The following is a 57,671-nucleotide window of genomic DNA, read 5'->3' on the forward strand; positions in this document are numbered from 1 at the left end:
GCACACGGACCCCACGAGGCTCACGGCGATCTGGCTGTCCCATCTGCACGCCGACCACAGCGCCGATCTGCTCGCCGCCGCGTACGGCTTCGCGTACGGCGGCCTCACCCTGCCCGCGCCGCTCCCCGTCTACGCGCCCGACGGCTGCGCCCGGCGCGTCGCCGCCTTCTTCGGCCGGCCGGACCCCGCCTTCCTCAGCAGCGTCTTCGAGTTCCGCCCGCTGTACGACGGGCACACCGCCCGGCACTGGAACCTCACCCTCACCGCGCGTGCCGTCGTCCACGACACGGAGGCGTACGGGCTGCGCGCCGAGTGCCAGGGGCGGGTGTTCGCGTACTCCGGGGACAGCGGGCCGTGCGACGCGCTCACCCATCTCGCGGGCAGCGCCGACCTCTTCCTGTGCGAGGCGGACATCGCCGCGCATCGCGAAGGCGAACCCCGGGTGCATCTCACGCCGGAGGAGGCCGGTACCTACGCCAAGGGAGCGAGCCGGCTTCTCATCACGCATGTGGGACCCGCGCTGACCAGGGAGGAGGCCACCGGACGCGCCGCCGTGGCGTTCGGCGGGCCCACCGAGAGCGCGTATGAGGGCGACACCAGGATCGTGTGACGGCAACCACGAATTCTTTTGCCGGAAGCATTGACGAAACACGAGCCCCCTCCTACCTTCAACGCGTCGTACTTCGTACGTCATATATGAGACGCGATACGCGAGATCGGATACGTGAGATGCCGGGAACGGCAGCCCGTGGGATCTCCGTGACACCGAGAGGCCGCGCATGACCTCTGTGCCCACGCCGATCCCGTCCCGCACGCAGTTCGTGCTGGAGGGGATCAAACACCGCATCCTCACCGGACAGCTGACGCCGGGTCAGGCCCTGGTCGAGACCGAGCTGGCCGCGCAGTTCGGGGTGTCCAAGACGCCCGTGCGCGAGGCGCTGAAGACGCTGGCCGGTACCGGACTCGTCGTGATGAGCCAGTACAAGGGCGTCACCGTGCGCATGGTGGACGCGGACATGGCACGCGAGGTCTACGACGTACGGCTGCTCCTGGAGCCGGAGGCCCTGCGGCGCTCGGTGCGGCGCGGTGCCTCGTGGGAAGCCGCCGGCTCCGCGCTGACCAGGGCCGACGCGGCCACGGACACCGCCGAACGGTCGCTCGCCAACCGGGAGTTCCACCGCGCCCTCTATGTGCCCTGCGGCAACCCGCTGCTCGGCCGGATGCTCGACGAGGTGCGCGACCAGGCCGCCCTGGTCTCGGCCGTGGCCTGGGCCGCCGATCCCTCGTGGGAGCGGGAGGCCGCCGAGCACCGGGAGATCCTGCGGCTCGCCCTCGACGGCGACGCCGACGGCGCGGCCGCCGCCCTGCACGCGCACATCGCCTCGTTCGTCGAGCGGGCCTTCCCCGAGGCCCACGACGACGGGGGCCGGCAGGTCGGCCGGCCCCAGGGCGGCCGCGAGACCGGCCGAACCGGCAGCGCCCAGTAAGCCCCCGAGTCCACGAGGCCCGCCGCCCCGGGCGACGGCCTCCGCAGTCCTCGCAGAGGAAGGTCATCCATGAGCAGCGTGACGTTCGAGACCCAACGGACGGCTCTGGCCGACGTGGTGGCCATCCCGGTGACTCCGTTCGCCGAGGACGGCACCGTCGACCAGGGCGCCCACCGGGCCCTGCTGCGTCGGCTGCTGGACGGGGGGATCACCACCCTCACCCCGAACGGCAACACGGGCGAGTTCTACGCGCTGACCCCCGAGGAGCGGCGCCTGGTCACCGAGCTGACCATGGACGAGGTCGGCGACCGCGCGGTGGTCCTGGTCGGCGTCGGACACGACATCCCGACCGCGGTCGCCTCCGCCGAGCACGCCCGCGAGGCCGGCGCCCAGATGGTGATGGTCCACCAGCCGGTCCACCCGTATGTGTCGCAGCGCGGCTGGGTCGACTATCACCGGGCGATCGCCGAGGCCGTGCCGGAGCTGGGCGTCGTGCCCTACATCCGCAACGCGCAGCTCTCCGGCGCCCGTCTCGCCGAACTCGCCGACGACTGCCCGAACGTGATCGGTGTGAAGTACGCGGTCCCGGACGCGGCGCGGTTCGCCGCCTTCGCCCGCGACGCCGGTCTGGACCGCTTCGTCTGGGTGGCCGGACTCGCCGAGCCGTACGCTCCCTCCTACTTCTCGGCGGGCGCCACCGGATTCACCTCTGGGCTCGTCAACGTCGCCCCGGCCGTCTCGCTGAACATGATCGAAGCGCTTCGATCGGGTGACTTCCCGGCCGCCATGAAGGTCTGGGAGCAGATCCGCCGCTTCGAGGAGCTGCGTGCCGCCAACGGCTCCGCCGACAACGTGACCGTGGTCAAGGAGGCGCTGGCCTCGCTCGGCCTGTGCCGCAGGGACGTCCGGGCGCCCAGCAGGCAGCTGCCCGAGGACGAACGCGCCGAGGTCGCCTCCATCGCCGCGGGGTGGTCGATATGACGAACCCGGTCGACACGAGGAAGCCGGAAGAACTCCGCAGCCACCAGTGGTACGGCAGCGGCGTCTCGTCGGGGCTGCGCTCCTTCAGCCACCGCGCCCGCACCCGTCAGCTCGGCTATCTGCCCGAGGAGCACCTGGGCAAGCCGGTCATCGCGATCCTGAACACCTGGTCGGACATCAACCCCTGTCATGTCCACCTCCGCGACCGCGCGCAGGCGGTGAAGCGGGGCGTGTGGCAGGCGGGCGGTTTCCCGCTGGAGTTCCCGGTCTCCACCCTCTCGGAGACCTTCCAGAAGCCGACCCCCATGCTCTACCGGAACATGCTCGCGATGGAGACCGAGGAGCTGCTGCGCTCGTACCCGGTCGACGGGGCCGTGCTGATGGGCGGCTGCGACAAGTCCACGCCCGCCCTGCTGATGGGCGCCGCGAGCGTCGACCTGCCGACGGTGTTCGTGCCCGCGGGGCCCATGCTGCCGGGGCACTGGCGCAACGAGGTCCTCGGCTCCGGCACCGACATGTGGAAGTACTGGGACGACCGGCGCGCCGGGCTCATCGGCGACTGCGAGATGACCGAACTGGAGTCCGGTCTAGCCCGTTCGCCCGGTCACTGCATGACGATGGGCACGGCCTCCACGCTCACCGCCGCCGCCGAGGCCCTCGGGGTCACGGTGCCCGGCGCGTCGAGCATCCCGGCGGTCGACTCCGGGCACGACCGGATGGCCGCCAAGTCGGGCCTGCGGATCGTCGAGCTGGTCCGCAAGGACCGCAAGCTCAGCGACATCCTCACCGCCGACGCCTTCGAGGACGCCGTCACCACCGTCCTCGGACTGGGCGGCTCCACCAACGCGGTCATCCACCTCATCGCCATGGCCGGCCGCGCGGGCGTCAAGCTCACCCTGGACGACTTCGACCGCATCGCCCGCACGGTCCCGGTGCTGGCCGACGTCCGTCCCGGTGGTCAGACGTACCTGATGGAGGACTTCCACTTCGCGGGGGGTCTGCCCGGTTTCCTCTCCCGGATCACCGACCTGCTGCACCTGGACCGGCCGACCGTCTCCCACGACACGATGCGCGAGCAGCTCGACGGCGCGCTCGTCCACAACGACGCCGTGATCCGCACCCGTGAGAACCCGGTCGCCGCCGAGGGCGGGGTCGCCGTCCTGCGCGGCAACCTCTGCCCCGACGGCGCGGTCATCAAGCACATCGCCGCCGAGCCCCACCTGCTCAGGCACACCGGTCCCGCCGTCGTCTTCGACGACTACCGGACCATGCAGCGCACCATCAACGACCCGTCGCTCGGCATCACCGCAGACAGCGTCCTCGTCCTGCGCAACTCCGGCCCCAAGGGCGGCCCCGGCATGCCCGAGTACGGGATGCTGCCCATCCCCGACCACCTGCTGAAGCAGGGCGTACGGGACATGGTGCGGATCTCCGACGCCCGGATGAGCGGCACGAGTTACGGCGCCTGCGTGCTGCACGTCGCGCCGGAGTCGTACATCGGCGGCCCGCTCGCCCTGGTCCGCACCGGCGACCCGATCACCCTCGACGTCGAGGCGCGCACCCTCCACCTCCACGTGGACGACGAGGAGCTGGAGCGCCGCCGGGCGGAGTGGACCGAGCCGCCCACCCGCTACGAACGCGGTTACGGCGCCCTCTACAACGACCAGATCACCCAGGCCGACACCGGCTGCGACTTCGAGTTCCTGGCCAGACCGGGCAAGGTCCCGGACCCGTACGCGGGTTGACCGCTCCGACGCCGGGCGCGTCGAAAGGGGCGCGGGGAGCGGCGCGACAAGCACCCACACACCCGCACCCGACCTCACCCCGCGAGCCGCATCCCCGTACCGCGAACCGCCCACCCCTGCACAGCGAGAAAGCGCTTCCTGCACCACAACGCGCAACGACGTACCCAGAAACGGAGCCCCAGTCATGGCCCAAGCCGCAGCCGTGGCGAAACCGCCCGCGCCACCCCGGCGGAGCCGTGCGCGCCGTGCCTCCGCGACCCCGCGCAGGCTGCCCTACCTGCTGATCGCCCCGGCCGCCCTGCTCATGCTGGGCTTCATCGCCTACCCGGTCGTCAGCGTCTTCTACTACAGCCTGCAGCACTACAACCCCACCAAGCCGTGGCGGAACGGCTTCGCCGGCTTCGACAACTTCGTCCACGCCTTCACCGAGGACCCGCTGTTCTGGGACACCCTCGTCTTCAGCGCCAAGTGGGTGGTCGTCGAGGTCGGACTCCAGCTGCTGTTCGGTCTCGCGCTCGCACTGATCGTCAACCAGACGTTCGTCGGCCGGGCCCTCGGCCGCGCGCTCGTCTTCTCGCCGTGGGCCGTCTCCGGCGTCCTCACCTCCGCGATCTGGGTACTGCTCTACAACTCCCAGACGGGCATCACCCGTTACCTCGCGGACATCGGCATCGGCGAGTACGGCACCAGCTGGCTCTCCGACACCTCCACCGTCTTCTCGGCGGTGGTCGTCGCCGACCTGTGGCGCGGCGTCCCCTTCTTCGCGATCCTCATCCTCGCCGACCTCCAGTCCATCTCGAAGGACCTCTACGAGGCCGCCGAGGTCGACGGCGCGAGCCGTGTCCGGCAGTTCCTCCACATCACGCTGCCGCACCTGAAGGACGCGATCATCCTCTCCACGCTGCTGCGGGCGGTGTGGGAGTTCAACAACGTCGACCTGCTCTACACCCTGACCGGCGGCGGACCCGCGGGGGAGACCACCACCCTCCCGCTGTACATCGCCAACACCTCGGTCGACGCCCACAACTTCGGCTACGCGTCCGCCCTGACCACGGTCGCGTTCGTGATCCTGCTCTTCTGCTCGATGGTCTATCTGCGGCTGAGCAAGTTCGGAGGCGAGTCCAAGTGATCACCAAGGACGCCGAGAAGGCCGCTCCGGTGACGCCCGTGCCGGCGGCCCCCGAGCCCCCGCAGCGGCCCCGCAAGCAGCACCGCGCCTGGGACGAGGTGCCCCGCCTGCAGATCTATCTGCCCCTGTCGGTCTACCTCGTCTTCACCCTCGTCCCCTTCTACTGGATCCTGCTGTTCGCGCTCCGCAAGCCGGGCTCGACCTCGCTCGTGCCCTGGCCCGTCACCTTCGAGCACTTCGAGAAGGTGTGGAACGAGCGCAGCTTCGGCACCTACTTCCAGAACAGCGTCCTGGTCGGCGTCGTCACCCTGCTGATGACCACGCTCGTCGCCCTCGCCGGCGGCTACGCCCTCGCCCGCTTCGACTTCCGGATCAAGCGCGGCTTCATGCTGGCGCTGCTGTGCTCCCAGTTCGTCCCGGGCGCGCTGCTCCTCGTGCCGCTGTTCCAGATCTTCGCCGAGCTGCGGATGATCAACTCGCTCGGCAGTGTCATCCTCGCCGAGACGGTCTTCCAGCTGCCGCTGTCGATCATCCTGATCAGCAACTTCATCAAGAACGTGCCGTACTCGCTGGAGGAGGCGGCCTGGGTCGACGGCTGCAACCGGTTCACCGCGTTCCGGGTGGTCGTGCTGCCGCTGCTGCGGCCCGGTCTGATCGCCGTCGGCTCCTTCGCCTTCGTCCACTCCTGGAACCACTTCCTGTTCGCGCTGATGTTCCTCAGCAACCAGGAGAAGCAGACCATCCCGGTCGGCCTGAACACCCTGCTCAGCGCCGACAGCGTCGACCTGGGCGCGCTCGCCGCGGGCGGCATCATCGCCGCCGTCCCGGTCGTCATCGTCTTCGCCTTCATCCAGAAGTGGCTGATCACCGGCTTCAGCGCGGGGGCGGTGAAGGGATGAGCCACCGCAGGAGAGGTCTCTCCCTCGTCGCGTTCGCCGGGATGCCGGGCCCAGGGGGCGTAATGAAACTCCCGCACGGCACCCGACTCCCACGACACGCCCTGGACGGCGGCGACACCCCTAACCTGCACCAGAAGATCGACAGCGCCGGGAGGGCCGACCGAGAGGTGGCGCGCGGCGCGGGCGCAGGGAGAATCCGATGAACCACACCACCGCGTACGACACACCGGTCCCGCTCGTCCTCGCGGGAGCCCGCGGCCACGGCCGCTGGCACCTGGAGAACATCCGCCGCCTGGCGGACAAGGGGATCGTCCGCCTCGCCGGCGTCTGCGAACTGACCCCGCTGGGCGCGGACGAGATCCCGGACGGCCTCGGCACCCCCGAGCAGTCCGCCGACTTCGGCGCGCTCCTCGACTCCACCGGTGCCGCGATCGCCGTGATCTGCACCCCGATCCCGACCCACACCGACCTGGCGCTGGCCGCGGCCGAGCGGGGCGTGCACCTCCTGCTGGAGAAGCCCCCGGCCCCGTCGTACGCCGAGTTCCGCCGGATGGCGGACGGGGTGGCCGCCGCCGGGGTCGTCTGCCAGATCGGCTTCCAGTCGCTGGGCTCCCACGCGGTGCCCGCCATCCGGAAGATGATCGCGGACGGACTGATCGGCGAGGTCACCGGCATCGGCGGCGCCGGCGCCTGGGCCCGCGCCGAGGCGTACTACAGGCGGGCGCCCTGGGCGGGCAAGCGCCGCCTGAACGGTGTGGACGTGATCGACGGGGCGCTCACCAACCCCCTCGCGCACGCCGTCGCCACCGGCCTCGCCCTCGGCGACGCGGGCCGCGCCGAGGACGTCACCGCCATCGAGACCGAGCTGCTGCGGGCCAACGACATCGAGTCCGACGACACCTCCTGCGTGCGGATCACCACCGCCCGCGGCCGCCAGATCACCGTCGCGGCCACCCTGTGCGCCGAGAACCCCGACGAGCCGTACAACGTCGTCCACGGCACCAGCGGCCGGATCACCTTCTGGTACAAGCAGGACCGCGTGCTCCTACAGCGGGCGGGACACGGCCCCGAGGAGATCGAGTACGGCCGCACCGACCTGCTGGAGAACCTGGTCGACCACCTCGTCGACGGCACCGGCCTGCTGGTCCCGCCGGACACCACCGGCGCGTTCATGAAGGTCGTCGAGGCCATCCGCACCGCCCCCGACCCGCTCGCGCTCCCGGCCGACACCTGGCACCGGCTGCCCGAGGAGGACCGCAGGGTCGTCGACGGCATCGATGCCCTGGTCACGGCCGCCGCCGACACCCTCGCCCTCTACTCCGAACTGGGCGCCCCCTGGGCGCTCCCCGACACACCGGCGAAAGAGGTGGGTACCTGATGACGACCGACGAGTCCCTCGTCCTGCGGGTGGCGGGGCGCCCGGTGGGCCGTTACCACGCGCGGCCCGAGGTGCCGGCCCGCCTCTCGCCCCGCCCCTACCTCCATCCCGTCACCACCCTGTCCGGTACGGCGGTCACCGAGCTGAGCCCCGCCGACCACCTCCACCACCTCGGCGTCGGTGTCGCCGTTCCCGACGTCGAGGGGCACAACTTCTGGGGCGGGCGGACCTACGTCCGCGACCGGGGCCCGACCGAGCTCGACAACCACGGCTCCCAGCGCCACATCGCCTTCCAGCTGCGCGACCCCGACGGCTTCGTCGAGGAACTGCGCTGGGTGGCGTCCGGAACCGAGCTGCTGCGCGAGCGCCGTACCGTCGCGGCCACCGAACTGACCGACAGCGCGTGGGCGCTGGACTTCACCTTCTCGCTCACCAACACCACCGGCGCGCCCGTGTCGATCGGCAGCCCCGCCACCAACGGCCGCCCCGGCGCCGCGTACGGCGGCTTCTTCTGGCGGGCCCGCAAGGCGGCCGAGCCCCCGCGCGTGTTCACCGCCGACGCCGAGGGCGAGGCCGAGGTGCACGGCAACCGCGCCGACTGGCTCGCCCTCGCGGGCGACACCTGGACGCTGGTCTTCGCGGGAGCCACCGACACCACCCGCCACGACCCCTGGTTCGTCCGCGCCGACGAGTACCCGGGCGTCGGCTCGTCCCTCGCCCCCACCGAACGCCTGACCGTCGAGCCTGGCGGGACCACCGTGCGCCGGATCGTCACCGTCGTCGCCGACGGCACCCTCGACCGGGTCGAGGCGGCGGCTCTCGTCCGCAAGGCGGTGGGCCCGTGACCACCTCCGCCGGGGCACCCGCCTTCTCCGCCGACCGGGGCGACGGCACCTACCGCAACCCCGTGCTCGACGCCGACTGGTCCGACCCCGACGTCCTGCGCGTGGCCGACGACTTCTACCTGACGGCCTCCAGCTTCGGCCGGGTCCCGGGACTTCCCCTGCTCCACTCCCGGGACCTGGTCAACTGGACGCTCGTCGGCCACGCGCTGGAACTCCTCGAACCGGCGGGCGAGTTCCGGGTGCCCCGCCACGACTGCGGGGTGTGGGCGCCCTCGCTGCGGCACTTCGACGACCGGTTCTGGATCTTCTGGGGCGACCCCGACCACGGCATCTACCAGGTCAGCGCCCCCGAGATCCGCGGCCCGTGGACCCGGCCGCACCTGGTCAAGGAGGGCAAGGGGCTCATCGACCCGTGCCCGCTGTGGGACGAGGAGACCGGCGAGGCGTACCTCGTGCACGCCTGGGCCAGGTCCCGCTCCGGGATCAAGAACCGGCTCACCGGGCACCGGATGCGGCCCGACGGCACCGGACTGCTCGACGAGGGCAAGGTGATCGTCGACGCGGACCGGCTCCCCGGCTGGTTCACCCTGGAGGGCCCCAAGCTCTACCGGCACGACGGCTGGTTCTGGATCCTCGCCCCGGCCGGGGGCGTGGAGACCGGCTGGCAGGGCGCCTTCCGCTCCCGCGACTTCTTCGGCCCCTACGAGGAACGCGTCGTGCTGGAGCAGCACGACACCGACGTGAACGGCCCCCACCAGGGCGGCTGGGTGCGCACGGCGGCCGGCGAGGACTGGTTCCTGCACTTCCAGCAGCGGGGCGCGTACGGCAGGGTCGTCCATCTCCAGCCGATGCGCTGGGGAGCCGACGGCTGGCCCGTGCTCGGCGACGAGGGCGCCCCCGTGTCCGTCCACCCCAAACCGGCGCTGCCCGCGCAGCCACCCGCCGCGCCGGCCACCGACGACGACTTCCCCGGCGGCCGCTTCGGACGCCAGTGGCAGTGGACCGCGAACCCGCAGGAAGGCTGGGCGACCCAGCACTCCGGCGACGGGCTGCGGCTCACGTGCGTGCGCTCCGTGCACGCGCACGACCTGCGGAAACTGGCGAATGTGCTCACACAGCGGCTGCCGGGGATCCCCACCGTGACCGAGGTGGGGCTGCGCCTCGACAGCGAGGAGCCGGGGGCGCGCGCCGGGCTCGCCGTGCTCGGGGACGCCTTCCGCTGGATCGGGCTCCAGCGGGCCGCCGACGGGAGCGTGCACCTCGTCCACCGGTTCGCCGAGACGGTCGCCGAGCGCGAGCGGGACGCGGCTCCGCCGTGCCCGGCGCCCGAGGGGCGGGCCCGGCTGCGGATCGAGACCCGCGCCGGGGCGCGCTGCCACTTCGCCTACGACGTGGGGGAGGGCCGGCACTCCGCCGGCCAGGTCTTCGCCGCCACGTCCTGGCGCTGGGTCGGCGCTCTGCTCGGCCTGTTCGCGGTCGCGCCCCCCGGCGCGGGACACGCCGGTGCCGCCACGTTCACGACGTTCAGGATCACCCCTTCCTCGTAACCCGTACGCCTGTTGGGAGCCGCAGTGACGCACCTCCGCAGCAAGCGCTTGCCGACCTGGTCGGGGGCGAGCCCGGGTGCCGGCCGCACCCTGGTGGCGGTCGCCGCACTGCTGGGCTCGCTCGGGCTCGGGGCCGTCGGCGGGGGCCGGGGCCGCGCCCGCCACCGAGACCGCGCTCGCCGCGGGGGTCCGCACACCCGGCGGCTGGGGCGACCGGCCCCATGGCTTCGCCTCCCTCGGCGGCGGCACCACCGGAGGCGCCGGCGGCAAAGCCGGAGTTGGTGCTGCAGGGCACGGCGCCACGACCGTCGTCGAGCGGTCCGTCATCAAGGCGCTCCGCCGGGGCTCCAGCAGCAACAACGGCTACATCACGGCCGCCTCCACTTGGAAGGACAACCCGTACGGCTTCCTGATCACCCGGTCGAAGGTGATCAGCGACGCGCCCGCCGGGTCCCTCCACCCGGGCCGGCCCCGGCACCCGGGCGGCGAGCCGAACGCCGTCGCCCAGGTGCTGTTCCGCGACACCGAGCTGCCCGCCGCGATCAAGTCGTCGCCGTGGACCGATATGAGCGGCTTCTCGTGGAAGGACGCGCGGTTCACGGAGTACCGCACCCGCGGGCCGGGCGCCCGGATCACCGCCGACCGCCCGCAGCTCCCGGAGGCCGACGCCCCCACGCACACGGTCACCACGTACCTCGCCGGGACGGACGGCTGGGCGCCGCACCCGCGGCGCGCCCGCCACTGAGTCCGGCCCCGGCGGCAGCACCGGACCCCCACAACTTCACAACCCTCGTTGGATCCAGAAGAAAGAGCCGAGCAATGAAGATCAGCAATCACAGAAGCAGGCGCGCCGCCCTGGCCGTCGCCCTGGGATCCGTTCTCGCCCTGACCGCCACCGCCTGCGGTGACGACGGCAGCGGGGCCGGCGGAGACAAGGGCTCCGAGGGCAGCGGCAAGGGCGAGATCGTCTTCTGGGACAACAACGGCGGTGTCCGCACCGACATCTGGAAGGAGATCATCGCCGACTTCCGGAAGGCCAACCCGGACATCAAGGTCGAGTACGTCGGCATCGCGGCCACCGAGTACCAGTCGAAGGTCGACACCGCCATCCAGGGCGGTGGTCTGCCGGACGTCGGCGGTGTCGGCGCGGCCATGGCCGCCGGGTTCGCCGCGCAGGGCGCGCTGGAACCGCTGGACGACCGGCTCGCCAAGTCCTCCCTGAACGGCAAGCTCAACGAGGCGATGGTCGAGTCGCTGAAGTCCGCGGGCGGCGGCGAGGCCCTGTACTCGATCCCGACCTCCGCGAACAACGGAGTCCTCTACTACCGCACCGACCTGTTCAAGGCGGCGGGTCTCGACGAGCCGACCACCTGGGACAAGTTCTACAAGGCCGCCGAGAAGCTCACGGACAAGGACGAGAACGAGTTCGGCTACACCATCCGCGGCGGCGCCGGTTCCATCGCCCAGGCGCTGGACGCGATGTACGGGCAGTCGGGCATCACCTCGTTCTGGGACGCCGGCGGTGAGAAGACCACCGTGAACGACCCGAAGAACGTGGCGGCGCTGGAGAAGTACGTCGGCCTCTACAAGAAGGTCACGCCCGCGGCCGACCTCAACAACGACTTCACCAAGATGGTCGCGCAGTTCGACTCCGGCACGATCGGCATGCTCAACCACAACCTGGGCTCCTACCAGGACCATGTGAAGGCGTTCGGCGACAAGTTCCGGGGCATCCCGCAGCCGACCGGCCCCGGCGGCAAGCGCGTCCAGGTGTCCAACCCGGTCGACGGGCTCGGCATGTTCAAGAGCTCCAAGAACAAGGAGGCCGCCTGGAAGTTCATCGAGTTCGCCATGTCGCACGAGGAGAACTCCAAGTTCAACGAGTCGGCGGGCCAGGTGCCGGCGAACAACGACGCGGCGAAGGACGAGTGGATCCAGAAGGCCGAGCCGACGAAGCTGGCCGCCGCCGCGCTGACCGACGGGTCGACGTCGATCGTGCAGCTGCCGTACTACCTCCCGGACTGGAACACGATCTCCAAGGCCGACAACGAGCCCGCCTTCCAGAAGGTGATGGACGGGCAGACCAGCGCGAAGGAGTTCCTCGACTCGCTGGCCGACCAGCTCAACGAGGCGCAGGCCGAATGGAACGAGCAGAAGGGCTGACGCTCCGCTTCGACCGCCGGCCGTCCCTGCCGGTCGCGCGGTTCCCCGCGCCCCCGAAGGAAGGGGGCGCGGGGGCACCCCCCTTGTGAAAGGCACCCAGGAACCTCCCCATCTCGTAAGCCTGTTGAGAAAGGCACCCGCACGTGTCCCTCACCCGCAGACAGGTCACCACCGCGGCGCTCGCCGCCGTTCCGCTCACCGTCGCCGCCACCGGGCCCGCCTCCGCCGCCGTCTCCTCCGGCCGGGTCCGCCGTGAGCCCACGGTCTACCTCGCCGGCGACTCCACCGCCGCCCGGAAGTACGCCGACGCCCGGCCCGAGACCGGGTGGGGCATGGCACTGCCGTTCTTCCTCCGGTCGGGGCTGAAGGTCTCCAACCACGCCGTGAACGGGCGGAGTTCGAAGAGCTTCATCGACGAGGGACGACTGGACGCCATCCTGGGGGCCGTCCGCCCCGGCGACTTCCTGATCGTCCAGTTCGGCCACAACGACTCCAAGGCCGCCGACCCCGCCCGGTACACCGAGCCGTGGACCACCTACCAGGACCACCTGCGCCGGTACATCGACGGGGCGCGCGCCCGGGGCGCCCGGCCGGTCCTCGCCACCTCCGTGGAGCGCCGGAGGTTCGACGCGGGCGGGGTGGCGCAGCCGACCCACGGCGAGTACCCGGCGGCCATGCGCGCCCTCGCCCAGGAGGAGGGTGTGGCCCTCCTCGACATCCAGTCGCTGTCCCTCGCGCTCTGGCAGCGGCTCGGGGTCGAGGAGACCAAGAAGTACTTCAACTGGACCGCGACCGAGCAGGACAACACGCACTTCAATCCACCGGGGGCCATCGCCGTGGCACGGCTGGTCGCTGCGGAGCTGCTGCGGCGCCGGGTGCTCGCGCACCGCGATGTGCGCCGGCTGAACGAGACGGTCCCCGAGTCCTGGATCACCTGGCCCCAGGCGTAGCGCTCGCCCCCGCGCCCCTCGGGGGCGCCCCCTTCCCCCTGTTCTTGTGAAAGGAACTCGCACCCATGCGTGCTCATTGCTGGCATGCCCATGCCATTACTGCCTTCGTCGGCTGCACCGCCCTGGTCCTCGGTGTCGCCGGGACCGGCGTCGCCCAGGCGGGTGAACGTGACCTCGGCCGTCAGGTGCTCGGTGCCGGGGACGGCTGGGGCTCCGCCGAAGGCGGGACCACCGGCGGCTCCGCGGCCGACGCCGAGCACGTCTACACCGTCACCACCTGGGCGGAGTTCAAGGCCGCGCTCAGGGACGGCGGCGACGCGCCGAAGATCATCAAGATCAAGGGGATGATCGACGCCGTCTCCCAGGGCTGCGAGGCCTTCGTCACCGGCGGCTACGACCTCCAGCAGTACCTGAAGGACTACGACCCGGCCGTGTACGGCAACGACAAGGTCGCCATGGGCCCGCAGGAGGACGCCCGGGTCGCCTCCGCCGCCCGGCAGGACGCGGAGATCAAGGCCAACATCCCCGGCAACACCACCATCGTCGGCGTCGGCCGGAACTCCGGCATCCTCGGCGGCAGCCTCCAGATCAGGGGCGTCTCCAACGTCATCGTGCGCAACCTCACCGTCGAGGCGCCGCTGGACTGCTTCCCCAAGTGGGACCCCACCGACGACGGCAACACCGGCAACTGGAACTCCGAGTACGACGCCGTCGTCGTCTACGGCACCGACCACGTGTGGCTCGACCACAACACGTTCACCGACGGGCGCTACCCGGACAGCGAACGCCCGGTCCACTTCGGCAAGGTCTTCCAGCAGCACGACGGCCTCACCGACATCGTGCGCGGCGCCAACCACGTCACCGTGTCCTGGAACCGCTTCGAGAACCACGACAAGAACATGCTGATCGGCAACAGCGACGGCTCCGCCGCGCAGGACGCCGGCAAGCTCAAGGTCACCCTGCACCACAACCGCTTCGAGGGGATCCTCCAGCGCTCCCCGCGCGTGCGGTTCGGACAGGTCGACGTCTACAACAACCACTACGTGGTGAACGAGGAGCAGAAGGACGACTACTACGTCTTCGGCGTCGGCATCTCCTCGCAGCTGTACGCCACCGACAACGCCGTCACACTGCCCGCCGGGGCCAAGGTCGGCAAGGTCCTCAAGAAGTGGAGCGAGTCCCCGCTGACCGCCGAGAACAACTACGTCAACGGCAGGCTCACCGACCTCATCGCCGTCCACAACGCCGAGATCCCGGCCGAGACGCTCCAGTCCGGTGCCGGCTGGACGCCGACCCTGCGGGGGAAGGCCGACCACCCGCGCGCCCTGCCCGCGATCCTCAAGGCCCGGGCCGGCGCGGGGAAGGTGTGCTGATGACCGGTCACCGGACCGCCCTGAGCAGACGGTCGTTCGTCCTCGCGAGCGCCGGCGCCGCGCTCGCGCTCGGGACGGCGGCACCGGCCCACGCCTCCCACGGCCGGTCGCCCTTCGGCCGGTACGGCTCGCCGGCCGCCCGGCTCGACGAGCGGACGCTGTACGTGCACGCCGGGGGCGCCGGGGACTTCACCACCGTGCAGGCGGCCGTCACCGCCGCGACCGGCAGCGGGTACACCCTGGTCCTCGCACCCGGTGTCTACCGGGAGACCGTCGCCGTCAGCGCCGCCCGCACCGACATGACCTGGATCGGTGCCTCCGGAGACGCCCGCGACGTCACCGTCGTGTACGACAACGCCGCCGGCACCCCCAAACCCGGCGGCGGCACCTACGGCACGACCGGCTCGGCGACCACCCTCGTCCAGGGCGAGGGGTTCACCGCGCGGGACGTCACCTTCGCCAACGACTGGCTGCGCGCCGACCACCCCGAGATCACCGGCACCCAGGCCGTCGCCCTCAAGGTGCAGGGCGACCGCTCGGCGTTCGTGCGGTGCCGGTTCCTCGGACACCAGGACACCCTTTACGCCGACTCGATGGCGCTCGGCACGTTCGCCCGCCAGTACTTCCGGGACTGCTACGCCGAAGGAGACGTGGACTTCGTCTTCGGCCGGGCCACCGCGGTGTTCGAACGCTGCCGCTTCCACACCCTGACCCGGACCGACCTGGCCTCCGCCCCGTACGGCTTCGTGTTCGCGCCGTCCACCGCGGGCGCCAACCCGCGCGGCTACCTGGTGACCCGGAGCCGGATCACCGGCGAGGCCCCGGACGCCCACTACAAGCTGGCCCGGCCGTGGGTGCCCAGCTCCGACACCACCGCCAGGCCGATGCTGACCGTCCGTGAGACCCGCCTGGGGGCGGGCATCGACGCGGTGGCCCCGTACACCGACATGTCCTCCGGCTTCCCCTGGCAGGACCAGCGGTTCGCGGAGTACCGGAACACCGGCCCCGGTGCCCGGATCACCGTCCCGGAGAACCGGCCCCAGCTCACCGCCGCGGAGGCCGCCGCCCACACCCGCGAGGCGTACCTCGGCGACTGGACCCCCTGGAAGGGGTGCTGACGTGCGCCGGCGCACCCTGCTCAGCGGGATCGCCGGCGGCCTCGTGGCCGCCGGCGCCACCCCCGCGTTCGCCGGCGCCCGCCGGGTCCTGCACGTCCGGCGCGGCGGCTCCGTCCAGGCTGCCGTCGACGCGGTGGACGGCCCCGGCTGGACCATCGTGGTCCATCCCGGAACCTATCGCGAGGTCGTCGCCGTCCCCGCCGACAAGGCGGAGCTGACGCTTCGGGGGGCCTCCCGCGACCCGCGCGCCGCCGTCATCGTCTTCGACCGGGCCAACGGCACGCCCCGGCCCGAGGGCGGTACGTACGGCACGGCGGGCTCGGCCACCTTCACCTCGGCGGCGCCCGGACTGACCGTGCGCGACCTGACCCTCGCCAACGACTGGCTGCGCGCCGACCACCCCGACATCACGGGCACACAGGCCGTGGCCGCGTATGTCACCGGGGACCGCAGCCACTTCGAGAACGTCTGCTTCCTCGCCCACCAGGACACCCTCTTCGCGGACACCACCGCGCTCGACGTCTTCGACCGGCAGTACTACCGCCACTGCCACATCGAGGGCGACGTCGACTTCGTCTTCGGCCGGGCCCGCGCGGTCTTCGAGTCCTGCCGCTTTCACACCCTCCGGCGGGACGTCGCCTTCACCCCCAAGGGCATGGTCTTCGCGCCCTCCACCGCCCGTGCCAACCCCTACGGGTTCCTCGCCCTGCGGGGCCGGATCACCTCCGGCGCCGAGGACGGGGCGTACAAGATCGCCCGCCCCTGGGTCCCGTCGTACGAGACGACCGCCTGGCCCTCCCTGGTCGTCCGGGACACCTGGATCGGCCCCGGCATCGACGCCGCCGCCCCGTACACCGACATGCGTGAGGCGTACCCGTGGCAGACCATGCGCTTCCGCGAGTACGGCAACTCCGGTCCGGGCGCGGTCGTCACGGTGCCGGAGAACCGGCCCCGGCTCACGGAGGCCGAGGCCGCCCTGCACACCCGGCGGACGTACCTCGGGGACTGGAGGCCCGATGGGTGCCCATGAGCCGGGCGCCGGCCGCGATCCGTCCAAGGCCCGTCCACCCGGGCCGGCCCGTGAACGGTTCGGGCGCCGGGCCTTCGTCACGGGCGCGTCGGCCGCCGCCCTCCTCGCCGGAACCGGGGCCGCCGGGGCAGCCGAACCCCCGGCGCTCACCGGTCTCGACGGCACCCTCCCCGACTTCCACCCCCTCCTCAAGGACGAACTCCGCTTCCCGCTCGCCTGGGGCACCTCCCCCCTCCGTGACTTCCGTACCTGGCGGCGGGCCGCCCGCGCCAAGGTCGAGGAGCACCTGTTCGTCGCCCCGGACCACACCCCGTTCGCGCCCGTGTCCGGCGAGCGGCGCTCCGCGGGGGACGGCTTCACCCGGGAGCTGGTCACCTTCTCCCTCACCCGGTACGAGCGGGTCCGCGGCGCGCTGCTCACCCCGCACGGTGGTGGACCGTTCCCCGCGGTGCTGCTGCTCCACGACCACGGCGCCCGCTTCGACATCGGCAAGGAGAAGCTGGTCCGGCCCTGGTACGACGACACCCGGCTCGCCTCGGCGCAGGCGTGGGCCGACCGGTACTTCAGCGGCCGGTTCGTCGGTGACGAACTGGCCCGGCGGGGATACGTCGTCCTCGCCCTGGACGCCCTCGGCTGGGGCGACCGCGGACCGGTCACCTACGAGCAGCAGCAGGCCCTCGCGAGCAACTTCCTCAACCTGGGCTCCTCGCTCGCCGGGCTCATGGCCAGGGAGGACGTCCGCGCGGCGGCCTTCCTGGCGGGGCTCGACCGGGTGGACCGGCGGAGGGTCGGGGCCGTCGGGTTCTCCATGGGCGCCTTCCGGGCCTGGCAGACGGCCGCGCTCAGCGACGACATCGCCGCCGCGGCGAGCGTCTGCTGGATGACCGGACTCAAGGAGGTCATGGTCCCCGGCAACAACATCCTGCGCGGCCAGTCCTCCTACTACATGATCCACCCCGGACTCGCCCGGCATCTCGACTTCCCCGACGTGGCGAGCATCGGCGCCCCCAAGCCGATGTTCTTCCTGAACGGCGGCCTCGATCCGCTGTTCCCCGCCGACGGCGTCCGCGCGGCCCACGACAAGCTGCGCGCCGTCTGGCGTTCCCGCCGCGCCGAGGACCGGTTGCTGCTGAAGACGTGGCCTGACCTCGGCCATGTGTTCACCGCGCCCCAGCAGGACGAGGTCGTCGACTGGCTCGACTCCGTCCTGTGAACCACCACCCCACCCGCACGAGAAAGGAACCGCTCTCCATGTCTCGTCGTACCACTCTCGCCCTGGGCACCGCCCTCGCCCTCGGCACCGGTCTGGCCGTGCTCCCCACCCAGGCGCAGGCCGCCACCGTCGTCGTCAACACGACGACCGCCCTGTCCAACGCCCTCAAGAACGCCACCCCCGGCACGGTCATCCAGGTGCGCGGCGGCACGTACTACCCGACGGCCACCCTCCAGTCCACGGCGAACGGCACCTCCTCCAGCCGCATTCACCTCCAGCCCTACGGCTCGGAGAGCGTGAAGATCGACGGCTCGAACCTCCCGGACGGCGACTGGATCTTCAAGCTGACCGCGGACTACTGGACCGTCTCCGGGATCACCTTCCAGAACTCCCCGGACAGCGCGGTCGTCTGCCAGTCGTGCGCCTCCACGGTCTGGGACAACGTCAAGACCATCAACGGCGGCGACTCCGGCTTCACGCTCACCGGCGACGGCACCACCAACAACACCGTCCGCAACATCGACTCCTACGGCCACTACGACCCGGCCAACCACGGGGAGAACGCGGACGGCATCGCCGTGAAGTTCGGCTCAGGATCGGGCAACCTCATCACCGGTGCCCGCCTCTACAACAACGCGGACGACGGCCTGGACTTCTGGTCGTTCTCCTCGCCCGTGACGGTGGAGCACACCTGGGCGATGGGCAACGGCAGGAACCGCTGGGGCGACTCCGCCTTCGCGGGCGACGGCAACGGCTACAAGCTGGGCGGCGACGGCGAGGTCGTCGCGCACGTCGTCAACAACTCGGCGGCCTGGGACAACGCAGGCAACGGGATCACGGAGAACAGCAACAGGGGCGCCATCGTCATCAACCGGACCACCGCGTACGCCAACGGCAAGTGGGGCTACTACTTCGCGACCGGCGCGGCCCGCCTCGGCAGGAACCTCGCCGTCGGCAACGGCTCCGGCCCGGTCAACAAGGGCTCGTCGGTCGTCTCGTCCGGCAACAACTGGGACCCCGGCGTCGCGACACCCGCGTTCCGCTCCACCAACGCCTCGACGACGTACAACGCCCGTCAGCCGAACGGCGCGCTGCCCGTGACCACGTTCCTGACCACGGGCAGCACGACGATCGGCGCGACGATGGACTGAGCCGGACCCGGCCGCCCTACCGGCAGGCGGCCGGCAGCCGGTCGTGCCGCTTCTTCGTGACGGCGCCCGAGGCGTCCATCGGTGTGCGGGTGGAATGCGGGAGCGAAAGTTCCGAAGGCTTTCGGGGCGCGCGGTCGAAGACCAGACCCGCGCCGGTGCCGACGACGAGGCTCCCGCCGTCGTCGGAGTGTCCGAAGCCGGCGGCGGACGCGGTGGACAACAGGCCGGTGCCGCCCGCGACGGCGGCGCCGGCGGCGGCCGCCCCGATCGTGGTGGCGCGGGGAAAGGGGTGTCGCGCCGCGAGATCTTCTTCTACGAGTCGCCGTCGTCCGGCGAGTCGCCCTCGTGGCCCTCGAAGCCGCCCGCCACCGACAGCCTCTCGCCGTCCGCCTCCGCGGTCATGGCGTAGCCGTCGTCGCTCGCGTCCCGGCCGCCGCGCTCGTGGTTGTACTGCCCGGCGAAGACGAACTCGCCCTTCGGGACCGTACGACCGTCCTTGAGCACCCAGGTGTAGACCAGGAAGCCGTCGTCCTCTGCGACCGTCAGGTCGAAGTCCTGCTCCGGCAGCGAGCGCCAGGCACCGGAAGAGGAGACCCCGCCGGTCTCGGCGATCCGCAGCTGGACGGTGAGCTCGGTCAGCTGCTCGCTGGTCCTCAGGGTCAGATTGCTCTGCGCCCAGAAGTCGTTGCTGTGCGGGTCGACCGAGCCGTCCGACCAGAGCGGGCCGTCCTCCTCGTCCCCCGAGGTGGGCAGCTTCGGCGCGGGGGAGTTCTTGGCCGGCGGTGCACCGGACGGCTGTGAACTGGGCTTCCGCTCCGGCTCACCCCGGCTCGGTTCCGGGTCCGGCGGGATCGGGGCCCGGCTCGTCGCGGCCGGCGACTCCACCGGCGTCGGCGACACCGCGACCGTCCGGTCGCTCGGCTTCTCCTCGCTCTTCACCGCCGACGCGACGGCGTAACCGCCCACCGCGAGAACACCCGCGACACCGGCGGTCGCACTGACCACGCGCACCCAGCCCCACAGCGGCGGCCGCGTGGCCCCGCGGCTGCGGCGCCGCTCCTCGGGGGCCGCCATGCCGCGCTCGATCCGGGCCAGGATGCGGGCGCGGTCGGGCTCGTGCGCCTCGGCCGACTCGCGCAGCCGGGCGCGCAGCTCCTCGTGCACGTCCCTCATCGGTCCCTTCTTCCGCTGCCCGGCGCACCCGCGCCGGTCACCCTCGCGCCCGTGACGCCCGCGCCCGTGATGCCTGCGTGCATACGCGGCGGGGCGTCCCCGGTGCCGAGCAGCTTCTGCAGCTCGGCCATCCCCTTGGACGTCTGGCTCTTCACCGTACCGACCGAGACACCGAGGGCGAGCGCCGTGTCCTTCTCCGAGAGGTCGAAAGCGTGCCGCAGCACCACACACGCCCGCTTGCGGAACGGCAGCCGGCGCAGCGCCGACTGCACGTCGACCACCCCGGCCACATCGGGATTCTCGGCCTTCTCCTCGCGCTGCGACCAGAACAGCGTGATCCTGCGGCGCTCGCGCACCGCGCTGCGGATCCGGGTACGGGCCAGGTTGGCGACCACGCCGCGGGCGTACGCCACCGGGTGCTCCGCCTGCCGGACCCGGTCCCAGCGGTGCCACAGCGCGAGCAGCGCGTCCGCGGCGAGATCGTCCGCCGCGTCCGCCTCGCCCGTCAGCAGATGGGCCAGACGGGACAGTTCGGCGTAGTGCCGTTCGAAGAAGTCGTGGAACTCCACGGAGGCTGCGTCGTCGACGACCGTGCCCACGGGCGACCTCTCTCCTCGCTTCGGCCGACGGCACCGGGACCGGGTGCCTGTGCGTGTCGTGTGAATGACACGTGGTCGTCCGGGGGTTTCCCCGGCGAGATCCGGAAGAGTAGCAGTGATCGTGAACGAAGTTCGTACGAGGCTTCGAACGCCGTCTTACAGGGCGAACTTCGATTCCGTAACACGGAGAAAACCTGAACCGGGTTCAACGAGGGAACAATCCAGCCAGCATCCGCGCGTAGCGCACAACGTCCCTAGGAGCACCGCCCATGTCCGACGCACAGAAGGTGGCCGACCGGCCGAGCACCCCGCAGCCCGGGGTGAACAGCGTCGATCGCTTCTTCAGGATCACCGCCCGGGGATCCACCTTCGCCCGCGAGATACGCGGCGGCTTCGCCACGTTCTTCACGATGGCATACATCCTTGTCCTGAATCCCATCATCCTGGGAAGCGCCAAGGACAAGTACGGTCACACCCTCGACGGCGCCGAACTCGTCACCGCCACCGCCCTCGTGGCCGCCGTGATGACGATCATCATGGGCGTCGGCGGGAACCTGCCGCTCGCCCTCGCCGCGGGCCTCGGACTCAACGCGGTCGTCGCCTTCCAGATAGCCCCGCTGATGAGCTGGCCCGACGCGATGGGCCTGGTCGTCCTCGAAGGCCTGCTGATCTGCGTCCTGGTGGTCACGGGTCTGCGCGAGGCCGTCATGCACGCCATCCCGCAGCCGCTCAAGCAGGCCATCAGCGTCGGCATCGGACTGTTCATCGCGTTCATCGGGTTCGTCGACGCCGGGTTCGTCACCCGTATCCCGGACATCGCGAACACCACCGTGCCGGTCCAACTCGGCGCCTCCGGCGCGCTGTCGGGCTGGCCCATCCTGGTCTTCTGCGCCGGTGTCCTGCTGACGATCGCGCTGCTCGCCCGGAAGGTGAGGGGCGCCATCCTGATCAGCATCCTCACGATGACCGTCGTTGCGATCGTGATCAACTCGGTGGCCGACATCAAGAGCTGGGGCCTGACCACCCCGAAGGTCCCCGACGACCTCGTGGCCGCCCCCGAGTTCGGACTGGTCGGCGACTTCAGCCTCTTCGGCGCCTTCGGCGAGACCACCGTCATCACGGTCGTCCTGCTGGTCTTCACCCTGGTGCTCTCGGACTTCTTCGACACCATGGGCACGGTCGTCGGCGTCAGCGCCGAGGCCGGTCTGCTCGACGAGGAGGGCAAGGTCCCGCACCTCGGCCGGGTGCTCCTCATCGACGGTGCCGCGGCCGTCGCCGGCGGCGCCTCCTCCTCGTCCTCGGCGACCTCCTACATCGAGTCCGCGGCGGGCGTCGGCGAGGGCGCGCGCACCGGCTTCTCCAACCTGATCACCGGCGGGCTCTTCGCCATCGCCCTCTTCCTCACCCCGCTGCTGACCATCGTCCCGATGCAGGCCGCCGCCCCCGCGCTGGTCGCCGTGGGCTTCCTGATGATGATCCAGGTCAAGAACATCGACTGGGACAGGTACGACATCGCCATCCCCGCGTTCCTCACCATCGCCGTGATGCCGTTCACCTACTCCATCACCAACGGCATCGGCGCGGGCTTCGTCGCGTACGTCCTCATCAGGACGGTCCTCGGCAGGGCCAAGGAGATCCACTGGCTGCTGTGGGGCACCTCGGCGCTGTTCCTGGTGTACTTCGCGATCAACCCGATCCAGCAGCTGTTCGGCGTGAAGTAGCCGGTAGGGGGAAGGGCCGCCCCCCGGGGGAAAGGGGCGGCCCTTCGTCCGCGGAGGGCCCTCGGGCGGTCCCTCAGTCCTTCAGCGCCGCCTCCATCACGGCCTTCGCGACCGGCGCCGCCAGCCCGTTGCCGCTGACCTCGGAGCGGGCCGCGTCCGACTGCTCCACGACCACCGCGACGGCGACCTCCTTGCCGTCCGCCTTCGCGTACGACGTGAACCAGGCGTACGGCGTCTTGCTGTTCTTCTCGCCGTGCTGGGCGGTACCGGTCTTGCCGCCCACGGTCACCCCGCCGATCCGCGCGTTGGTGCCCGTGCCGTCCTCGACGACCGTCTCCATCGCCGACCGCAGCTCCTTCGCGGTGGACTCGCTCACCACCTGCTCGCCGCCGGCCTCGGAGTCGTAGTCCTCCAGCACGTCGCCGCCGCCGTCGGTGATCTGCGACACCATGTGCGGCGACACCAGCCTGCCCCCGTTGGCGATGGCCGCCGACACCATGGCCATCTGCAACGGCGTCGCCGTGACGTCGTACTGCCCGATACCGGTGAGCGCGGTGGAGGACTCGTCCATGCCGGACGGGTACACGCTCGGGTACGCCCGCACCGGTACGTCCTGCTCCGTGTCGTTGAAGCCGAACTTCTCCGCCATCGCCCTGACCTTGTCCTCGCCCAGCTTGACGGCCATCCGCGCGAACACGTTGTTGCACGAGTACTGCAGCGCCGTCCGGATCGAGGCGTTCTCGCAGGGCGCGTTCGGGTTCTCGTTGCTCAACTCCGTCGTCGTGCCCGGCAGGGTGTACGGGTCGGGGCTGTCCGTCCTCACATCCACCGACGGGTACAGCCCGTCCTCCAGCGCGGCCGCCGCGACGACCAGCTTGAACGTCGATCCCGGCGGAAGCGGCTGCCGCAGCGCCCGGTTGGTCAGCGGCTTGTCCGGGTCCGCGGTGAGCTTCTTCCAGGCCGTGCCCGCCGTGTTGGCATCGGTGAGCGACGACGGGTCGTACGACGGGGTCGACACCACCGCCAGGATCTTCCCGGTCGTCGGGTCGATCGCGACGGCCGCGCCCTTCTTGTCACCGAGCGCCCCGTACGCCGCCTTCTGCACAGCCGGGTCGATGGTCGTGATCACATCGCCCGGTTCGGCCCGCTCGCCGGTGACCGTGTCCAGCACCGACTTCTGCCGGATGTCCGTGCCGTTGAGCAGGTCCTGGTAGATGCCCTCCAGCTGCGTCGGGGCGTAGCTCTGCGAGGCGTACCCCGTCACCGCCGCGTACAACTCGCCGTTCTTGTACGTGCGCTTGTACGCTAGGTCGCTGCCCTTCGTCCGCGCGGAGCCGGTGATCGCGTCACCGCCCACGATGATGTTCCCGAGCGGCGCCGCGTACGTCTCGATCGCGTTCCGCCGGTTGTCCTTGTCCTCCGCGAGCGCCGTGCCCTCGTAGAACTGCACCCAGGTCGCCCGCACCAGCAGGGCGAGCACGAGGAGCAGGGTGAAGACGGCGCTGCGCCTGATCGTCTTGTTCATCGCACCCGGACAGACGAGCGGAATGCGGTCGGTCGTTCCCTTCCGTCCCGGTTCTCATGCGCTCTTCATGTGTCCGGGGGTGCCCGGGTGCCCGGGTCAGAGCCGGCGCGTTGCCAGCGTCAGCCGGTCGCGGGCGTCGAAGAGGGCGTCCTTGACCAGCTGCTCGTGGGCCGGGGTGAGCCGGGCCACCGGCACGGAGCAGCTGATGGCGTCACGGGCCGGGGTGCGATACGGGATCGCCACGCCGAAGCAGCGCAGACCGATGGTGTTCTCCTCGCGGTCGACGGCGAAGCCCTGCTCACGGACCTGGTGGAGCTCCTCTATGAGCTGCTCCCGGTCGGTGATCGTGTTCTCGGTCAGCGCCGGCAGGGTCTCCGGGAGCATCTTGCGGACCTGCTCGTCGGTGTGGGTGGCGAGCAGCGCCTTGCCGAGCGAGGTGGAGTGGGCGGGCAGCCGCCGGCCGACCCGGGTGAAGGGGCGCAGATAGTGCTGCGACTGCCGGGTGGCGAGATAGACGACGTTGGTGCCGTCGAGGCGGGCCAGGTGGATGGTCTCCGTGGTGTCGTCCGAGAGCCGGTCGAGCGTGGGGCGGGCGAGCGCGACCACCTCGTCCCCGTCGATGTACGAGGTGCCGACGAGGAGGGCCCGTACGCCGATGCCGTACCGCGTGCCCGTCGCGTCCGTCTCGACCCAGCCCAGCTCCACGAGGGTGCGGAGCAGCATATAAAGGCTGGACTTGGGATAGCCGACGGCCTCCTGCACCGCCGCGAGGGAGTGCATTCCGGGGCGCCCGGCGAAGTATTCGAGCAGTTCGACGGTCCGTACCGCCGACTTGACCTGCGCTCCGCCGCCCGTCTCGACTGCCGACATCGCCCTTGACCCCTTCGTTCGACGGGAAATAGTCTCCAACACCATATTCATCATTGAAGACGGCGTTCAGCATATCGAACGACCCTGGTGAATGACCCAGACAATACCCCTGGGAATGACCCAGAAATACGTGGAGGGACCCGCGGTGGCAGCAGCACCAGTCTGGAGTGTCGACCCCCGAACCGGGAAGCAGCGCGAGCAGGTTGCGGTGGAGGCAACGGCCCAGGAGGTGGACGCCGCCGTCCGCGCGGCCCACGCGGCCCGCGGCGCCCTCGCCGACCGCACCGTCCGCGCGGCCTTCCTGCGCACGGCGGCCGACCAGCTCCAGGCGGCCAAGGACCAGCTCGTCGAGGTCGCCGACGCGGAGACCGCGCTCGGCCCGGTCCGGCTCACCGGTGAACTCGCCCGCACCTGCTTCCAGCTGCGGGCCTTCGCCGACATCGTCGACGAGGGCGCCTTCCTCGACGTGGTGATCAACCACCCCGACGACACCGCGACCCCGCCCATCCCCGACCTGCGCCGCTACAAGGTGCCGCTGGGTGTCGTCGCCGTCTACTCGGCCTCCAACTTCCCCTTCGCCTTCTCCGTCCCCGGCGGTGACACCGCGAGCGCGCTGGCCGCCGGGTGCCCGGTGGTCGTCAAGGCCCACCCCGACCACCCGGCGCTGTCCGAACTGGTCGCGATCGTGCTGCGCCGGGCCGCCGCCGAGCACGGCATCCCCGAGGGCGTCCTCGGCCTCGTCCACGGCTTCGAGGCGGGCGTCGAGCTGGTCAAGCACCCGCTGGTGACCGCCGCCGGCTTCACCGGCTCCGTACGCGGCGGCCGGGCCCTGTTCGACGCGGCGGCCGCGCGGCCGGTGCCGATCCCGTTCCACGGCGAGCTGGGCTCCCTGAACCCCGTCCTCATCACGGAGGCCGCGGCGGCCGAGCGCGCCGAGGCGATCGGCTCCGGGCTGGCGGGCTCCATGACCCTCGGCGTCGGCCAGTTCTGTGTGAAGCCGGGCCTGGTGCTGGCGCCGGCGGGCGACGCCGGTGACCGCCTGGTCAAGTCGCTCACGGACGCGGTCAGCGACGTCGACGCGGGCGTCCTCCTCGACCACCGGATGCGCGACAACTTCCTCGCCGGTGTCGCCGAGCGCGCGGAGCTGCCGGACGTGGAGTCGCCGGTGACCGCGGGCGCGGGCGGCGAGCACACCGTCAGCCCGGGCTTCCTCACCGTCCCCGCCGGCAAGCTGGCGTCCGAGGGCGAGCACGACCTCCTCCTGGAGGAGTGCTTCGGGCCGCTCACGGTCGTGGCGCGCTACGAGGACGAGGACGAGGCGAAGGCCGTGCTGTCCCGGCTACCGGGCAACCTCACCGCCACCGTGCACCTGTCCGGCGAGGAGGCCGCCGGTGAGGGACGCGGCCCGGAGCTGCTGGCGGAGCTGACACCGCTGGCCGGGCGCGTGCTGGTCAACGGCTGGCCGACGGGTGTGGCCGTGGCCGCGGCCCAGCACCACGGCGGGCCCTACCCGGCGACGACCTCGACGTCCACGTCGGTGGGCGGCACGGCCATCGAGCGGTGGCTGCGGCCCGTCGCGTACCAGGGGGCGCCGGAGGCGCTGCTGCCGCCGGAACTGCGGGACGACAACCCGCTGGGGCTGCCGCGCCGGTTCAACGGCGCGCTGGAGCGGTAGTGCCGCAGGGGGCGCGGTGGTCTGCCGGCCGCGGGTGGTCCGTGGCCGGTCACGCGGTCTCCCGCGCCCTCGAAACGTCTGCTGACACGGGGCCCGGGCTGTAAGAATCCCCCAATGGATCTCGAACTTCCCGAACTCCCTTTCCCGCTTCGTACATACGGGCCCGATGGCCACTGGTCCTATGAGGACGGGGTGCTCACCGGGTGGGCCGGCGCCCGGCAGGACCGGTTCGTGCCGCCCACGGACGAGGGGCTGGACTCCGTCTCGGACGCGCCCAGGCTGCTCGGGGCGCCGAAGGGCGACTTCCAGTTGATCGCCCGCGTCACGGTCGGCTTCGCCGCCGGGTTCGACGCGGGCGTGCTGTATGTGCACGTGGGGGAGCGGGCCTGGGCGAAGCTGTGCCTGGAGTACTCGCCGGATGTTCCCACCGTCTGCACGGTGGTCACCCGGGGCCACTCCGATGACGCCAACTCCTTCACCGTGGAGGGGAGTTCGGTGTGGCTTCGGGTCAGCCGCACCGGCCGGGCGTTCGCCTTCCACGCGTCGCGCGACGGCAAGCACTGGACGTTCGTCCGGCTGTTCACGCTCGCCGGGGAGCGGGAGAGCGGAGCCGCGCTGGTCGGGTTCATGACGCAGTCGCCGATGGGGGAGGGCTGTGTGGTGACGTACGACGAGATCGAGTTCCGTCCGAACTGGCCCGAGGACCTGAGAAACGGCGGCTGAGGGCGCTGGGGCGGGGGCGGCCCGGGCCCGGCGTCGCCCCTCGCCATGGCCGGGGCCCGGTATCACCCCCGGCCGGAACCGCCGCGACGTCGCGCTCGTCCTCCTCCGCATGACCATGGATCATGTGGAGCGAGTGACCGGAGCGCTGGTGATCAGGACCGCGCTCCCCTCCGAACTCCATGACGTCGTCGCGCTGCATGCCCGCGCCCGTGCGACGTACTACCCGGACGGCGTTCCCGACGACGGCACGGACTGGCTCGCCGGCTGGCGGCGGGCCATCGAGCGGGCGGACGGCCGTGTGCTGTGCGCGGTGGAGCACGGCCGGATCACCGGCATCGCCTCCTTCCGGCCGGAGGAGGGCGCACCCGCCGACACGGTGTACCTGGCCCAGCTCCACGTGGACCCCGGCCACTGGCGCCGGGGCACCGGCCGCGCCCTGCACGCGGCCTGCGTGGAGGAGTGGCGGGCCGACGGCAGGCGCGCGGCCACGCTGACCGTGCACGTGGACAACCACCGGGCACGGGCGTTCTACGCCCGGCTCGGCTGGACCCCGGACCCGGAGCACCCACCGGCCCCGGACGATCACCATCTGCTCCTCACATACGCGGTCACCGGGGGACGAGCCGGAGCCGGCGCGCGGCAATGAGACGGCGCGCGGCAATGAGACGGCGCGCGGCAATGAGACGGCGCGCGGCAATGAGACGGAGCCGGGGACGGCAGACGGGAATCAGACGGGCTGCTTGAACGTTCATCCATCGCAGAGGCGGAGGGAATCTCCGTCCACCCGTACCCGTACGACCGGAGAGAGCTGACACCATGCGCGTCGAGATCTGGAGCGACATCGCCTGCCCCTGGTGCTACGTGGGCAAGGCCCGCTTCGAGAAGGCGCTCGCGGCCTTTCCCCACCGCGACGGTGTCGAGGTGGTGCACCGCTCCTTCGAGCTCGACCCCGGCCGCGCCAAGGACGACATCCAGCCGGTCCTCACCATGCTGAGCAGGAAGTACGGGATGAGCGAGGCGCAGGCCCAGGCAGGTGAGCACAACCTCCGGGCGCAGGCCGCCGCCGAGGGTCTCGACTACCGGGCGGAGGGCCGCGACCACGGCAGCACCTTCGACATGCACCGGCTGCTGCACTTCGCCAAGGAGCACGGCAGGCAGAGTGAGCTGCTCCAGCTGCTGTACCGGGCGAACTTCGCCGAGGAGCGGTCCGTGTACGCCGACGCGGACGAGTTCCTGATCGAGCTGGCCGTCGAGGCGGGGCTCGACGAGGGCGCCGCGCGGCAGGTCCTGGCCGACCCCGCCGCGTACGCGGACGCCGTGCGGGCGGACGAACGGGATGCGGCCGAGCTGGGCGCGAACGGAGTGCCGTTCTTCGTGCTGGACCGCACGTACGGGGTGTCCGGGGCACAGCCCGCCGAGGTGTTCGAGCGGGCACTCGCGCAGGCGTGGGGCGAGCGGCCGTCTCTTCAGGTGATCCAGGACGAGGGTGCGGAGGCGTGCGGGCCCGACGGCTGCGCGGTGCCGCAGTCCCGGTGACCGGCGCGCGGTAGCGCCGTGGGGGTGCGGTGATCCGCGGGACGCGACCGTGCGGATGGTCGCCCGCGCGGTTCCCGGGCCCCTTCGGCGGAGGTGAGGTGCTGGTCGGCGGCCATACATAAGCGACGCTTTGAGTATGCGTGCAAAACCTCTCAATGGACGGGGAGGTCTTCGGGCCCCACAGTGGTGGCATGGAGACCTTCGAGAGCCTCGTCCGTGCCGAGTTCGCGCCGAAGAACACCTATCTGAACACCGCCAGTACCGGGCTGCTGCCGGCCCGTACGGTGGCCGCGCTGCAGGAGGCCGCGCTGCTGCGCGCCGAGGGCCGGGCGATGGACCCGCTCTTCGACGACGTGGAGGCCGCGCGGGCCGCGTTCGCGCGGCTGGCCGGGGTGCCGGCCGGGCGGGTCGCCGCCGGGGCGTCGGTCGCCGCGCACACCGGGGTGGTCGCCGCGTCGCTGCCGCCCGGCGCCGAGGTGCTCACCGCCGAGGGCGACTTCACCTCCGTCCTGAACCCGTTCCACGTCCGGGGCGACCTCAAGGTGCGGGCCGTGCCGCTGGAGCGGCTCGCCGAGTCCGTCCGCCCCGGCACCGCGCTCGTCGCGGTCAGCGCCGCCCAGTCCGCCGACGGCCGGGTCGCCGACCTCCCCGCGCTGCGCGAGGCGGCCCGGGACCACGGGGCGCGGACCTACGTCGACTTCTCCCAGGCCGCCGGCTGGCTGCCGATGGACGCCGGCGCGTACGACTACACCGTCTGCACCACCTTCAAGTGGCTGCTCGGCCCGCACGGCGCGGCCTTCCTCGTCGTGCCCGAGGACTTCGGCGGACTGACCCCGGTGCTGGCCGGCTGGGTCGCGGGGGAGAGGCCCTGGGACAGCTGCTACGGGCCCGTCACCGAACTCGCCCGCTCCGCCCGCCGCTTCGACCTGACCCCCGCCCTGTTCACCTACGCCGGGCTGCGCCACTCCCTCGCGCTCATCGAGGAACTCGGCGTGGCCGCCGTCCACGCCCATGACCTCGCCCTCGCGGACCGCTTCCGCGCGGGTCTCGCAGCTCTCGGGCACGAGCCCGTGCCCGCACCCGGCTCGGCGATCGTCTCCGTGCCCGGACTGGGCGTGCGGCAGCCCGAGTTGAGCGCGGCCGGCATCCAGGTCTCCGACCGCGCGGGCAACCTGCGGGTCGCCTTCCACCTGTACAACACGGCGGCGGACGTCGACCGGGTCCTGGACGCCCTGTCTTCCTGAACCGCTGGCGCGAGCCCGCCCGGGACGCTAGGAAGGGCATCAGGGATGGTGGTGCCGGTGGAGCCGACGCTCGAACAGTCGTCCATCGATGTGGAGTTGCATCGGCGGCTGGTGTACGGGGACGAGTCCGCGCTGCGTGAGGCCTACGCGGCGTACGGGGCGCTCGTGCGCCGGGTGGCCGTCCGGGTCACCCACAGCCCGGCGGCGGCCGAGGACGTGGCCCAGGAGGTCTTCGCCCAGCTGTGGACCAGCCCGTACGGCTTCGACGCGCGCCGCGGCTCACTGCGCACCTGGCTGTCGATGCTCGCCCACCGGCGGGCCGTGGACTGGGTGCGCAGCGAGGCCCGGCATCGCAAGGACGCCCACGCGGACGACTCGGCGCTGCACGCCATCCCCGACGCCGGGCCCGGCCCGCACGAGACGGTCGTCGACCGCGAGCGCTCCCTGCTGCTGCACACCGCCCTCGCCGAACTCCCACGCACCCAGCGGGAGGTGGTCCACCTCGCCTACTTCGCGGGCCGCACCTACCGCCAGGCCGCCGTGGAGCTGGGCATCCCCGAGGGCACCGCGAAGACCCGGCTCCGCTCGGCCCTGCGCAAACTGGCGGCGTCCCTGGCGGATCCACCGGACCCGGCAGCGGCGAGGGGCGCGTGATGGCGGCCCGGGTCCGTCGTTCGGATCACGACGGCCGCGGGATCGGCGCCACGGGGGTGTTGGTGAGCGGTATGCCGTACGCGCCCCCGCGGGGCGGAGGCGCGATCCGGACGGCAGGCGCTCATCGCACCGCCGGGGCGGTACGGGCCCTGCGTATCGTGGCAGCGGCACGGCGAAAGGGCGGCGCGCGATGACCAACGACCACGACGGCGTACGGGAGCTGCTGGCCGCCTGGGCGGTCGGCGCGCTGCCACCCGCCGACGCCGGGGCGGTCCCGCTCCACCTCGCCGGCTGCGAGACCTGCGCGGCGGAGGCCGAGCGGCTCCGTGCGGCCGTACGCCTCCTGGACGGCCCCGCCGGCCCGGCCGCCGGGACGGGCCGTGCCGCCGGGGACGTGCGCCGCGGCACGGACGGCGTGCTCGCGGCGGCCCTGCGCGCCCGCCGCCCCCGTACACCCGGTGTCGCCCCGCACGCGGCGCCGTACGCCGCCGCCGTCGCCGGATTCCAGGCGCTGGCGCGGCAGCTGGACGGCCGCTGGAGCACCCCCGTGGTGCACGACTGGGACGTGCACGCCACCGTCGCCCACCTGATCGCCGCGGACGAGCACCTGGCCGTGGCGCTCGGCGCCGGCGCCCGGCTGCCGGCCTCGCGCATCCCGGCCGGGACCCCCGCCGCGGAGGCGTGGGCGCTGCGCACCGCCGACGTCATCGTCCACGAGCACGCCCGTACGCCCGAGGAGACCGTCGCCACCTGGGCCGCGCAGGCCGCCGAGCTGCTGGCGACCCCCGAGGCCCGCGACCCCGGCCTCGCCGCCCGCGCGACGACGGTGATGGGACTGCGGCTGCCCGTCGCCGACCACTTCGTCATCCGCGCCTTCGAGGCATGGATCCACGCCGACGACATCGGCCGGGCGCTCGGCATCGCCGTGCCACCGCCGCCCGACGAGCACCTGGAGCAGCTGGTCCGCCTCGCGGTCCGCGTCCTCGGCCTGGCCCTCCACGACGCGCCCCCCGTCCTCGTCGAGGTCACCGGGGCCGGCTCGGGCACCGGCTGGGTCCTCGGCTCGGACGCCGAACCCGTGGCCGCCGAACTGACCCTGGACCCGGTCGACTTCTGTCTGCTCGTGGGCGGCCGCTACGCCCCGGACGAGGTGCCCAAGGGCCTCACGGGGGACGAGCACGCGGCCCGGAACGTCCTGGAGACGGCCGCGTCGCTGGCCTGGCTGTGACCCGTGACGCGCCCCCGCCGCGGCCGGACGCCGCGCACACGGCGGACCGGGCGGTCCCTCAGGGGGCAGGGACCGCCCGGTCCGGTCACGGTGACGCAGACGTCGGCATCACCGCACGGGGGTGAAGTCCCGCGCGCCGATGAACTCCGGCCGTCGTACGGGAGCCGCGAACGGCTCGACCGCCGCGTTCTCCACGCTGTTGAAGACGATGAAGACGTTGCTGCGCGGGAACGGCGTGATGTTGTCGCCGGAGCCGTGCATGGCGTTGCAGTCGAACCAGGTCGCCGAGCCGGCCTTCCCCGTGAACAGCTTGATGCCGTACTCGGAGGCCATGGCCGTCAGCGCCTCGTCCGACGGGGTGCCCGCGTCCTGCATCTGCAGCGACTTCTTGTAGTTGTCCTTCGGGGTGGCGCCCGCGCAGCCGAGGAACGTCCGATGCGACCCCGGCATGATCATCAGACCGCCGTTGGTGTCGTGGTTCTCGGTCAGCGCGATCGAGACGGACACCGTCCGCATGTTCGGCAGCCCGTCCTCGGCGTGCCAGGTCTCGAAGTCGGAGTGCCAGTAGAACCCGGACGCGCCGAAGCCCGGCTTCACGTTGATCCGCGACTGGTGCACGTACACGTCGGAGCCGAGGATCTGCCGGGCCCGGCCGACGACCCGCTCGTCCCGCACGAGCCGGGCGAACACCTCGCTGATGCGGTGCACCTCGAAGACGGACCGGATCTCCTTCGACTTCGGCTCGATGATCGAGCGTTCGTCGGCGCGGACCGCGGGATCGGTGACGAGCCGCTCCAGCTCCCGGTGGTACACGGCGACCTCGTCCGGCGTGATGAGCTCCTCGACGGCGAGGAAGCCGTCCCGCTCGTACGTCTGCAGGTCGGTGAGGGAGATCGGGCCGGGGGTGCCGGGGGCGCCCCAGACGACCGGGTCCTGGCGCGGGACCGACACCTCGGTGGCGCCGCGGCTGGGGTAGAGATCGGTGAGCGTGGTCATGATGGTCAGCCCTCCTCCGTCAGCAGGGGATAGACGCCGTTCTCGTCGTGGTCCTCCCGTCCGGTCACGGGCGGGTTGAACACACAGAGGCAGCGGAAGTCCTCCTTGATCCGCATCGTGTGCCGCTCATGGCCGTCGAGGAGGTACATGGTCCCGGGCGTGATCGTGTACGTCCGCCCGGTCTCGTCGTCGGTCAGTTCGGCCTCACCCTCGACGCACACCACGGCCTCGACGTGGTTCGCGTACCACATCGACGTCTCCGTGCCCGCGTAGAGGACCGTCTCGTGCAGCGAGAAGCCGACCTTCTCCTTGGCGAGGACGATGCGTTTGCTCTCCCACGTGCCGGACGCCGCTTTGACGTGCCGGTCGGTGCCTTCCAGATCCTTGAAAGAACGGACGATCACGGTGGTTCCAGGCCTCCTTGTCAGGCTTGTCAGACGGTTTCCCGTACGGCGCGGGCGACGACGCGCAGGCCCTCGTCCAGCTCGTCCGGGGTGATGGTGAGGGCCGGCAGCAGCTTGACGACCTCGCTCTCCGGGCCGGACGTCTCGATCAGCAGCCCGAGTTCGAACGCCCGCTTGGCGACCCGGCCCGCACGGGCCTTCTCGTGGAACTCCAGGCCCCACACCAGGCCGCGGCCCCGGTACTCCTTCACGTCGGCGAGGTTCTCCTCGGTGATGGAGACCAGCGCCTGCTCGACCTGCTCGCCGCGCGCACGGGTCTGCTTCTCCATGGCGGAGCCGTCCGACCAGTACGTTTCCAGGGCAGCGGTCGCGGTGACGAAGGCGGGGTTGTTGCCGCGGAAGGTGCCGTTGTGCTCCCCGGGCTCCCAGATGTCCAGCTCGGGCTTGAACAGGCACAGCGACATCGGCAGCCCGTAGCCGCTGATGGACTTGGAGACGGTGACGATGTCGGGGGTGATGCCCGCCTCCTCGAACGAGAAGAAGGCCCCCGTACGGCCGCAGCCCATCTGGATGTCGTCGACGATCAGCAGCATGTCCTGTCGCTCGCACAGCTCGGCGAGCGCGCGCAGCCACTCCGGGCGGGCGACGTTGATGCCGCCCTCGCCCTGGACCGTCTCCACGATCACGGCGGCGGGCTTGTTCAGCCCGGACCCCTGGTCCTCCAGGAGCCGCTCGAACCACAGGAAGTCGGGGACCTGGCCCTCGAAGTAGTTGTCGAACGGCATCGGCGTCCCGTGCACCAGCGGGATGCCCGCCCCGGCCCGCTTGAAGGCGTTGCCGGTGACGGCGAGGGAGCCCAGGGACATGCCGTGGAAGGCGTTGGTGAACGACACGATGGCCTCGCGCCCCTTCACCTTCCGCGCCAGTTTCAGCGCGGACTCCACGGCGTTGGTGCCGGTCGGGCCCGGGAACATGACCTTGTACGGCAGGTCGCGGGGCCGCAGCACCAGGTTCTGGAAGGACTCCAGGAACGCCCGCTTGGCGCCCGTCGACATGTCGAGGCCGTGCGTGACGCCGTCCCGCTCCAGGTAGTCGATCAGGGCGCGTTTGAGCACCGGGTTGTTGTGGCCGTAGTTGAGCGAACCGGCTCCGGCGAAGAAGTCCAGGTAGCTGTGGCCGTCCTCGTCGCGCATCCGGCTGCCCTGAGCGGTGTCGAACACGGTGGGCCAGCCGCGGCAGTAGCTGCGCACCTCGGACTCCAGGGTCTCGAAGACGCTCAGGTCGGGCTGGGTGATGGTCACGGCGAATCGCTCCTCGATGCGTGGGGGGTGCGGGTGTGCGGGGTGGTGGGGGGAGAGGGCGGCCCGGGGGAGGCCGGCGGTGCTCAGGGGGACAGCGGGCCGATGCGGTGCAGCACCTCGGGCTCGTGCGGACCGTCGGGGAAGTCCCCCGCCTCGAACAGGACCGTGCGCTCCACGGTCGCGCCGTGGCGTTCGGCGAACGCGGCGAACAGCCGCTCCGAGGCCGTGTTGCCCGGGGTGATGGTGGTCTCGACGGCGGCCAGCGCGTGCTGCCGCGCGACCCGTGCGGTCAGCCCGTCCAGCAGCGCCCCCGCGAGTCCGCGCCCGCGGTGCGCCTCGTCGACGGCCACCTGCCACACGAGGAGGGTGTCCGGCCGCTCCGGCCGCACGTACCCGGTCACGAAGCCGACCGGTTCCCCCGTCTCGTCCCGCGCCACCGCGGAGGTGTCCGCGAAGTCCCGGCACCACAGCAGATAGCTGTAGGAGGAGTTCAGGTCGAGGGTTCCGGAGTCCCCGGCGATACGCCACAGCGCGCTGCCGTCCGCCACGTCCGGGCGGTCGATCCGAATCCCCTCGGCGATTTCCGGTTGTGATTCCAGGTGTGGGATGTGCAGGTCTGCTTGTGCGGCAGTCATGCGGCTTGAATTTACCCAGCGAGATTTCGGATTGCATCGCCGCGCGGGGTTACGAATAGATGCTTCGTGTGTTATCACGCGGGCGCGAGCGAGCGCGCGATCAGGTGGTTGTTCTGTGTGGTTCTGCCCGGAAATAACCTGTCAAAAAGGGCGGGCTGTGGAGTCCGTCACATGCGCGTAACCCTCACGGGACCTGCCCGGATCGCGCCCCTTGTTGTTCGCGAAACCTTTGCGTTTAGGGGAGGTGGAAGCGGGCAGAAGAATACGGGGTCCTACCCGCGGAATTGTAGGTCCCTTTCCGCCCGGATTTCCGCTGGAAAAGCGATCTGCTTTTCTTCTGTTCTCGCCGGTTCGGCGCGGACTCCGCTCTTTCGCGGCCCCTTCTCCGGACCGGAAGCACCGGCCCCCGCTCCGGCCGAGGCGTGCGGCGGCGAGGTGGCGCGGGCTGCGGGGGTGCGAGCGCCGGTACGGACGTGGGCGGATGTTCCCCGCCAGGCCCCGGTAGGGGCGGGGGTTCCCGGCCGGCCCCGCCGGTCCTACTCCCCCCAGGCCGCCGATGCGGCCCGTCGGCCCGCCTCCAGGTCCACCCGCACCCCGAACTCCGTCAGCGCCGCCCCCAGGCCCGCGAGGCTGGAGTGGACGGCTCCCGGCGTCGCGTCGGGGCCGTAGTGGTTGACGCGGACCATCTCCCGGGCGAGGGCGCCGCCGCCCGCGGCCAGCGGCAGCGCGGGGTCCGCGGTGAGGGCCTTGGCGACCAGTTCGGACGCGTCGACCCCGGTCGGCACCCGGAGGGTGGTCGCGACCGGGGCAGCGTCGCGCGCCGCGCGCACGTACGGCTCCAGGCCCCCGCCCAGCGCGAGCGCCCCCGCCCGGGTGGCCGCGGCGGCCGAGGCGTGGCGGGCCGTCACGGTGTCCAGCCCCTCCGACTCGATGCGCTCCAGGCACGCCTCCAGCGCGAGCATCTCCAACTGGGCCGGGGCGTGCAGCAGGGCGCGGCGGCCGCCGTCGATCCAGCGCTCCTTCCAGTCGAGGAGCGACAGGTACGAGCGGCGGGGGGCCCGCGGGTTCGCGGCCATCCGGGCCCATGCCCGCTCGCTCACCGAGATCGCGGAGACCCCGGCCGGACCGCCCATCGCCTTCTGCGCGCCGATCACGCACAGGTCGACACCCCACGCATCCGGCAGCACCGGCTCGGCGCCGACGGAGGCGACCGCGTCCAGGTAGAACAGCGCACCGTGTTCGCGGACGACCTCGCCGATCTCCGCGACGGGGTTCGTGTTGCCGGTCGCCGCCTCCGCGTGCACCAGGGAGACGAGGTCGATGGCCGGGTGCTCGGCGAAGGCCTCCCGGATCCGCTCGGCCGTGACCGCCGTGTGGAACGGCACGGCCAGGTCGACGACGGTCGCGCCGCAGTCTCGCAGCCAGTCGCCGAAGGTCTGCCCGTAGGGGCCGGTGATCACGTTCAGCGCGGTCGTGCCGGGCCCGGCGGCCCCGCGGATCGCCCCTTCCAGCGGCAGCAGCGCCTCACCCTGGGTGATCACCACGTCCTGGCGCGTGGAGAGCAGCCGGGCCACCCGGTCCTCGATCGACGCGAAGTGCGCCGCGGTCAGCGGGGCCAGATCCAGAAACGGGTGCGTCACAGGGTGCTCTCTTCGCTCACTGGGGTAGATGGTGTCCAGAGTGGGCCGACGCGGGTCGACGTGCGTCGAGCGTAATCGGCGCGCCCGGCAGCACCGATCCACGATCCGTTCCCCTGGAAACCGACCGCCCAGCCACCCCCTGACCGATGACTTCTGAGGCCGAACGGCCCAGTGACCATCGGATTGATTTGAGTGAGTCAAACATCTCCTTATAATCGGATGCCTACGTTCCCCACTGGAGGTCTCCCCGTGAACTCGGTCCCCGGACGCCGGACCCGCATCCTCGCCGCCACCACCGCCGCGGCCGGACTGCTGCTCGTGGCCGGCTGCGCCTCGACCGACGACGGCGGCAGCGGGGGCACCAAGACCGCCGCGGGCGGGGTCGAACTGGTCAAGGCGGGACAGCTGACGACCTGCACCCACCTCCCGTACCCGCCCTTCCAGTCGGAGATCGACGGCAAGGTGCAGGGCTTCGACGTGGCTCTGATCGACCTCGTCGCCGAGGACCTGGACGTGAAGCAGGAGATCCTCGACACCCCGTTCGAGAACTTCAAGACGGGCGCCTTCCTGAACTCCGGTGAGTGCGACCTCGCCGCCGCCGGTATGACGATCACCGACGAGCGCAAGAAGAACGTCGACTTCTCCGACCCGTACTTCGACGCCACCCAGGCCGTCCTCGCCGACAAGGACGCCGGCATCGGGTCCTTCGCGGACCTCAAGGGCAAGAAGGTCGGCGCCCAGGCGCAGACCACCGGCGAGGACTACGCCAAGGGCCAGGGCCTCGACCCGGTCTCCTTCGAGTCCTCCGACGCCGTCCTCAACGGCCTGCGCACCGGCCAGGTCGACGCCGTCGTCATCGACTACCCGGTCGTCCAGGGCTGGCTGAAGGACAAGGCGAACGCCGACGCCTTCGAGGTCGCGGACAACATCAACACCGGTGAGCAGTACGGCTTCACGGTCAAGAAGGGCAACACCAAGCTCCTCGCGGCCGTCAACAAGGCGCTCTCCGAGGCCAGGACCGACGGGACGTACCGCGAGCTGTACGAGCAGTGGATCGGGCCGTACGACGAGAGCGCCGCCTCCGCCTCCCCGTCCGCCTCCTGACCCATGGCCGACACGGAGGTGCCGGTCCAGCCCAGGAGGAAGGGCCTGACCCGGCGGCAGAAGCGCGGTGTGTCGCGCGGCGTGCAGTACGCCGTCTTCGTCGCCGCCGTGGTCGCCTTCGCGGTCTCGGCGGACTGGGGCCGGCTGAAGAACCAGTTCGCGCAGGCGGACATCGCCGAGCAGATGTTCCCCGACGTCATCACGATGGCGCTGAAGAACACCGTGCTCTACACCCTGTCCGGCTTCGCCGTCGGTCTGGTGCTCGGCATGCTGATCGCGCTGATGAGGCTGTCGTCGGTGGGCCCGTACCGCTGGTTCGCCGGTGTGTACATCGAGATCTTCCGCGGTCTGCCCGCCCTGCTGATCTTCATCTTCATCGGGGTCGCCGTCCCGCTGGCCTTCCCGGGCACGGAGATCGTCGGCGGCACCTACGGCAAGGTCGCCCTGGCACTGGGCCTGGTCGCGGCGGCGTACATGGCGGAGACGATCCGCGCGGGCATCCAGGCCGTCCCCAAGGGGCAGATGGAGGCGGCCCGTTCACTGGGCTTCTCGCCCGCCCGCGCGATGGTCTCGATCATCATCCCGCAGGCGTTCCGGATCATCCTCCCGCCGCTCACCAACGAACTGGTCCTCCTCTTCAAGGACTCCTCGCTGGTGCTCTTCCTCGGCGTCACCCTGGAGGAGCGCGAACTGTCCAAGTACGGGCGGGACCTGGCCAGCACCACCGCCAACTCCACCCCCATCCTGGTCGCGGGGCTGTGCTACCTGCTGGTGACGATCCCGCTCGGCTTCGTCGTGCGCCGTATGGAGGCGAAGGCCCAGGAGGCCGTCAAATGACAGGGAAGACGTTGGGCGGACACCCCGAGATCCAGGTCCGCGGACTGCGCAAGTCCTTCGGCGCCAACGAGGTCCTCAAGGGCATCGACCTGGAGATCGGCCGCGGCGAGGTCGTCTGCGTCATCGGCCCGTCCGGCTCCGGCAAGTCGACCCTGCTGCGCTGTGTGAACCTCCTCGAAGAGCCCACCGAGGGACAGGTCTTCGTCGGCGGCACCGAACTGACCGACCCGGACGTCGACATCGACGCCGTACGCCGCCGCATCGGCATGGTCTTCCAGCAGTTCAACCTCTTCCCGCACCTCACGGTGACCGAGAACCTCACGCTGCCGCAGCGCCGGGTCCTCAGGCGGAACAAGGCGGAGGCGGCGCGGGTGGCCGCCGAGAACCTGGAGCGGGTCGGGCTCGCCGAGAAGGCGGACGCCTACCCCTCCTCCCTCTCCGGCGGCCAGCAGCAGCGCGTGGCCATCGCCCGCTCCCTGTCGATGGGCCCCGAGGTGATGCTCTTCGACGAGCCGACGTCGGCCCTCGACCCCGAGCTGGTGGGCGATGTCCTGGCGGTGATGCGCAGGCTCGCGCAGGAGGGCATGACGATGATGGTCGTCACCCACGAGATGACCTTCGCCCGTGAGGTCGCCGACCGGGTCGTCTTCATGGACGGCGGTGTGATCGTCGAGGACGGTGCCCCCGCACGCGTCATCGGCGCTCCCCGGCACGAGCGCACCCGCCACTTCCTGTCCCGTCTCCTCGACCCCGCGATGGCGGAGGTGGAGGAGGAGACGTCGGACCAGGTGGGCGGAAGCGGCTGAAAAGGGCATACGCCTTCTGTCGCCCAGAGCGCTCCGCCCGTCATCATTCGGTCATGACGAATCTCGACGACGCGGGCGGCCTCGGGGCCGGTACGCGACCGGCCCCGCTGCCGGAGGACTGGGAACGCTGTCTGGCCGTGGCGGCGCACCCCGACGACATCGAGTACGGGACGGCGTCCGCCGTGGCCCGCTGGACGGCGCAGGGCAAACGGGTCACGTACCTGCTGGCCACCCGGGGCGAGGCCGGTATCGACGGCCTCCACCCGGACGAGGCGGGACCGCTGCGCGAGGCCGAGGAACGGGCCGGGGCACGCGAAGTGGGCGTGGACGTGGTCGAGTTCCTCGACCACCGGGACGGGACGATCGAGTACGGGCCCGCTCTGCGCCGCGACATCGTGCGGGCGATCCGGCGGCACCGGCCGGAGGTCGTGGTGAGCGGGGCGTACACCGTGCGGATGGTCGCGGGGGTGGTGAACCAGGCGGACCACCGGGTGGTGGGGCTCGCCGCGCTCGACGCCGCACGCGACGCGGGGAACCGGTGGGTCTTCCCGGAACTCGTCGACGAGGGCCTGGAACCCTGGGGCGGGGTCCGCTTCGTGGCCTTCGCCGGGGCCGAGCGCCCGACCCACGGTGTGGACGTCACGGGCGAACCGCTGGAGCGCGGCATCGCCTCCCTGGCCGCCCACGCCGAGTACACCAAGGGCCTGGGCGCCCAGGGCTTCGAACCCCGCCCCTTCCTGACCTGGGCGGCCCGCCGGGGCGGCCAGGCACTGGGAGTCGAGGCGGCGGTCCTCTTCGACGTCCACCCCCTCGGCTTCGAGGGTCCGCCGCCGTGGGAGCGGTGACGCCTCCGCGCGTCCGTGGGGTGCGGTTCGTTCGGCGGGCCCGGGTGGGTGCGAACAGCCCCCGCCCACCCGCACCACCCGGCCGGGGACGGCCGCTGACTAGGGTGCGGGTATGAACGAGCGTGCTGTGCTGCGTGTGAAGGGGCGGGTCCTCGTCGGGCCCGACGACGTCCGGGACGAGCTGTGGGTCGTGGACGGCCGTGTCTCCTACGACCGTCCCGCCACCGCGCGGGACGTGCGGACGGTGGAGGGATGGGCGCTGCCCGGTCTGGTCGACGCCCACTGCCATGTCGGCCTCGGCGCGCACGGGCCGGTCGACGCCGGCACCGCGGAGAAGCAGGCCCTGACCGACCGCGACGCCGGCACCCTCCTGATCCGCGACGCGGGCTCCCCCTCCGACACCCGCTGGGTCGACGACCGCGACGACCTCCCGAAGATCATCCGTGCGGGCCGCCACATCGCCCGTACCCGCCGCTACATCCGCGGCTACGCCCACGAGATCGAGCCGGACGACCTCGTCGCGTACGTCGCCCGGGAGGCCCGGCGCGGTGACGGCTGGGTGAAGCTGGTCGGCGACTGGATCGACCGCGAGGCGGGCGACCTGACGGCGTGCTGGCCGCGCGGGGCGGTCGAGGCGGCGATCGCCGAGGCCCACCGCCTGGGCGCCCGCGTCACGGCCCACTGCTTCGCCGAGTCCTCCCTCCGCGACCTCGTCGAGGCGGGCATCGACTGCGTCGAGCACGCCACGGGCCTCACGGACGACCTGATCCCGCTGTTCGCCTCCCACGGCGTCGCGATCGTCCCCACCCTGGTCAACATCGCCACGTTCCCGAAGCTGGCCGAGGGCGGCGAGGCCAAGTTCCCCGTCTGGTCCGCCCATATGAGGCGCCTGTACGACCGCCGCTACGACACCGTCCGCAACGCCTACGACGCCGGAATCCCCGTCTTCGTCGGCACCGACGCCGGCGGCACCCTCCCGCACGGCCTGGTGGCGGACGAGGTGGCCGAACTGGTCAGGGCCGGCATCCCCCCGACGCAGGCCCTCGCCGCGACCACCTGGGGCGCCCGGGCCTGGCTCGGCCGCCCCGGCCTGGAGGAGGGCGCCCCGGCGGACCTCGTGGTCTACGCCCACGACCCCCGCGCCGACGTCCGCGTCCTGGGCGCGCCCCTGCGGGTGGTACTGAACGGCGTCGTCGCCGTCTGACGCGACCACTCGGCGCCCCGCTGTCTCCCACTCCCCTCAGCGGGACCGCTGCCGGTCACCTTCGTGGGCCGAGGCTCCGGCTCCCGTGAGCGGCGCCGCGGGACCTGCGCCGGCGGCCTGGTCGCGGTCCGCTTTCCCGGACGGCACCCGGGAAAGCGGGTACGGACCGGGGCCCCAAGGGCAGTGACCGAAGGGACAATGTCCGGGAACTCGGCTGGTCCCTAGGTTGGTTGGGCACCGCACGCCCGTCTCGAACATCCCGCCCAGCACCAGGGAGACCTCCGTGCCCAACCGTTCCCCTCTCCTCCGCAGACTGTCGAACCTGGCGGTCGCGGGGGCCGCCATGCTCGCGGTCCTCGCCCCCGCCGGCGCCGCGTCCGCCGACAGCCACGCTCCCGTCGCCAAGACGACCGAGACGACGGTCACCCGGCAGGACACGACGGCGGCGGCCGCCGTCAAGCTCCGCAAGCTCTACGACTGGCGCTTCCACGTCAAGCCCAACAACGCCAAGTACGTCGGGCGGCCCTGGAAGCCCGGCGAGGCCGTCCAGGAGCTCAAGAAGTGCTTCAACTGCACGTTCCCGGTCAAGAACGCGCCGAAGAAGTACCCCAAGGAGGGCCAGCTGATCAAGCTGAAGGCCTGCGCGGCGGGTCCCTTCGGCTGCAAGAACGCCCCGGTCAAGTTCTACTCGAAGGGTGTGAAGAACGGCTGGTACTTCGTCGCGCAGAAGGGCCACTTCGACGGCGCCGGCTCCAAGGTGTACTTCCAGTTCTACAACGAGAAGAGCACCGGCTACCTGATGCTCCACGTCTGGGCCTACGTCGCCAGGCCGAGCGTTCCCGACGGCGTCAACAAGTCGTTCGCGCGCGGCAAGTGGCAGGACTTCAACCACAAGATGGGCGTGAAGCTCCACTGCAGGCACAGCTCGCAGTGCTGACGCGGTAGCGCCCGCCCCGCACCACCCGCCGGCGGACCGTCGAGCCCCCTCCGCTCAACGGTCCGCCAGCGTCATCGCCTGGTCCAGCGCCTGGAGGAAGCCGTTGACCGTCGTACGGTCGCGGACCGCCAGACGCAGCCAGTTCTCGTCCAGGCCGGGGAAGGTGTCGCCCCGGCGCACCGCGAAACCCAGGGTGCGCAGATGGCGGCGCACGGCCGGCGCGCGAGGAAGGCGGACGAGGACGAACGGGCCCTCGGCGGGCTCGGCGACGCTCAGACCGTCGGGGGCGAACTCCTTCAGTCCGGCGACCAGATGGGCCCGGTCGGCGGCGATGCGCTCGGCCGCGTCGGCCGCCTCCGCCAGCGCCCGCCCGGACACGCACGCCTCGGCCGCCGCGAGCGCCGGAGTGGACACCGGCCACAGCGGCTGGGCCCGCTCCAGCTCCTCGATCGTCTCCGGGGCGGCGAGGACGTAGCCGATCCGCAGCCCGGCCAGCCCCCAGGTCTTGGTGAGGCTGCGCAGCACCACCAGACCGGGTATGTCCGTCCGCCCGGCCAGCGCCTCCCGCTCACCCGGCACCGCGTCCATGAACGCCTCGTCCACCACCAGCGTCCGCCCCGGCCGGGCCAGCCGCGCGATCGCCCCGGCCGGGTGCAGCACCGACGTCGGGTTGGTGGGGTTGCCGACGACGACCAGGTCCGCCTCCGCGGGCACCGCCGCCGGGTCCAGACGGAACCCGTCCGAAGCCCGCAGCAGCACCCGGTCCACGCGGTGCCCGGCGTCCCGCAGCGCCGCCTCCGGCTCCGTGAACTGCGGGTGCACCACGACCGGCCGACGGGCCCTCAGCGCCCGCGCCAGCAGCACGAACGCCTCGGCGGCGCCCGCCGTGAGCAGCACCCGCTCGGCGGGCAGCCCGTGCCGGGCCGCCACCGCCGCCCGGGCGGCCCGCCCGTCGGGGTAGGCGGCCAGCCCGGTCAGCGACCCGGCTATCCGCTCCCGCAGCCAGGCGGGCGGCGTGTCGGCCCGCACGTTCACCGCGAGGTCGGTGAGCCCGGCCCCGTCGTCCCGCACCTCGGCGTCACCGTGATGCCGAAGGTCGTGCCCGGCGCGCAGATCGTGCCCTCCGCCGGAGTGCGGTCCGGTCTGGGGGTCAGTGTGCATGGGAGTGCGTGTGTCCCCCGTGATGGTGGTGGCCGTGGTGGTGCCCGTCGTCGTCCGGGTGGAAGTGCGGCTGCTGCGGCATCCCCACCTTGTCCTCGAACCCGGGCAGCGCGATCCGGTAGACGCAGGAGTCGCAGTTCATGCGCAGATCGCCCTCCAGGGCCTCCCGGTAGCGCTCCATGACCAGATCCAGCAACTCCGGTTCCGGACCGATGACATCGGCCGACCGTACCTCGATCTCCGGGTGCGCGGCAGCCCAGCCCTCGGTCTGCTGCCGCACCCGGTCCGGCAGGATGCCCGTGAACAGGAAGTACGGCAGCACCACGATCCGCTTGGCGCCCAGCCGCACGCACCGGTCGAGGCCGCTCGGCACGTCCGGCGCCGCCAGCGACACGAACGCGGTCTCCACCCCCGCGTAGCCGCGGCCCTCCCACAGCAGCCGGGCCGCCTTGAACACCTCGGCGTTCGCGTCCGGGTCGGTCGACCCGCGCCCGACGAGCAGCACCGTCACATCGGCACGGTCCTCGGGGCTGCGGCCCGCGCCGCCGAGCGCCTCGTCCAGCCGCCGCTCCAGGACGCTCAGCAGCGCCGGGTGCGGGCCGAGCGGACGGCCGTAGGTGTACGAGATCCCCGGGTGCCGCTCCTTCTCACGGGCCAGCGCCGCAGGGATGTCGCCCTTGGCGTGCCCGGCGGACACCAGCATCAGCGGGACGGCGGCGAACCGCCGTACGCCCCGCTCCACCAGCTCGGCCACGGCTTCGCCCAGCGGCGGCGGGGACAGCTCGATGAAGCCGCCCGCGACGGGCAGTTCGGGGTGGCGGCGCCCCAGTTCCCGTACGAAGTCGCGGAACGCCTCGGCTCCGGCATCGTCCCGGGTGCCATGACCGGCGATGAGCAGGGCGGGCGGCGGGGTGGTCACGATTTCTCCTCGGAGTCTGGAACGGGGTGGTACTGCGGGGCGCCGGGCGCGGCGGCCGGCGCCGGACCGGGCGGGTGGACCGGGGGGTTCACTCGGTGCCCTCCGGGTTCTCCTGCCAGCGGTAGCCGCGGGGCGTCACCATGCGGCCCGCGATCTCACGGGTAGCGGTGTTGCCCACGGTCACCACGGTCATCATGTCGACCGTCGCCGGGTCGAGCGCGGCCAGGGTCGTCAACCGGTGCGACCCGTCCGGCCGCGAGGCGTTCCGTACGACCCCGACGGGCGTGGTCGGCTCCCGGTGCCCGGCCAGGATGGCGAGGGCCTTCGGCAGCTGCCAGTCGCGGCCCCGGCTGCGGGGGTTGTAGAACGTCACCACGATGTCGGCCTCGGCCGCCGCCCGCACCCGCCGCTCGATGACCTCCCACGGCGTGTGCAGGTCGGACAGGCTGATCGACACATGGTCGTGTCCGAGCGGGGCCCCGAGGATCGCGGCGGCGGCGAGCGCGGCGGTGACCCCCGGCACACCGATCACGTCGATGTCGTCGGAGGCCTCGGCGAGCGCGGGGGAGGCCATGGCGTACACACCGGCGTCCCCGCTCCCGATCAGCGCGACGGCCTGCCCCCGACGGGCCTCGGCCACCGCCGTCCGCGCCCGCTCCTCCTCCGCGCCCAGCCCGGACTCCAGGATCCGGGTGCCGGGCCGGAGCAGATCCCGGATCTGGTCGACGTACTGGTCCAGCCCCACGAGCACGGAGGCCCGCCGCAGCTCGGCCTTCGCCCGCGGCGTCAGCAGGTCCCGGGCGCCCGGCCCGAGCCCCACCACCGCGAGCCGCCCCCGCGCCGGCCGCCGTACGACGGCACAGGTGGCCATCGCGGGCTTGCCGTCGGCCCGCTCGGACTTCCGCTTGGGCACGAGGAGTTCACCCCCGCCCACGAGGGCGGCGGCCTCCGCGACGGAGGGGGTGCCCACGGCGGCCAGGGGGGCGTCCGACGGGTTCGGCACCTCGACCCCGGCCAGCTCCTCGGCGGAGTGGGTCACCAGCGGGACACCGAGACGGGCGGCCGCCTCGACGATGCCGGGTTCCCCGGCCTTGGCGTCCACGGTGGCGAGCTCGGCCAGGGAGCGGGGGGAGAGGCCGGCGTCGTGCAGGGCGCTCTCGATCAGCCCCAGCACCTCCTCGGCGGGGGCGCCCCTGGACGCCCCGACGCCCACCACGAGGGTGGGGGGACGGAGGACCGCACGCGCGTCACCGGCGTCCAGCAGCCGGTCGGTGACGACGATCTTGTGCCGGGCGGGCGCGGCGTCCGGCGCCGGACGCCGCACGTTCGGCGGCAGCGCGGGCAGGGGCCGGCCGACCTCCAGGTCCAGCTCCACGGGCTCCCCGTCGAGCACGGCCCGGGAGACCCCGGCCACGTCCCCCTCGACGGGCATCCCGAGCGTGTCCAGGCCGGGCACCCCCACCGCGTCGGTCGCCGTGGTCACGACCGGCTCGGCGCCGAGCACCTCGCCGACCTCGACGGCGAGCGCGTTGGCGCCGCCCGCGTGCCCGCCGACCAGCGACACGGCGAACCGGCCGCCCTCGTCGACGCACACCACACCCGGATCGCTCCCCTTGTCCGCCAGCAGCGGCGCGATCAGCCGCACCACGGCCCCGGTGGCGAGGAAGCACACCACCTGCTCGCACTCGCCGAACGCGCGCCGCACCGCGTCCCCTACGGGCCCCTCGTACACACGGGTCCGCTCGGGCCACGCCGAGGCGAGCCGCTGGGCGGCAACGGCCCCCGCGGCGGTCGCGGAGATCAGGCCGATCACCGGTCAACTCCTTCACAGTGCGCCGGAGGCCTGACGCCCCACAGCAGGAAAACGGGATTGGTCGCCGCCAGCCGGGTCACGTCCCCGGGCAGCGGCGCGAGCCGGGACGCCTGCAGCAGCACGCCGTCACAGGTCAGCCCCGCCGCGACGAGCGCCTCGCGGACCGCCGGGACCCGGTCGAGCGCGGCCATGGCGACCACCACGGTCCGCCGGGCGCGCCGCGCGCAGGCGGTGACGATCGCGGGCAGTCCGCGCCCCCCGCCGCCGATGAACACGGCGTCGGGATCGTCGGGCAGCCCGGCCAGCGCGTCCGGCGCGGCCCCGTGCACCACGTGCACGTCGACGCCGTGCGCGGCGGCGTTGGCGCGGACCCGCTCGACGCCGTCCGCCGTCCGCTCGACCGCGGTGACGGCCGCGCCGAGCCGCGCGCACTCCACGGCCACCGAACCGGAGCCCGCGCCGACGTCCCAGACCAGATCGCCGAGCCGGGGCCCGAGCCGGGCGAGCGCGAGGGCCCGCACCTCGAACTTGGTGATCATCGAGTCGCGGTGCGCGAAGGCGTCCTCGTCCAGCGCCCACCGCCCGGGAGCGGCCGGCGCCCCGGCGACGGTGCGCACGGCGGACACGACGCGCGCCTCGTCCAGGCACAGCACGACGCTCACCTCGGCACCCCAGTCCCGCGCGGCGGCCTCGGCCGGTGTCACCCGCTCCACCCGCTCGCGCTCCGGGTCGCCCAGCGCGGACGCCACCACGAGCGTCCGGCCGCTGTCCAGCAGCCCCGCCCCCAGCTCGGCGGGCCCGCAGCCGGGCCCCGTCAGCACCGCCGCCTTCGGCCGGGCCCGGCACACGTTCAGCGCGGTCCGCAGGGCACGCCCGTGGGCGCTCACCACGACCGCGTCGTCCCAGGGCAGCCCCAGCCGGGCGAACGCCGTGGCCACCGAGGACACCCCCGGCCGGACGTCCAGCTCCCCGGCGCCGAAGCGTTCGGCGAGCGCCCGCACGATCCCGAAGAACCCCGGGTCACCGGAGGCCAGGACGACCACCCGCCGGTCCCGGTACTTCTCGATCACCTGGAGGGCGGGCGCCAGCGGTCCGAGGACGACCCGCTCGGCCGTCGCCGGAAGCGGGGCCGCCGCCAGATGCCGGCGTCCGCCCACGACGAGCGCCGCCTCGGCCAGGACGGCCTCGGCGTCCGGGGCGAGGGGCGCCCCCGTGCCCGTACCGATGACGGTGATCACGGCGTGCCACCCCGGCCGCGCGCCTCCCGCAGCGCCTTGCGCGCCTCGGGGTCGGCCTTGCGGTACCCGTGGAAGTGGCCGGGGTGGTAGAGGTGCGAGCGCGTGCCGTGCGCGTCCAGGGCCGGGCCCACCAGGAACAGGGTGTGCTTCCAGAGCTTGTGCTCCTTGACGGTCTCCTCCAGCGTCCCGATGGTGCACCGCACGACCAGCTCCTCCGGCCAGGTCGCCTGGTAGGCGATGACCACCGGCGTGCCGGTCGGATAGCCGCCCTCCAGCAGCTCCCGCACCAGTTGCCCGCTGCGCGCGGCCGACAGGAAGATCGCCATCGTCGTGCCGTGCCGCGCGAACTCCCGCACCTCCTCGCCGGGCGGCATGGGCGTCTTGCCCCCGCCGAGCCGGGTCAGGATCACCGACTGCGCGACCTCCGGGATCGTCAGCTCCCGCTGGGCGAGCGCCGCGACGGCGGAGAACGACGACACACCCGGAACGACCTCGGTCTCGATCCCGAGCGCACGGCACCGGTCGAGCTGTTCCTGCGTACCGCCCCACAGCGCCGGGTCGCCGGAGTGGATCCGGGCCACCCTCAGCCCCTCCGTGAGGGCGCGCTCGTACACCGCGACGACGTCCTCCAGGGACATGGCGGCCGAGTCGAGGATCTCCGCTCCCGCACGGGCGTGGTCCAGCACCTCGGCCTGTACCAGGCTGGCCGCCCAGATCACGACGTCCGCCTCCGCGATCGCCCGCGCGGCCCGGAACGTCAGCAGATCGGCGGCCCCGGGTCCGGCTCCGACGAAGGTCACCTTGCCGGTGGGGGCATCGGCCATGGAAGTCATCGTTCCTCTCTCAAAGGCAGTACGGGGCGCGAAGGCTGTTCGGGACACGGAGGCGGTACCCGGCGGCGCCCCTCAGGGCCCTTGCCGGACTCCGGAACCCGGCCGCGGCCTCGGGGCGCCGCGAGGAAGAGCCCCGGCTCTTCCGGTAGCAAGGACCCATGGCGGTGTTCGTGGCGCTCGGCGCGTTCCTCATGACGCTCATCGGCGGCTGGACGGCAGGGCGCGTCACGGACCGCCGGCACCTGGTGCTGGGCCTGGCCGGCGGCCTGATGCTGGGCGTGGTCGGCCTCGACCTGCTGCCGGAGGCGCTGGAGGCCGCCGGCGACGAGGTCTTCGGGGTGCCGGCGGCGCTGCTGCTGTTCGTCGCCGGCTTCCTCGCGGCACACCTGGTGGAACGCCTGCTGGCGGCCCGTCAGGCGGCGCACGGCGCGGAGGAGTACGACGGGCGCGCCCCGCAGGTCGGTCTGACGGCGGCCGCCGCGATGGTCGGCCACAGCGCCATGGACGGCGTCGCCATCGGCGCGGCCTTCCAGGTCGGCGAGGGCATGGGCCTCGCGGTGGCGCTCGCGGTGATCGCCCACGACTTCGCGGACGGCTTCAACACGTACACGCTGACGAGCGTGTACGGCAACGCCCGCCGACGGGCGATCACGATGCTGGTCGCGGACGCGGTCGCACCGGTCCTGGGCGCCGCCTCCACGCTCCTGTTCACGATCCCGGAGGGCCCGCTCGGCTGCTACCTCGGCTTCTTCGGCGGCGCGCTGCTCTACCTGGCGGCCGCCGAGATCCTCCCCGAGGCGCACCACGCGCACCCGGCGCGCTCCACGCTGCTGTGCACGATCGCCGGGGCGGGGTTCATCTGGGTGGTGGTGGGCGTGGCGGAGTGAGCGGCCGGACCCGAGGGCTCCGCTCACAGCTTGCCGCCGCGTCCGCCGTCGCGCGGGGCGGGCGCGATGAGCGTGGACAGATACGGCAGGGGCCGCCCGTCGAGCGCGCCGGCGGCCTGGATGGACTCCTCGGGAAGGCCCAGCGCGGACCCCCACACCGCGTCCTGGAGCCGCCCCGTCTCCCGCAGCACCTCGACCACGGCCTCCGCCTGCCGCCCGAACTTGTACGCCACCACGGTCCCCGGACCGCTGAGGGCGTCCTTCAGCACGGCCGACCCCGCGGTCACGGGCACCAGCGTGAGCGGCTCGGTCCCCTCGGTCAGTACGGCACCGGAGCGCGCGGCGAGGTCCTGCATCGCGGTGATACCGGGCACCGTCTCGACGACGGTCCCCGGCACCAGCTCGCCGATGGTGTGGGCGAGGTAGGTGAACGTCGAGTACACGTTGGGGTCGCCGATGGTGGCGAACGCGACGGCGGAGTGCGTCTTCAGCAGCTCGGCGACCCGCTCCCCGGCGGCGTCCCAGGCGGCCTCGCGCCGCCCCCGGTCGGTCCGCTCGTTGAGCGCGAAAACGACCCGGACGATCTTCTCCGCGCCCACGTAGTGCAGCACGGTCGCCTCGGCACGACCCCGCTCCCCGGTGTCCATGACGGGCACGACGACGACCTCGGCGTCCCGCAGCGCGTTGACGCCCTTGACGGTCACCAGCTCCGGGTCACCGGGGCCGACCCCCACTCCGATCAGCCTGCTGCTCATGACGTCCGGCACCTCTCCACGAACCGACGGGCGACACCGGGCTCGGACGCCCAGTGCGTGTGCAGATAGCTCGCGTGCACACCGCGCTGTACAAAACCCTCGACCCGCCGCAGAGGGCCGCGAATCCCCCACGCGGGAGCCGCCCCGGCCCCCGGCTCGACGACCGTCCGATGGAACTCGTGCCCCCGCATCCGCGTCCCCGCGGGCGCCAGCACACTGTCGTTCACCGCCACGGCGTCCCGGTAGCCGAGCGTCAGCCGCGCGTCCATCCGGGCCGTGGCGTCGAGCACCCCGCACATGGGCCGCCCGTCCAGCTCCCGGCACAGATACAGCAGCCCCGCGCACTCGGCCGCCACGGGCGCCCCGCCCAGGGCCAGCTCGGCCACGTCCTTCCGCAGCGCCTCGTTCGCGGACAACTCGGCGCCGTACACCTCGGGAAACCCGCCCCCGACGACCAACCCGCGCGTCCCCTCGGGCAACCGCTCGTCCCGCAGCGGGTCGAAGGCCACGACCTCGGCACCCGCGGCACCGAGCAACTCGGCGTGCTCGGCGTAGGAGAAGGTGAACGCGGGCCCGCCGGCGACAGCGACGACCGGCGCCCCGCCCTGCGGCGCCCCGTCCTCCGCCTCCCGTTCCCGCGCCGGCCCCAGGGCCTCGGCGGCGTCCCACGCCGCACCCGGCAGCGCCCCCGCGCTCCGGGCCAGCGCCATCAGCCCCTCCAGATCGCACCCGGCGGCCACCTGCGCCCCCATCGCCGCGACCGCCTCCACGGCCTCCGCCCGCCGCTCGGCGACCGGCACCAGCCCCAGATGGCGGGACGGCGTGTCCACCCGGGCCACCCGCCGCAGCACACCCAGCACGGGCACCCCGGCCGAGTCGAGCGCCTCCCGCAGCAACTCCTCGTGCCGGTCGGACGCGACCTTGTTGAGGATCACACCGCCGACCCGCACCTCCGGGTCCCAGGACGCGAACCCGTGCACCAGCGCCGCCACCGACCGCGACTGCGACGACGCGTCGACGACCAGCACCACCGGCGCCCGCAGCAGCTTGGCCACGTGCGCGGTGGACGCCAGCTCGCCCTCGCCCGCGGCCCCGTCGTACATCCCCATCACGCCCTCGACGACGGCGATGTCGCACCCCCGCGCCCCATGGGCGAACAGCGGCGCGATCAGCTCCGGCCCGCACAGGTACGCGTCGAGGTTGCGCCCCACCCGCCCGCTCGCGAGCGCGTGGTAGCCGGGGTCGATGTAGTCCGGCCCCACCTTGTGCGGGGACACGGCGAGCCCCCGCGCGGTGAGCGCGGCCATCAACCCCGTGGCGACGGTGGTCTTGCCGCTGCCCGAGGAGGGCGCGGCGACCACCAGCCGGGGGACGGACGAGGAGGAGTTCACGACGGCATCACCACTCGATGCCCCGCTGGCCCTTCTGGCCCGCGTCCATGGGGTGCTTCACCTTCGACATGTCCGTCACGAGGTCCGCGAGATCGACGAGCTTCTCCGGCGCGTTCCGCCCGGTGATGACCACATGCTGGGTCCCCGGCCGGTTCCGCAGCACGTCGACGACCTCGTCGGTGTCGACCCACCCCCAGTGCATGGGGTACGCGAACTCGTCGAGCACGTACAGCCTGTACGTCTCGGCCGCCAGGTCCCGCTTGACCTGCTCCCAGCCCTCGCGGGCCTTCTCCTCGTTGTCCATCTGCGCGTCGCGCTGGACCCAGGACCAGCCCTCGCCCATCTTGTGCCAGTCGACGGAGCCGCCCTCGCCGCTGGCGCCCAGCACCCGCAGCGCGTTCTCCTCGCCGACCTTCCACTTCGCCGACTTGACGAACTGGAACACCCCGATCGGCCATCCCTGGTTCCAGGCCCGCAGCGCGAGCCCGAAGGCGGCGGTGGACTTGCCCTTGCCGATGCCGGTGTGCACGACGACGAGCGGCCGGTTGCGCCGCTGACGTGTCGTCAGCCCGTCGTCCGGCACCACACTCGGCTGTCCCTGCGGCATTACGCGGCCCTCCTCGAAGTCCCCTGCACATCCCTGACCAGCCCGGCGATGGAGTCCGCGCGCAGCTCGTCCAGCGTCACGGCCGTCCCGCCCAGCTCACCCGCGAGCCGGCCGGCCAGACCCAGCCGCACGGGCCCCGACTCGCAGTCCACCACCACGGAGGCGACGCCCTCGACCGCGAACAGCCGTGCCGCCCGCCCCGCCAGCGCCACCGGTTCCGGCCCGCCCGTGGCGCGCCCGTCGGTCACCACGACGACCAGCGCCCGCCGTGCCGGATCGCGCAGCCGTTCGACCCGCAGCACCTCATGGGCCCGCAGCAGCCCGGCGGCCAGCGGTGTCCGCCCGCCCGTCGGCAGCGACTCCAGCCGGACCGCCGCCGCGTCCACGGACGAGGTCGGCGGCAGCGCCACCTCGGCGGCGGACCCCCGGAACGTCACCAGACCCACCTTGTCCCGCCGCTGGTACGCGTCCAGCAGCAGCGACAGCACGGCGCCCTTCACGGCGCTCATCCGCTGCCGCGCCGCCATCGACCCGGAGGCGTCCACCACGAACAGCACGAGGTTCCCCTCACGCCCCTCACGGGTCGCCTGCCGCAGATCGTCACGCCGGACGACGAGCCCAGGACCGGACCGCCCCCGCGCCCGCTGATGCGGCGCGGCGGCCTGCACGGTGGCGGCCAGGTGCAGCTTGGTCAGCGTGCCCCGCGGACGGCGCGCCCCGGTGGTGCGCCCGTGCTCGGTCCGGGCCCGCGAACGCCGCCCGGCGGCGCCCTCACCAAGCCCCGGCACGCTCAGCACCTTCGTCCGGAAGGGTTCGGCGGCCCGTACGGCGGACTGCTCGCCCGCACCCGCGCCGGAGGGCTGCGGCTCCCCGCCCTCCCCGGCCTCGGGCCGCGCGCCGGTGTCCCCGCCCTGCGGCCCCTCCGGGTCCGACGACGGCGGCTGCCCGCCACCGCCGGGCCCGTCCGGGCCGGGGTCGGGGTCCTCGTCCCCGGACGACCCGCCGAACTCCTCCAGCGTCTCGTCGAGCTTGTCCTCGTCCAGGCCCGGCGCGTCGAACGGGTTGCGGCGTCGCCGGTGCGGCAGCGCCAGCAGCGCCGCCTGCCGGACGTCCTCCGCGAGCACCTCGGTCCGTCCGGCCCACGCGGCCAGCGCGGTCGCGGTCCGGGCCATGACGATGTCGGCCCGCATGCCGTCGACCTCGAAGGCGGCACAGGTCGCGGCGATCTGCCGCAGCGCCCCGTCGCCCAGCCGCACCGACGGCAGCAACTCCCGCGCCGCGACGATGCGTTGACGCACCGCGGCCTCCTCGTCCGCCCAGCGGGCGGCGAAGGCGGCCGGGTCGTCGTCGTAGGCGAGCCGCCGCCGTACGACCTCCACCCGCTGGTCCGGCTCCCGCGAGGCCGACACCTCGACGGTCAGCCCGAACCGGTCGAGGAGCTGCGGCCGCAGCTCGCCCTCCTCCGGGTTCATGGTGCCGACGAGCAGGAAGCGCGCCGCGTGCCGTACGGAGACACCCTCGCGCTCCACGTACGAGGCACCCATCGCCGCCGCGTCCAGCAGCAGGTCGACGAGGTGGTCGTGGAGGAGGTTGACCTCGTCGACGTAGAGGATGCCGCGGTGGGCGGCGGCGAGGAGGCCCGGCTCGAACGCCTTCACGCCCTCCGCGAGCGCCCGCTCGATGTCGAGGGCCCCGACGAGCCGGTCCTCCGAGGCGCCGACGGGCAGTTCGACCATCCGGGACGGCCGCCGCGTACCGTTGCCGGCCTCGTGCGGCCCGTCCGGGCACGCCGCGTCCGGCTTCGCGGGGTCGCAGGAGAAACGGCACCCGGCGACGACGTCCACCTCGGGCAGCAGCGCCGACAGCGCCCGCACGGCGGTGCTCTTCGCGGTGCCCTTCTCGCCGCGCACCAGCACCCCGCCGACGGCCGGGCTCACCGCGTTGAGGAGCAGTGCCAAGCGGAGGCTGTCCTGTCCGACGATGGCAGCAAAGGGATAGGGCGTGCTCACGTGGTGATCACTCCTTCGGGGGACTCAAGGCGGGACGACGTGCAGCCAAGCCGTGGACCCGCCATGGTCGAAGCCTGTTCCCCGCCAACGCGGGGGTGGCCCGGCGCCGTTGTATCCGTGACGGCGAATGGCAGCTTGCTCCCCGCCGATGCGGGGCTTTCGGGGGGGATCACTGGTCTCCCTCCAGATCTCCCTCAAGCTCGAGGTAGGTCGCCCGGAGCCGGTCCAGGGTTTCCTGGTCCGGCTCCGCCCACAGCCCGCGGTCGGCGGCCTCCAGCAGTCGCTCCGTGATGCCCCTCAGGGCCCACGGGTTGGACTTGCGCATGAACTCCTGGTTCTCCGGCGAGAACACGTACTCGGACGCGAGCTTCTCGTACATCCAGTCGTCGACTACGCCAGCTGTCGCGTCATAGCCGAAAAGGTAATCCACGGTCGCGGCCATCTCGAAAGCACCTTTGTAGCCGTGCCTTCTCATCGCGCTCATCCAGCGCGGGTTGACCACGCGGGCGCGGAACACCCGGTGCGTCTCCTCGCCGAGCGTGCGCGTCCTGACCTGGTCCGGTGTCGCGGAGTCGCCGACGTACGCCTCGGGGGAGGCGCCCGTCAGATGGCGCACCATGGCGACCATGCCGCCGTGGTACTGGAAGTAGTCGTCGGCGTCGACGAGGTCGTGCTCCCGGGTGTCGACGTTCTTCGCCGCCACCGCGATCCGCTTGAACGCCGTCTCCATGTCGCCGCGCGCCGCCCGCCCGTCGAGGCCACGCCCGTACGCGTAGCCGCCCCAGACGGCGTACACCTCGGCGAGGTCGGCGTCGGAGCGCCAGTTGCGGGCGTCGATCAGCGGCAGCAGCCCGGCGCCGTACGCGCCCGGCTTCGAGCCGAAGACCCGGGCCGTGGCCCGCCGCCGGTCCCCGTGCTCGGCGGTGTCCTCGTCGGCGTGCGCCTTGACGAAGTTCCGCTCGGCGGGCTCGTCCAGCTCGGCAACGGCCCGCACCGCGTCGTCGATCAACCCGACGACGTGCGGGAACGCGTCCCGGAAGAACCCGGAGATGCGCACCGTGACGTCGATGCGCGGCCGGCCCAGCTCCGCGAGCGGCACCACCTCGAACCCGGTGACGCGGCGCGAGGCGTCGTCCCACACCGGCCGGCAGCCCAGCAGCGCCAGGATCTCGGCGATGTCGTCACCCTGGGTGCGCATCGCGGACGTACCCCACACCGTCAGCCCGACGGACTTCGGGTACTCCCCGGTGTCGGCCAGGTACCGCTGCACCAGCGAGTCGGCGAGGGACTGCCCGACCTCCCAGCTCAGCCGGGACGGAATGGCCTTGGGGTCGACGGAGTAGAAGTTGCGGCCGGTCGGCAGGACGTTGACCAGGCCGCGGGTCGGCGAACCGGACGGGCCCGCCGGGACGTAGCCGCCGTCGAGCGCCTTGAGGATGTGCCCGATCTCGTCGGTGGTCCGGGCGAGCCGCGGCACGACCTCCCGGCACGCGAACTCCAGCACCGCCACCGCGTCCGGCAGTTCGGTGCCGAGCACACCACGCACGAGCGCCGGGACCACCGTGACGTCCCAGTCCCGGGCCTCCATGCCCTCCGCGACCCGCCGGCACAGCTGCTCAAGCAGGTCGATGGCGTCCGCCGCCGTACGGGACGGGCCCTCCACGAGCTCGCTCAGCTCGGCCGGCACCTTCACCGGCACACCCGGCTCCGCCAGCAACTCCTTCTCGACCAGCCCGAAGTGAGCCGCCAGCGCCGCCCTCAGGCCCGGCAGCGCGTTCGCCTGCCCGCCCCACACCTGCGAGGCGCGCAGCACCGCCAGCACCAGGTTGACGCGCGGCTCACCGACCGGCCCGCCGCCGAGGATGTGCAGACCGTCGCGGATCTGCACGTCCTTGATCTCGCAGAGGTAGCCGTCGATGTGCATGACGAACTCGTCGAAGTCGTCGTCGCCCGGCTGCTCGTCCACATGCAGGTCGTGGTGGAGTTCGGCGGCCTTCACCAGCGTCCAGATCTGCGCCCGCACGGCCGGTGCCTTCGCCGGGTCCAGGTCGGACACCAGCGCGTACTCGTCGAGCAGCTGCTCCAGTTTCGCCAGATCGCCGTACGTGTCCGCGCGCGCCATCGGCGGTACGAGGTGGTCGACGACGGTGGCGTGCCCGCGCCGCTTGGCCTGGGTGCCCTCGCCGGGGTCGTTGACGATGAACGGGTAGACCAGGGGGAGGTCGCCGAGCACGGCGTCCGGGGCACAGCCCCCACCGAGCCCGAGGCCCTTCCCCGGCAGCCACTCCATCGTGCCGTGCTTGCCCATGTGCACGATCGCGTCGGCGCCGAAACTGTTCTCCAGCCAGCGGTAGGCGGCCATGTAGTGGTGGGAGGGCGGCATGTCGGGGTCGTGGTAGATCGCGATGGGGTTCTCGCCGAAACCGCGCGGCGGCTGGATCATCACCACGACGTTCCCGAACTGCAGGGAGGCGAGCACGATGTCGTCCCCGTCCACGTACAGCGAACCCGGCGGCTCGCCCCACGCCTCCAGCATGCCGTCCCGCAGCTCCGGGTCCAGCTTGTCGAACCACGCCCGGTAGTCGGCGAGCGGCACCCGAGCGGGCGCGGAGGCCAACTGCTCCTCCGTCAGCCACTCCACGTCGTGACCGCCGGCCTCGATGAGCCGGTGGATCAGCTCGTCGCCGTTGTCCGGATACGCGGTGACCCCGTACCCGGCCGCCCTGAGGGCGTCCAGGACCCGGACCGCCGAGGCGGGCGTGTCGAGGCCCACCGCGTTGCCGACCCGCGAGTGCTTGGTCGGGTAGGCGGTGAAGACGAGCGCGAGCTTCTTCTCCGCGTTCGGCTTGTGCCTGAGCCGCGCGTGCCGTACGGCGATCCCGGCCACACGGGCGGCCCGCTCGGGGTCGGCGACGTACACCGGCACGTCGTCCGCGCCCTGCTCCTTGAACGAGAACGGCACCGTGATGAGCCGTCCGTCGAACTCGGGGATCGCGACCTGCATCGCCGCGTCCATGGGGGAGAGGGCGGCGTCCGACTCGTCCCAGGCGGCGTGCGACGAGGTCAGGCACAGCCCCTGGAGGACGGGGATGTTCAGCTCGGCGAGCGCCCCGATGTCCCACGCCTCCTCGTCGCCGCCGGCCGACGCCTCGGAGGCGTGCGTCCCGCCGGCGGCGAGGACGGTGGCGACCAGCGCGTCCGCCCCCGCCAGCAGCTCGTACAGGCCGGCGTCGGCGCCGCGCAGCGAACCGCAGTACACGGGAAGGGCGTTGGCGCCCTTCGCCTCGATCGCGTCGCACAGCGTGTCCACGAACGCGGTGTTGCCGCTCAGCTCGTGCGCCCGGTAGAAGAGCACCCCCACCGTGGGCCGCCCGTCGACGAGGGGACGCTCC

The 57,671-nt window shown here is 72.4% G+C and carries 51 protein-coding genes and 1 pseudogene (2 of these 52 cut by a window edge); 32 read left to right on the plus strand and 20 right to left on the minus strand.

Annotation, left to right across the window (positions count from 1 at the left end; all coding sequences use genetic code 11):
- The 17 genes and pseudogenes from AC067N_RS02715 to AC067N_RS02795 all read left to right on the plus strand — a co-directional run.
- Positions 1-610, plus strand: the 3' portion of a protein-coding gene (locus tag AC067N_RS02715) for an MBL fold metallo-hydrolase (protein WP_478677046.1). Its footprint begins 140 nt before the window's first position; only the last 610 of its 750 coding nucleotides appear in the window; its start codon lies off the left edge, out of view; the stop codon is at positions 608-610.
- Positions 611-779: 169 nt separating this feature from the next.
- A complete protein-coding gene (locus AC067N_RS02720; RefSeq protein WP_478677047.1) occupies positions 780-1,487 on the plus strand; it encodes a GntR family transcriptional regulator in 708 nt (235 codons plus the stop codon).
- Positions 1,488-1,556: 69 nt separating this feature from the next.
- Positions 1,557-2,468, plus strand: a complete 912-nt coding sequence (locus AC067N_RS02725; RefSeq protein WP_478677048.1) for a dihydrodipicolinate synthase family protein — start codon at positions 1,557-1,559, stop codon at positions 2,466-2,468.
- The gene (araD, locus tag AC067N_RS02730) at positions 2,465-4,213 is read left to right on the plus strand and encodes an L-arabinonate dehydratase (RefSeq protein WP_478677049.1); all 1,749 of its coding nucleotides are present in this window, start codon (positions 2,465-2,467) and stop codon (positions 4,211-4,213) included. The genes AC067N_RS02725 and araD overlap by 4 nt, the downstream gene beginning before the upstream one ends.
- A gap of 184 nt (positions 4,214-4,397) precedes the next feature.
- Entirely contained in the window at positions 4,398-5,342 is a 945-nt protein-coding gene (locus AC067N_RS02735; RefSeq protein ID WP_478677050.1) for a carbohydrate ABC transporter permease, read from the plus strand.
- Positions 5,339-6,241, plus strand: a complete 903-nt coding sequence (locus AC067N_RS02740; protein WP_478677051.1) for a carbohydrate ABC transporter permease — start codon at positions 5,339-5,341, stop codon at positions 6,239-6,241. The genes AC067N_RS02735 and AC067N_RS02740 overlap by 4 nt, the downstream gene beginning before the upstream one ends.
- A 199-nt stretch (positions 6,242-6,440) precedes the next feature.
- Positions 6,441-7,619: a Gfo/Idh/MocA family protein gene (locus AC067N_RS02745; RefSeq protein WP_478677052.1), complete on the plus strand. Its 1,179-nt coding sequence runs from the start codon at positions 6,441-6,443 to the stop codon at positions 7,617-7,619.
- Complete coding sequence (locus AC067N_RS02750) at positions 7,619-8,464, plus strand: DUF6807 domain-containing protein (RefSeq protein ID WP_478677053.1); 846 nt, start codon at positions 7,619-7,621, stop codon at positions 8,462-8,464. The genes AC067N_RS02745 and AC067N_RS02750 overlap by 1 nt, the downstream gene beginning before the upstream one ends.
- Entirely contained in the window at positions 8,461-10,011 is a 1,551-nt protein-coding gene (locus tag AC067N_RS02755; RefSeq protein WP_478677054.1) for a glycoside hydrolase family 43 protein, read from the plus strand. The genes AC067N_RS02750 and AC067N_RS02755 overlap by 4 nt, the downstream gene beginning before the upstream one ends.
- 298 nt (positions 10,012-10,309) lie before the next feature.
- Positions 10,310-10,756 (plus strand): annotated as a pseudogene (locus AC067N_RS02760) (pectinesterase); the annotation flags it as partial.
- A gap of 74 nt (positions 10,757-10,830) precedes the next feature.
- On the plus strand, positions 10,831-12,174 hold the full coding sequence (locus AC067N_RS02765; RefSeq protein ID WP_478677055.1) for an ABC transporter substrate-binding protein: 1,344 nt from the start codon (positions 10,831-10,833) through the stop codon (positions 12,172-12,174).
- Between the two features lie 143 nt (positions 12,175-12,317).
- A complete protein-coding gene (locus AC067N_RS02770) occupies positions 12,318-13,124 on the plus strand; it encodes a rhamnogalacturonan acetylesterase (RefSeq protein WP_478677056.1) in 807 nt (268 codons plus the stop codon).
- Positions 13,125-13,189: 65 nt separating this feature from the next.
- A complete protein-coding gene (locus AC067N_RS02775) occupies positions 13,190-14,497 on the plus strand; it encodes a pectate lyase family protein (RefSeq protein ID WP_478677057.1) in 1,308 nt (435 codons plus the stop codon).
- Positions 14,497-15,615 carry a pectinesterase family protein gene (locus AC067N_RS02780; RefSeq protein ID WP_478677058.1) on the plus strand — a complete coding sequence of 373 codons (1,119 nt, stop codon included), beginning with the start codon at positions 14,497-14,499 and terminating at the stop codon, positions 15,613-15,615. Before AC067N_RS02775 ends, AC067N_RS02780 begins: the two co-directional genes overlap by 1 nt.
- Before the next feature lies 1 nt (position 15,616).
- Positions 15,617-16,645, plus strand: a complete 1,029-nt coding sequence (locus AC067N_RS02785; protein WP_478677059.1) for a pectinesterase family protein — start codon at positions 15,617-15,619, stop codon at positions 16,643-16,645.
- Complete coding sequence (locus AC067N_RS02790; RefSeq protein ID WP_478677060.1) at positions 16,632-17,858, plus strand: dienelactone hydrolase family protein; 1,227 nt, start codon at positions 16,632-16,634, stop codon at positions 17,856-17,858. Before AC067N_RS02785 ends, AC067N_RS02790 begins: the two co-directional genes overlap by 14 nt.
- 38 nt (positions 17,859-17,896) lie before the next feature.
- Positions 17,897-19,009, plus strand: a complete 1,113-nt coding sequence (locus AC067N_RS02795; RefSeq protein WP_478677061.1) for a right-handed parallel beta-helix repeat-containing protein — start codon at positions 17,897-17,899, stop codon at positions 19,007-19,009.
- A gap of 16 nt (positions 19,010-19,025) precedes the next feature.
- On the opposite strand, the gene AC067N_RS02800 is transcribed toward AC067N_RS02795, so the two are convergent.
- From AC067N_RS02800 to AC067N_RS02810, 3 genes are all read right to left on the minus strand, one after another.
- A complete protein-coding gene (locus AC067N_RS02800; protein WP_478677062.1) occupies positions 19,026-19,229 on the minus strand; it encodes a hypothetical protein in 204 nt (67 codons plus the stop codon).
- 92 nt (positions 19,230-19,321) lie between these two features.
- The gene (locus AC067N_RS02805; RefSeq protein ID WP_478677063.1) at positions 19,322-20,182 is read right to left on the minus strand and encodes a hypothetical protein; all 861 of its coding nucleotides are present in this window, start codon (positions 20,180-20,182) and stop codon (positions 19,322-19,324) included.
- Positions 20,179-20,781, minus strand: a complete 603-nt coding sequence (locus AC067N_RS02810) for a SigE family RNA polymerase sigma factor (protein WP_478677064.1) — start codon at positions 20,779-20,781, stop codon at positions 20,179-20,181. Before AC067N_RS02810 ends, AC067N_RS02805 begins: the two co-directional genes overlap by 4 nt.
- Positions 20,782-21,050: 269 nt before the next feature.
- Here AC067N_RS02810 and AC067N_RS02815 point away from each other — a divergent pair, with 269 nt between their 5' ends.
- Positions 21,051-22,502, plus strand: a complete 1,452-nt coding sequence (locus AC067N_RS02815; protein ID WP_478677065.1) for an NCS2 family permease — start codon at positions 21,051-21,053, stop codon at positions 22,500-22,502.
- Between the two features lie 73 nt (positions 22,503-22,575).
- On the opposite strand, the gene AC067N_RS02820 is transcribed toward AC067N_RS02815, so the two are convergent.
- Together AC067N_RS02820 and AC067N_RS02825 are read right to left on the minus strand one after the other, a co-directional pair.
- Positions 22,576-24,027, minus strand: a complete 1,452-nt coding sequence (locus AC067N_RS02820; RefSeq protein WP_478677066.1) for a penicillin-binding transpeptidase domain-containing protein — start codon at positions 24,025-24,027, stop codon at positions 22,576-22,578.
- A gap of 96 nt (positions 24,028-24,123) precedes the next feature.
- A complete protein-coding gene (locus AC067N_RS02825; RefSeq protein ID WP_478677067.1) occupies positions 24,124-24,897 on the minus strand; it encodes an IclR family transcriptional regulator in 774 nt (257 codons plus the stop codon).
- A gap of 145 nt (positions 24,898-25,042) precedes the next feature.
- Here AC067N_RS02825 and AC067N_RS02830 point away from each other — a divergent pair, with 145 nt between their 5' ends.
- The 7 genes from AC067N_RS02830 to AC067N_RS02860 all read left to right on the plus strand — a co-directional run bounded on the left by AC067N_RS02830 (position 25,043) and on the right by AC067N_RS02860 (position 31,957).
- Positions 25,043-26,572 (plus strand): aldehyde dehydrogenase (NADP(+)), encoded by a 1,530-nt coding sequence (locus AC067N_RS02830; RefSeq protein ID WP_478677068.1) that lies wholly within the window; start codon positions 25,043-25,045, stop codon positions 26,570-26,572.
- Positions 26,573-26,686: 114 nt separating this feature from the next.
- Positions 26,687-27,295 (plus strand): DUF1349 domain-containing protein, encoded by a 609-nt coding sequence (locus AC067N_RS02835; RefSeq protein ID WP_478677069.1) that lies wholly within the window; start codon positions 26,687-26,689, stop codon positions 27,293-27,295.
- A 109-nt stretch (positions 27,296-27,404) separates the two neighbouring features.
- The gene (locus AC067N_RS02840; RefSeq protein ID WP_478677070.1) at positions 27,405-27,941 is read left to right on the plus strand and encodes an N-acetyltransferase family protein; all 537 of its coding nucleotides are present in this window, start codon (positions 27,405-27,407) and stop codon (positions 27,939-27,941) included.
- Between the two features lie 170 nt (positions 27,942-28,111).
- The gene (locus AC067N_RS02845; RefSeq protein ID WP_478677071.1) at positions 28,112-28,831 is read left to right on the plus strand and encodes a DsbA family oxidoreductase; all 720 of its coding nucleotides are present in this window, start codon (positions 28,112-28,114) and stop codon (positions 28,829-28,831) included.
- 191 nt (positions 28,832-29,022) lie between these two features.
- Positions 29,023-30,075 (plus strand): aminotransferase class V-fold PLP-dependent enzyme, encoded by a 1,053-nt coding sequence (locus AC067N_RS02850; protein ID WP_478677072.1) that lies wholly within the window; start codon positions 29,023-29,025, stop codon positions 30,073-30,075.
- A 45-nt stretch (positions 30,076-30,120) separates the two neighbouring features.
- The gene (locus AC067N_RS02855) at positions 30,121-30,729 is read left to right on the plus strand and encodes an RNA polymerase sigma factor (protein ID WP_478677073.1); all 609 of its coding nucleotides are present in this window, start codon (positions 30,121-30,123) and stop codon (positions 30,727-30,729) included.
- A 190-nt stretch (positions 30,730-30,919) separates the two neighbouring features.
- The gene (locus tag AC067N_RS02860; protein ID WP_478677074.1) at positions 30,920-31,957 is read left to right on the plus strand and encodes a maleylpyruvate isomerase family mycothiol-dependent enzyme; all 1,038 of its coding nucleotides are present in this window, start codon (positions 30,920-30,922) and stop codon (positions 31,955-31,957) included.
- A gap of 108 nt (positions 31,958-32,065) precedes the next feature.
- Here AC067N_RS02860 and thpD read toward each other — a convergent pair whose 3' ends face one another.
- The 5 genes from thpD to AC067N_RS02885 all read right to left on the minus strand — a co-directional run bounded on the left by thpD (position 32,066) and on the right by AC067N_RS02885 (position 36,933).
- Entirely contained in the window at positions 32,066-32,953 is an 888-nt protein-coding gene (thpD, locus tag AC067N_RS02865; RefSeq protein ID WP_478677075.1) for an ectoine hydroxylase, read from the minus strand.
- Positions 32,954-32,958: 5 nt separating this feature from the next.
- Positions 32,959-33,357: an ectoine synthase gene (locus tag AC067N_RS02870; protein WP_059079403.1), complete on the minus strand. Its 399-nt coding sequence runs from the start codon at positions 33,355-33,357 to the stop codon at positions 32,959-32,961.
- Between the two features lie 29 nt (positions 33,358-33,386).
- Complete coding sequence (gene ectB, locus AC067N_RS02875) at positions 33,387-34,658, minus strand: diaminobutyrate--2-oxoglutarate transaminase (RefSeq protein WP_478677076.1); 1,272 nt, start codon at positions 34,656-34,658, stop codon at positions 33,387-33,389.
- A gap of 83 nt (positions 34,659-34,741) precedes the next feature.
- Complete coding sequence (gene ectA, locus AC067N_RS02880) at positions 34,742-35,293, minus strand: diaminobutyrate acetyltransferase (RefSeq protein ID WP_478677077.1); 552 nt, start codon at positions 35,291-35,293, stop codon at positions 34,742-34,744.
- A 536-nt stretch (positions 35,294-35,829) separates the two neighbouring features.
- The gene (locus tag AC067N_RS02885; RefSeq protein ID WP_478677078.1) at positions 35,830-36,933 is read right to left on the minus strand and encodes a pyridoxal-phosphate-dependent aminotransferase family protein; all 1,104 of its coding nucleotides are present in this window, start codon (positions 36,931-36,933) and stop codon (positions 35,830-35,832) included.
- A 249-nt stretch (positions 36,934-37,182) separates the two neighbouring features.
- Between AC067N_RS02885 and AC067N_RS02890 the strand changes: the two genes are divergently transcribed.
- From AC067N_RS02890 to AC067N_RS02915, 6 genes are all read left to right on the plus strand, one after another.
- Positions 37,183-38,037, plus strand: a complete 855-nt coding sequence (locus AC067N_RS02890) for a transporter substrate-binding domain-containing protein (RefSeq protein ID WP_478677079.1) — start codon at positions 37,183-37,185, stop codon at positions 38,035-38,037.
- Positions 38,038-38,040: 3 nt separating this feature from the next.
- A complete protein-coding gene (locus AC067N_RS02895) occupies positions 38,041-38,874 on the plus strand; it encodes an amino acid ABC transporter permease (RefSeq protein WP_478677080.1) in 834 nt (277 codons plus the stop codon).
- Positions 38,871-39,680 carry an amino acid ABC transporter ATP-binding protein gene (locus tag AC067N_RS02900; protein WP_478677081.1) on the plus strand — a complete coding sequence of 270 codons (810 nt, stop codon included), beginning with the start codon at positions 38,871-38,873 and terminating at the stop codon, positions 39,678-39,680. Before AC067N_RS02895 ends, AC067N_RS02900 begins: the two co-directional genes overlap by 4 nt.
- Before the next feature lie 53 nt (positions 39,681-39,733).
- Complete coding sequence (locus AC067N_RS02905; protein ID WP_478677082.1) at positions 39,734-40,525, plus strand: PIG-L deacetylase family protein; 792 nt, start codon at positions 39,734-39,736, stop codon at positions 40,523-40,525.
- Between the two features lie 112 nt (positions 40,526-40,637).
- A complete protein-coding gene (locus AC067N_RS02910) occupies positions 40,638-41,729 on the plus strand; it encodes an amidohydrolase family protein (protein ID WP_478677083.1) in 1,092 nt (363 codons plus the stop codon).
- Between the two features lie 283 nt (positions 41,730-42,012).
- Complete coding sequence (locus AC067N_RS02915; protein WP_478677084.1) at positions 42,013-42,666, plus strand: hypothetical protein; 654 nt, start codon at positions 42,013-42,015, stop codon at positions 42,664-42,666.
- A gap of 54 nt (positions 42,667-42,720) precedes the next feature.
- On the opposite strand, the gene cobC is transcribed toward AC067N_RS02915, so the two are convergent.
- From cobC to cobM, 5 genes are all read right to left on the minus strand, one after another.
- Positions 42,721-43,827, minus strand: a complete 1,107-nt coding sequence (cobC, locus tag AC067N_RS02920; protein ID WP_478677085.1) for an Rv2231c family pyridoxal phosphate-dependent protein CobC — start codon at positions 43,825-43,827, stop codon at positions 42,721-42,723.
- Positions 43,817-44,746 carry a sirohydrochlorin chelatase gene (locus AC067N_RS02925; protein ID WP_478677086.1) on the minus strand — a complete coding sequence of 310 codons (930 nt, stop codon included), beginning with the start codon at positions 44,744-44,746 and terminating at the stop codon, positions 43,817-43,819. Before AC067N_RS02925 ends, cobC begins: the two co-directional genes overlap by 11 nt.
- Before the next feature lie 88 nt (positions 44,747-44,834).
- Entirely contained in the window at positions 44,835-46,559 is a 1,725-nt protein-coding gene (gene cobJ / locus AC067N_RS02930) for a precorrin-3B C(17)-methyltransferase (RefSeq protein ID WP_478677087.1), read from the minus strand.
- Positions 46,556-47,797 carry a precorrin-6y C5,15-methyltransferase (decarboxylating) subunit CbiE gene (gene cbiE / locus AC067N_RS02935; RefSeq protein WP_478677088.1) on the minus strand — a complete coding sequence of 414 codons (1,242 nt, stop codon included), beginning with the start codon at positions 47,795-47,797 and terminating at the stop codon, positions 46,556-46,558. Before cbiE ends, cobJ begins: the two co-directional genes overlap by 4 nt.
- Complete coding sequence (gene cobM / locus AC067N_RS02940; protein ID WP_478677089.1) at positions 47,794-48,621, minus strand: precorrin-4 C(11)-methyltransferase; 828 nt, start codon at positions 48,619-48,621, stop codon at positions 47,794-47,796. Before cobM ends, cbiE begins: the two co-directional genes overlap by 4 nt.
- Positions 48,622-48,788: 167 nt before the next feature.
- Between cobM and AC067N_RS02945 the strand changes: the two genes are divergently transcribed.
- Positions 48,789-49,517 (plus strand): ZIP family metal transporter, encoded by a 729-nt coding sequence (locus AC067N_RS02945; protein WP_478677090.1) that lies wholly within the window; start codon positions 48,789-48,791, stop codon positions 49,515-49,517.
- Positions 49,518-49,540: 23 nt separating this feature from the next.
- Here the strand turns inward: AC067N_RS02945 and cobI are convergent, their stop codons facing one another.
- From cobI to cobN, 5 genes are all read right to left on the minus strand, one after another.
- Positions 49,541-50,272 (minus strand): precorrin-2 C(20)-methyltransferase, encoded by a 732-nt coding sequence (gene cobI / locus AC067N_RS02950; RefSeq protein WP_478677091.1) that lies wholly within the window; start codon positions 50,270-50,272, stop codon positions 49,541-49,543.
- Entirely contained in the window at positions 50,269-51,663 is a 1,395-nt protein-coding gene (locus AC067N_RS02955; protein ID WP_478677092.1) for a cobyrinate a,c-diamide synthase, read from the minus strand. The genes cobI and AC067N_RS02955 overlap by 4 nt, the downstream gene beginning before the upstream one ends.
- A gap of 7 nt (positions 51,664-51,670) precedes the next feature.
- Positions 51,671-52,270, minus strand: a complete 600-nt coding sequence (gene cobO / locus AC067N_RS02960) for a cob(I)yrinic acid a,c-diamide adenosyltransferase (protein WP_362581167.1) — start codon at positions 52,268-52,270, stop codon at positions 51,671-51,673.
- Positions 52,270-54,279: a putative cobaltochelatase gene (locus AC067N_RS02965; RefSeq protein WP_478677093.1), complete on the minus strand. Its 2,010-nt coding sequence runs from the start codon at positions 54,277-54,279 to the stop codon at positions 52,270-52,272. The genes cobO and AC067N_RS02965 overlap by 1 nt, the downstream gene beginning before the upstream one ends.
- Before the next feature lie 169 nt (positions 54,280-54,448).
- Positions 54,449-57,671 carry the 3' portion of a cobaltochelatase subunit CobN gene (cobN, locus tag AC067N_RS02970; protein WP_478677094.1) on the minus strand. 437 nt of this gene lie beyond the right edge of the window, so the window shows 3,223 of its 3,660 coding nt (coding positions 438-3,660); its start codon lies off the right edge, out of view — the gene reads right to left on this strand; the stop codon is at positions 54,449-54,451.

The sequence above is a fragment of the Streptomyces sp. NPDC042364 genome, assembly GCF_056437585.1.

Coding starts and splice junctions, on each gene's coding strand:
- AC067N_RS02720 (WP_478677047.1), top strand. CDS start 780: ATGACCTCTGTGCCCACGCCGATCCCGTCCCGCACGCAGTTCGTGCTG.
- AC067N_RS02725 (WP_478677048.1), top strand. CDS start 1,557: ATGAGCAGCGTGACGTTCGAGACCCAACGGACGGCTCTGGCCGACGTG.
- araD (WP_478677049.1), top strand. CDS start 2,465: ATGACGAACCCGGTCGACACGAGGAAGCCGGAAGAACTCCGCAGCCAC.
- AC067N_RS02735 (WP_478677050.1), top strand. CDS start 4,398: ATGGCCCAAGCCGCAGCCGTGGCGAAACCGCCCGCGCCACCCCGGCGG.
- AC067N_RS02745 (WP_478677052.1), top strand. CDS start 6,441: ATGAACCACACCACCGCGTACGACACACCGGTCCCGCTCGTCCTCGCG.
- AC067N_RS02750 (WP_478677053.1), top strand. CDS start 7,619: ATGACGACCGACGAGTCCCTCGTCCTGCGGGTGGCGGGGCGCCCGGTG.
- AC067N_RS02765 (WP_478677055.1), top strand. CDS start 10,831: ATGAAGATCAGCAATCACAGAAGCAGGCGCGCCGCCCTGGCCGTCGCC.
- AC067N_RS02775 (WP_478677057.1), top strand. CDS start 13,190: ATGCGTGCTCATTGCTGGCATGCCCATGCCATTACTGCCTTCGTCGGC.
- AC067N_RS02780 (WP_478677058.1), top strand. CDS start 14,497: ATGACCGGTCACCGGACCGCCCTGAGCAGACGGTCGTTCGTCCTCGCG.
- AC067N_RS02790 (WP_478677060.1), top strand. CDS start 16,632: ATGGGTGCCCATGAGCCGGGCGCCGGCCGCGATCCGTCCAAGGCCCGT.
- AC067N_RS02795 (WP_478677061.1), top strand. CDS start 17,897: ATGTCTCGTCGTACCACTCTCGCCCTGGGCACCGCCCTCGCCCTCGGC.
- AC067N_RS02805 (WP_478677063.1), bottom strand. CDS start 20,182: ATGAGGGACGTGCACGAGGAGCTGCGCGCCCGGCTGCGCGAGTCGGCC.
- AC067N_RS02815 (WP_478677065.1), top strand. CDS start 21,051: ATGTCCGACGCACAGAAGGTGGCCGACCGGCCGAGCACCCCGCAGCCC.
- AC067N_RS02820 (WP_478677066.1), bottom strand. CDS start 24,027: ATGAACAAGACGATCAGGCGCAGCGCCGTCTTCACCCTGCTCCTCGTG.
- AC067N_RS02825 (WP_478677067.1), bottom strand. CDS start 24,897: ATGTCGGCAGTCGAGACGGGCGGCGGAGCGCAGGTCAAGTCGGCGGTA.
- AC067N_RS02835 (WP_478677069.1), top strand. CDS start 26,687: ATGGATCTCGAACTTCCCGAACTCCCTTTCCCGCTTCGTACATACGGG.
- AC067N_RS02840 (WP_478677070.1), top strand. CDS start 27,405: ATGACCATGGATCATGTGGAGCGAGTGACCGGAGCGCTGGTGATCAGG.
- AC067N_RS02845 (WP_478677071.1), top strand. CDS start 28,112: ATGCGCGTCGAGATCTGGAGCGACATCGCCTGCCCCTGGTGCTACGTG.
- AC067N_RS02850 (WP_478677072.1), top strand. CDS start 29,023: ATGGAGACCTTCGAGAGCCTCGTCCGTGCCGAGTTCGCGCCGAAGAAC.
- AC067N_RS02855 (WP_478677073.1), top strand. CDS start 30,121: ATGGTGGTGCCGGTGGAGCCGACGCTCGAACAGTCGTCCATCGATGTG.
- AC067N_RS02860 (WP_478677074.1), top strand. CDS start 30,920: ATGACCAACGACCACGACGGCGTACGGGAGCTGCTGGCCGCCTGGGCG.
- thpD (WP_478677075.1), bottom strand. CDS start 32,953: ATGACCACGCTCACCGATCTCTACCCCAGCCGCGGCGCCACCGAGGTG.
- ectA (WP_478677077.1), bottom strand. CDS start 35,293: ATGACTGCCGCACAAGCAGACCTGCACATCCCACACCTGGAATCACAA.
- AC067N_RS02895 (WP_478677080.1), top strand. CDS start 38,041: ATGGCCGACACGGAGGTGCCGGTCCAGCCCAGGAGGAAGGGCCTGACC.
- AC067N_RS02900 (WP_478677081.1), top strand. CDS start 38,871: ATGACAGGGAAGACGTTGGGCGGACACCCCGAGATCCAGGTCCGCGGA.
- AC067N_RS02905 (WP_478677082.1), top strand. CDS start 39,734: ATGACGAATCTCGACGACGCGGGCGGCCTCGGGGCCGGTACGCGACCG.
- AC067N_RS02910 (WP_478677083.1), top strand. CDS start 40,638: ATGAACGAGCGTGCTGTGCTGCGTGTGAAGGGGCGGGTCCTCGTCGGG.
- cobC (WP_478677085.1), bottom strand. CDS start 43,827: ATGCACACTGACCCCCAGACCGGACCGCACTCCGGCGGAGGGCACGAT.
- cobM (WP_478677089.1), bottom strand. CDS start 48,621: ATGGCCGATGCCCCCACCGGCAAGGTGACCTTCGTCGGAGCCGGACCC.
- AC067N_RS02945 (WP_478677090.1), top strand. CDS start 48,789: ATGGCGGTGTTCGTGGCGCTCGGCGCGTTCCTCATGACGCTCATCGGC.
- cobI (WP_478677091.1), bottom strand. CDS start 50,272: ATGAGCAGCAGGCTGATCGGAGTGGGGGTCGGCCCCGGTGACCCGGAG.
- cobO (WP_362581167.1), bottom strand. CDS start 52,270: ATGCCGCAGGGACAGCCGAGTGTGGTGCCGGACGACGGGCTGACGACA.